51 protein-coding genes, 1 tRNA gene and 3 pseudogenes (1 of these 55 only partly in view) are annotated in these 56,559 nt (G+C 69.9%); 21 read left to right on the top strand and 34 right to left on the bottom strand.

Annotation, left to right across the window (positions count from 1 at the left end; all coding sequences use genetic code 11):
* Window positions 1–1,026, top strand: the 3' portion of a protein-coding gene (locus tag ACZ5TL_RS17650; RefSeq protein ID WP_468590701.1) for a sporulation protein. Its footprint begins 348 nt before the window's first position; only the last 1,026 of its 1,374 coding nucleotides appear in the window; its start codon lies off the left edge, out of view; the stop codon is at window positions 1,024–1,026.
* Window positions 1,027–1,029: 3 nt separating this feature from the next.
* Here ACZ5TL_RS17650 and ACZ5TL_RS17645 read toward each other — a convergent pair whose 3' ends face one another.
* Window positions 1,030–1,944 carry an aminoglycoside phosphotransferase family protein gene (locus ACZ5TL_RS17645; protein ID WP_468590699.1) on the bottom strand — a complete coding sequence of 305 codons (915 nt, stop codon included), beginning with the start codon at window positions 1,942–1,944 and terminating at the stop codon, window positions 1,030–1,032.
* Window positions 1,945–2,305: 361 nt separating this feature from the next.
* Between ACZ5TL_RS17645 and ACZ5TL_RS17640 the strand changes: the two genes are divergently transcribed.
* The 3 genes from ACZ5TL_RS17640 (at window position 2,306) to ACZ5TL_RS17630 (ending at window position 6,087) form a co-directional block, all read left to right on the top strand.
* Window positions 2,306–3,442 carry a hypothetical protein gene (locus tag ACZ5TL_RS17640; protein WP_468590697.1) on the top strand — a complete coding sequence of 379 codons (1,137 nt, stop codon included), beginning with the start codon at window positions 2,306–2,308 and terminating at the stop codon, window positions 3,440–3,442.
* A gap of 10 nt (window positions 3,443–3,452) precedes the next feature.
* On the top strand, window positions 3,453–5,090 hold the full coding sequence (locus tag ACZ5TL_RS17635; protein ID WP_468590695.1) for an ATP-binding protein: 1,638 nt from the start codon (window positions 3,453–3,455) through the stop codon (window positions 5,088–5,090).
* A gap of 179 nt (window positions 5,091–5,269) precedes the next feature.
* Window positions 5,270–6,087, top strand: a protein-coding gene (locus ACZ5TL_RS17630; RefSeq protein ID WP_468590915.1) for an IS5 family transposase whose coding sequence is annotated in 2 segments (ribosomal slippage) — window positions 5,270–5,732 and window positions 5,732–6,087 — 819 coding nt in all. Because the reading frame shifts where the segments join, the coding sequence is not laid out codon by codon here.
* A gap of 21 nt (window positions 6,088–6,108) precedes the next feature.
* Here ACZ5TL_RS17630 and ACZ5TL_RS17625 read toward each other — a convergent pair.
* From ACZ5TL_RS17625 to ACZ5TL_RS17605, 5 genes and pseudogenes are all read right to left on the bottom strand, one after another.
* A pseudogene (locus tag ACZ5TL_RS17625) lies at window positions 6,109–6,923 on the bottom strand (IS5 family transposase).
* A gap of 46 nt (window positions 6,924–6,969) precedes the next feature.
* On the bottom strand, window positions 6,970–7,554 hold the full coding sequence (locus ACZ5TL_RS17620; RefSeq protein WP_468590693.1) for a DinB family protein: 585 nt from the start codon (window positions 7,552–7,554) through the stop codon (window positions 6,970–6,972).
* Window positions 7,555–7,911: 357 nt separating this feature from the next.
* Window positions 7,912–8,139, bottom strand: a pseudogene (locus tag ACZ5TL_RS17615) (EamA family transporter); the annotation flags it as partial.
* Window positions 8,136–8,651 carry a YbaK/EbsC family protein gene (locus tag ACZ5TL_RS17610; RefSeq protein WP_468590692.1) on the bottom strand — a complete coding sequence of 172 codons (516 nt, stop codon included), beginning with the start codon at window positions 8,649–8,651 and terminating at the stop codon, window positions 8,136–8,138. The pseudogene ACZ5TL_RS17615 and the gene ACZ5TL_RS17610, both read right to left, overlap by 4 nt.
* Before the next feature lie 43 nt (window positions 8,652–8,694).
* Window positions 8,695–8,880 carry a hypothetical protein gene (locus ACZ5TL_RS17605; RefSeq protein ID WP_468590691.1) on the bottom strand — a complete coding sequence of 62 codons (186 nt, stop codon included), beginning with the start codon at window positions 8,878–8,880 and terminating at the stop codon, window positions 8,695–8,697.
* Between the two features lie 90 nt (window positions 8,881–8,970).
* Between ACZ5TL_RS17605 and ACZ5TL_RS17600 the strand changes: the two genes are divergently transcribed.
* Window positions 8,971–10,110 (top strand): glutathione-independent formaldehyde dehydrogenase, encoded by a 1,140-nt coding sequence (locus ACZ5TL_RS17600; RefSeq protein WP_468590690.1) that lies wholly within the window; start codon window positions 8,971–8,973, stop codon window positions 10,108–10,110.
* 131 nt (window positions 10,111–10,241) lie between these two features.
* Here ACZ5TL_RS17600 and ACZ5TL_RS17595 read toward each other — a convergent pair whose 3' ends face one another.
* A complete protein-coding gene (locus tag ACZ5TL_RS17595; RefSeq protein ID WP_468590689.1) occupies window positions 10,242–12,458 on the bottom strand; it encodes an MMPL family transporter in 2,217 nt (738 codons plus the stop codon).
* Window positions 12,459–12,553: 95 nt separating this feature from the next.
* A complete protein-coding gene (locus tag ACZ5TL_RS17590) occupies window positions 12,554–13,156 on the bottom strand; it encodes a TetR/AcrR family transcriptional regulator (RefSeq protein WP_468590688.1) in 603 nt (200 codons plus the stop codon).
* A gap of 194 nt (window positions 13,157–13,350) precedes the next feature.
* Between ACZ5TL_RS17590 and ACZ5TL_RS17585 the strand changes: the two genes are divergently transcribed.
* Window positions 13,351–16,608, top strand: a complete 3,258-nt coding sequence (locus ACZ5TL_RS17585) for a S41 family peptidase (protein ID WP_468590687.1) — start codon at window positions 13,351–13,353, stop codon at window positions 16,606–16,608.
* A gap of 48 nt (window positions 16,609–16,656) precedes the next feature.
* On the opposite strand, the gene ACZ5TL_RS17580 is transcribed toward ACZ5TL_RS17585, so the two are convergent.
* The 4 genes from ACZ5TL_RS17580 to ACZ5TL_RS17565 form a co-directional block, all read right to left on the bottom strand.
* The gene (locus tag ACZ5TL_RS17580; RefSeq protein ID WP_468590686.1) at window positions 16,657–16,860 is read right to left on the bottom strand and encodes a hypothetical protein; all 204 of its coding nucleotides are present in this window, start codon (window positions 16,858–16,860) and stop codon (window positions 16,657–16,659) included.
* Between the two features lie 76 nt (window positions 16,861–16,936).
* Entirely contained in the window at window positions 16,937–17,821 is an 885-nt protein-coding gene (locus tag ACZ5TL_RS17575) for an SDR family oxidoreductase (RefSeq protein ID WP_468590685.1), read from the bottom strand.
* Complete coding sequence (locus ACZ5TL_RS17570; protein ID WP_468590684.1) at window positions 17,818–18,741, bottom strand: alpha/beta fold hydrolase; 924 nt, start codon at window positions 18,739–18,741, stop codon at window positions 17,818–17,820. Before ACZ5TL_RS17570 ends, ACZ5TL_RS17575 begins: the two co-directional genes overlap by 4 nt.
* Complete coding sequence (locus tag ACZ5TL_RS17565; RefSeq protein WP_468590683.1) at window positions 18,738–20,297, bottom strand: flavin-containing monooxygenase; 1,560 nt, start codon at window positions 20,295–20,297, stop codon at window positions 18,738–18,740. Before ACZ5TL_RS17565 ends, ACZ5TL_RS17570 begins: the two co-directional genes overlap by 4 nt.
* 130 nt (window positions 20,298–20,427) lie before the next feature.
* Here ACZ5TL_RS17565 and ACZ5TL_RS17560 point away from each other — a divergent pair, with 130 nt between their 5' ends.
* The gene (locus ACZ5TL_RS17560; protein ID WP_468590682.1) at window positions 20,428–21,075 is read left to right on the top strand and encodes a MerR family transcriptional regulator; all 648 of its coding nucleotides are present in this window, start codon (window positions 20,428–20,430) and stop codon (window positions 21,073–21,075) included.
* 13 nt (window positions 21,076–21,088) lie between these two features.
* Here the strand turns inward: ACZ5TL_RS17560 and ACZ5TL_RS17555 are convergent, their stop codons facing one another.
* Entirely contained in the window at window positions 21,089–21,892 is an 804-nt protein-coding gene (locus tag ACZ5TL_RS17555) for an exodeoxyribonuclease III (protein WP_468590680.1), read from the bottom strand.
* A gap of 60 nt (window positions 21,893–21,952) precedes the next feature.
* Between ACZ5TL_RS17555 and ACZ5TL_RS17550 the strand changes: the two genes are divergently transcribed.
* The gene (locus ACZ5TL_RS17550) at window positions 21,953–22,429 is read left to right on the top strand and encodes a GNAT family N-acetyltransferase (protein ID WP_468590679.1); all 477 of its coding nucleotides are present in this window, start codon (window positions 21,953–21,955) and stop codon (window positions 22,427–22,429) included.
* Between the two features lie 284 nt (window positions 22,430–22,713).
* On the opposite strand, the pseudogene ACZ5TL_RS17545 reads toward ACZ5TL_RS17550, so the two are convergent.
* From ACZ5TL_RS17545 to galU, 8 genes and pseudogenes are all read right to left on the bottom strand, one after another.
* A pseudogene (locus tag ACZ5TL_RS17545) lies at window positions 22,714–23,025 on the bottom strand (alpha/beta fold hydrolase); the annotation flags it as partial.
* Window positions 23,026–23,352: 327 nt separating this feature from the next.
* Window positions 23,353–23,426 (bottom strand) — tRNA-Ala (locus tag ACZ5TL_RS17540).
* 83 nt (window positions 23,427–23,509) lie between these two features.
* On the bottom strand, window positions 23,510–24,709 hold the full coding sequence (gene sepX / locus ACZ5TL_RS17535; RefSeq protein ID WP_468590677.1) for a divisome protein SepX/GlpR: 1,200 nt from the start codon (window positions 24,707–24,709) through the stop codon (window positions 23,510–23,512).
* 171 nt (window positions 24,710–24,880) lie between these two features.
* Window positions 24,881–25,501, bottom strand: coding sequence for a GNAT family N-acetyltransferase (locus tag ACZ5TL_RS17530; protein WP_468590914.1), 621 nt, complete (start codon window positions 25,499–25,501; stop codon window positions 24,881–24,883).
* Window positions 25,502–25,524: 23 nt separating this feature from the next.
* On the bottom strand, window positions 25,525–26,025 hold the full coding sequence (locus tag ACZ5TL_RS17525; protein ID WP_468590676.1) for a MogA/MoaB family molybdenum cofactor biosynthesis protein: 501 nt from the start codon (window positions 26,023–26,025) through the stop codon (window positions 25,525–25,527).
* A complete protein-coding gene (gene moaC, locus ACZ5TL_RS17520) occupies window positions 26,022–26,531 on the bottom strand; it encodes a cyclic pyranopterin monophosphate synthase MoaC (RefSeq protein ID WP_468590674.1) in 510 nt (169 codons plus the stop codon). Before moaC ends, ACZ5TL_RS17525 begins: the two co-directional genes overlap by 4 nt.
* A gap of 85 nt (window positions 26,532–26,616) precedes the next feature.
* Window positions 26,617–27,954: a molybdotransferase-like divisome protein Glp gene (gene glp / locus ACZ5TL_RS17515; RefSeq protein ID WP_468590673.1), complete on the bottom strand. Its 1,338-nt coding sequence runs from the start codon at window positions 27,952–27,954 to the stop codon at window positions 26,617–26,619.
* A gap of 4 nt (window positions 27,955–27,958) precedes the next feature.
* Complete coding sequence (gene galU / locus ACZ5TL_RS17510; protein ID WP_468590672.1) at window positions 27,959–28,885, bottom strand: UTP--glucose-1-phosphate uridylyltransferase GalU; 927 nt, start codon at window positions 28,883–28,885, stop codon at window positions 27,959–27,961.
* Window positions 28,886–29,053: 168 nt separating this feature from the next.
* On the opposite strand from galU, the gene ACZ5TL_RS17505 reads away from it, so the two are divergent.
* Window positions 29,054–29,602, top strand: a complete 549-nt coding sequence (locus ACZ5TL_RS17505) for a 5-formyltetrahydrofolate cyclo-ligase (protein WP_468590671.1) — start codon at window positions 29,054–29,056, stop codon at window positions 29,600–29,602.
* 67 nt (window positions 29,603–29,669) lie between these two features.
* Here ACZ5TL_RS17505 and ACZ5TL_RS17500 read toward each other — a convergent pair whose 3' ends face one another.
* On the bottom strand, window positions 29,670–32,519 hold the full coding sequence (locus tag ACZ5TL_RS17500; RefSeq protein ID WP_468590670.1) for a penicillin acylase family protein: 2,850 nt from the start codon (window positions 32,517–32,519) through the stop codon (window positions 29,670–29,672).
* A gap of 194 nt (window positions 32,520–32,713) precedes the next feature.
* Here ACZ5TL_RS17500 and ACZ5TL_RS17495 point away from each other — a divergent pair, with 194 nt between their 5' ends.
* The 6 genes from ACZ5TL_RS17495 (at window position 32,714) to mscL (ending at window position 38,491) form a co-directional block, all read left to right on the top strand.
* Entirely contained in the window at window positions 32,714–34,288 is a 1,575-nt protein-coding gene (locus ACZ5TL_RS17495; protein ID WP_468590669.1) for a potassium/proton antiporter, read from the top strand.
* A 266-nt stretch (window positions 34,289–34,554) separates the two neighbouring features.
* Window positions 34,555–35,865 carry an MFS transporter gene (locus tag ACZ5TL_RS17490; protein ID WP_468590667.1) on the top strand — a complete coding sequence of 437 codons (1,311 nt, stop codon included), beginning with the start codon at window positions 34,555–34,557 and terminating at the stop codon, window positions 35,863–35,865.
* Window positions 35,866–35,932: 67 nt separating this feature from the next.
* A complete protein-coding gene (locus ACZ5TL_RS17485; protein ID WP_468590666.1) occupies window positions 35,933–36,247 on the top strand; it encodes an FmdB family zinc ribbon protein in 315 nt (104 codons plus the stop codon).
* Between the two features lie 77 nt (window positions 36,248–36,324).
* A complete protein-coding gene (locus ACZ5TL_RS17480; protein ID WP_468590665.1) occupies window positions 36,325–37,167 on the top strand; it encodes an S-methyl-5'-thioadenosine phosphorylase in 843 nt (280 codons plus the stop codon).
* A 175-nt stretch (window positions 37,168–37,342) separates the two neighbouring features.
* Window positions 37,343–37,885 (top strand): hypothetical protein, encoded by a 543-nt coding sequence (locus ACZ5TL_RS17475; protein ID WP_468590664.1) that lies wholly within the window; start codon window positions 37,343–37,345, stop codon window positions 37,883–37,885.
* 147 nt (window positions 37,886–38,032) lie between these two features.
* Window positions 38,033–38,491, top strand: coding sequence for a large conductance mechanosensitive channel protein MscL (gene mscL, locus ACZ5TL_RS17470; protein WP_468590663.1), 459 nt, complete (start codon window positions 38,033–38,035; stop codon window positions 38,489–38,491).
* A 106-nt stretch (window positions 38,492–38,597) separates the two neighbouring features.
* Here the strand turns inward: mscL and ACZ5TL_RS17465 are convergent, their stop codons facing one another.
* Window positions 38,598–38,777, bottom strand: a complete 180-nt coding sequence (locus ACZ5TL_RS17465; protein ID WP_468590661.1) for a hypothetical protein — start codon at window positions 38,775–38,777, stop codon at window positions 38,598–38,600.
* Window positions 38,778–39,031: 254 nt separating this feature from the next.
* On the opposite strand from ACZ5TL_RS17465, the gene ACZ5TL_RS17460 reads away from it, so the two are divergent.
* The 3 genes from ACZ5TL_RS17460 (at window position 39,032) to ACZ5TL_RS17450 (ending at window position 42,364) form a co-directional block, all read left to right on the top strand.
* Window positions 39,032–40,060: a P1 family peptidase gene (locus ACZ5TL_RS17460; RefSeq protein ID WP_468590659.1), complete on the top strand. Its 1,029-nt coding sequence runs from the start codon at window positions 39,032–39,034 to the stop codon at window positions 40,058–40,060.
* Window positions 40,061–40,224: 164 nt separating this feature from the next.
* Window positions 40,225–41,442 (top strand): L,D-transpeptidase, encoded by a 1,218-nt coding sequence (locus ACZ5TL_RS17455; protein ID WP_468590657.1) that lies wholly within the window; start codon window positions 40,225–40,227, stop codon window positions 41,440–41,442.
* A gap of 178 nt (window positions 41,443–41,620) precedes the next feature.
* Window positions 41,621–42,364 carry a DUF6227 family protein gene (locus ACZ5TL_RS17450; RefSeq protein ID WP_468590655.1) on the top strand — a complete coding sequence of 248 codons (744 nt, stop codon included), beginning with the start codon at window positions 41,621–41,623 and terminating at the stop codon, window positions 42,362–42,364.
* Here ACZ5TL_RS17450 and ACZ5TL_RS17445 read toward each other — a convergent pair.
* From ACZ5TL_RS17445 to ACZ5TL_RS17420, 6 genes are all read right to left on the bottom strand, one after another.
* Window positions 42,361–42,516, bottom strand: coding sequence for a hypothetical protein (locus ACZ5TL_RS17445; protein ID WP_468590653.1), 156 nt, complete (start codon window positions 42,514–42,516; stop codon window positions 42,361–42,363). The genes ACZ5TL_RS17450 and ACZ5TL_RS17445 overlap by 4 nt on opposite strands.
* 155 nt (window positions 42,517–42,671) lie before the next feature.
* Window positions 42,672–44,744: a PTS fructose transporter subunit IIABC gene (locus ACZ5TL_RS17440; protein WP_468590651.1), complete on the bottom strand. Its 2,073-nt coding sequence runs from the start codon at window positions 44,742–44,744 to the stop codon at window positions 42,672–42,674.
* Window positions 44,745–44,754: 10 nt separating this feature from the next.
* The gene (locus tag ACZ5TL_RS17435; RefSeq protein ID WP_468590650.1) at window positions 44,755–44,889 is read right to left on the bottom strand and encodes a hypothetical protein; all 135 of its coding nucleotides are present in this window, start codon (window positions 44,887–44,889) and stop codon (window positions 44,755–44,757) included.
* Entirely contained in the window at window positions 44,886–45,833 is a 948-nt protein-coding gene (gene pfkB, locus ACZ5TL_RS17430) for a 1-phosphofructokinase (protein WP_468590649.1), read from the bottom strand. The genes ACZ5TL_RS17435 and pfkB overlap by 4 nt, the downstream gene beginning before the upstream one ends.
* On the bottom strand, window positions 45,830–46,591 hold the full coding sequence (locus tag ACZ5TL_RS17425; RefSeq protein WP_468590648.1) for a DeoR/GlpR family DNA-binding transcription regulator: 762 nt from the start codon (window positions 46,589–46,591) through the stop codon (window positions 45,830–45,832). Before ACZ5TL_RS17425 ends, pfkB begins: the two co-directional genes overlap by 4 nt.
* Window positions 46,592–46,760: 169 nt before the next feature.
* On the bottom strand, window positions 46,761–48,266 hold the full coding sequence (locus ACZ5TL_RS17420) for an MFS transporter (RefSeq protein WP_468590647.1): 1,506 nt from the start codon (window positions 48,264–48,266) through the stop codon (window positions 46,761–46,763).
* A 62-nt stretch (window positions 48,267–48,328) separates the two neighbouring features.
* On the opposite strand from ACZ5TL_RS17420, the gene ACZ5TL_RS17415 reads away from it, so the two are divergent.
* Entirely contained in the window at window positions 48,329–49,309 is a 981-nt protein-coding gene (locus tag ACZ5TL_RS17415; RefSeq protein WP_468590646.1) for a helix-turn-helix transcriptional regulator, read from the top strand.
* Between the two features lie 54 nt (window positions 49,310–49,363).
* Here the strand turns inward: ACZ5TL_RS17415 and ACZ5TL_RS17410 are convergent, their stop codons facing one another.
* Entirely contained in the window at window positions 49,364–50,047 is a 684-nt protein-coding gene (locus ACZ5TL_RS17410; RefSeq protein WP_468590645.1) for a TetR/AcrR family transcriptional regulator, read from the bottom strand.
* A 549-nt stretch (window positions 50,048–50,596) separates the two neighbouring features.
* A complete protein-coding gene (locus ACZ5TL_RS17405) occupies window positions 50,597–51,595 on the bottom strand; it encodes a sigma-70 family RNA polymerase sigma factor (RefSeq protein WP_468590644.1) in 999 nt (332 codons plus the stop codon).
* A gap of 195 nt (window positions 51,596–51,790) precedes the next feature.
* Between ACZ5TL_RS17405 and ACZ5TL_RS17400 the strand changes: the two genes are divergently transcribed.
* On the top strand, window positions 51,791–52,312 hold the full coding sequence (locus ACZ5TL_RS17400; RefSeq protein ID WP_468590643.1) for a GNAT family N-acetyltransferase: 522 nt from the start codon (window positions 51,791–51,793) through the stop codon (window positions 52,310–52,312).
* 105 nt (window positions 52,313–52,417) lie between these two features.
* On the opposite strand, the gene ACZ5TL_RS17395 is transcribed toward ACZ5TL_RS17400, so the two are convergent.
* Complete coding sequence (locus ACZ5TL_RS17395) at window positions 52,418–53,203, bottom strand: dioxygenase family protein (protein WP_468590641.1); 786 nt, start codon at window positions 53,201–53,203, stop codon at window positions 52,418–52,420.
* Window positions 53,204–53,292: 89 nt separating this feature from the next.
* Between ACZ5TL_RS17395 and ACZ5TL_RS17390 the strand changes: the two genes are divergently transcribed.
* A complete protein-coding gene (locus ACZ5TL_RS17390; protein ID WP_468590640.1) occupies window positions 53,293–53,826 on the top strand; it encodes a MarR family winged helix-turn-helix transcriptional regulator in 534 nt (177 codons plus the stop codon).
* A 221-nt stretch (window positions 53,827–54,047) separates the two neighbouring features.
* Here ACZ5TL_RS17390 and ACZ5TL_RS17385 read toward each other — a convergent pair whose 3' ends face one another.
* A complete protein-coding gene (locus ACZ5TL_RS17385) occupies window positions 54,048–55,586 on the bottom strand; it encodes an MFS transporter (RefSeq protein WP_468590638.1) in 1,539 nt (512 codons plus the stop codon).
* A 223-nt stretch (window positions 55,587–55,809) separates the two neighbouring features.
* Window positions 55,810–56,454: a TetR/AcrR family transcriptional regulator gene (locus tag ACZ5TL_RS17380; protein WP_468590637.1), complete on the bottom strand. Its 645-nt coding sequence runs from the start codon at window positions 56,452–56,454 to the stop codon at window positions 55,810–55,812.
* Window positions 56,455–56,559: the final 105 nt, after the last annotated feature.

The raw sequence follows: 56,559 nt of genomic DNA, 5'->3' as shown, positions 1-56,559 counted from the left end.
CCTTCCTCCGACCGATTCACCGTCGAGGACAGTGATCTCAGTGCAGCGGTGCTGTCCTGGATGATCGCGCGCCCTGACGGCATCCAGGCCGATCGACCCACACACCAAAGAGTCGGCATGCGCGACGTCCGCGCCATCAGGGACGCCGCAGGCATGTTCATGCAGCTCGACTTCAAGTACGGCGGCGGTCACGGCCACAAGGCTCTACGCCACTACTTCCGGCACGAGGTTCTTCCCCTGCTGGACGCCAGTTACAGCGAGAAGGTGGGCACCGCGCTATTCGGTGCCGCCGCAGAGGTCTCGCAGTTACTCGCGTGGACCGCGTATGACACGGGAAACCACCGACTCGCCTACCGCTACCTGACGTCCACGCTCCGCCTGACCCAGGTCATCGACGACCGCATGTTCGGCGCCCGTATCCTCGGCAACCTGAGCCACCAGGCGAACTACCTCGGCCACCACACCCAGGCGATCCAACTCGCCCGCGCCGCCGTCGAGGGAGCCAAAGGCCGGGCCAGCCCGCGCGCGATGGCGAACTACTCAGCGATGGAAGCCCGCGCGCTGTCCAACGCAGGTGACCGCAACGCCGCCGGCCGCGCGATGAACGAGGCAGAGCGCCACTTCGAGCGCGCCGACACAGCCGACGACCCCGCATGGCTCGCCTACTTCGACTCCGCGGAGCTCATGGGCGAACTCTGCCACTGCTACCGCGACCTCAAGATGCGCCGTGAGGCCATCGAGCAGGCTCAACGCGCCGTGAACGCCACCGACCCGAAGTACGCTCGCACCCTGGGGTTCTGCCGGATGGTGCTCGCGCAGAGTCAGCTATTGAACGGCGAACTGGAGGCCGCCGTCACTACCGCCAGCTTGGCAGTCGACGGCGGTGATTCCCTCCAGTCCACCCGCTTCCAGCGCTACGTGACCGACTTCCAGGCTGAGGTGAGCGCCCACTCAGCGAACCCCGTCGTCGCCGCGTTCAATGACCAGGTGCGAGAGGCACTCGCCCGCCTGGACGACGACGAGTAGCGGTTACCAAGGCCGCCAGTCGCGTGGTGCCTCATCATCACGTAGGCCAGCCATGCGCCGACGATACTCGGCCGCCGTCCGCTCGTCTTCTTGCACGTTCTGCATGAGCCACGTCGTCATGCCGAACTCTTGCAGCCCCCGCAACGTCTCGTATCCCGGCCAGTCATACAGGTCACGACCGTATGCGCGCACGAAGTCGCCATACTGCTCATCGGTCTGCCACCCCAAGCTGTGGTGCTCAACAGCCGTGACCATGAGATCCCACTCAGGGCGATCAAAGCAGAAGGCCTCAAAGTCGATCAGGATCACGTGCCCCTGATCGTCGACCATGAGGTTCTGCACGTGCGCGTCACCGTGGACCGGTCCCTTGGACGACTCGAAGCACAGCTCGTCGAACTTGTCCCGCAGCTCGTGCCACCGCTTCCGGAGGAACACCTTGTCGCCCTCCGGGATCACAGCCAGGTCAAGACGACGCTGTTGCTTGTCGAAGGGATCGAACGAGGGCAACTCAAGCCCCTCCGGCAGCTTCAGTGAGTGCAGTTCTCGGAGGATGGTCCCAAGCTCCCCATACGTAGCCTTCCGCTCTCCCTCGGCGATCAGGTGCCAGAACGTCACAGGGTGCCCGTCGATGACCAAGGGCTGCTCAAGATCTTCAATGATGCGAGCTGCGGGAAAGCCCTCCTCCTCCAGCCACCGTGACACGGCGACCTCTTTACTCGCTGTTGCCAGCCACTCCCGCCCACGAGGCACACGTACGATCACCGGCGCTGAGGCCAGTCGGAACAACGCGTTCTCACCCAGCCGGATCAGCTCTGCGCCACTCTCATCGAGCCCGGCAGCCTGGCAAGCGGCGACCATCACCCCCGTTGCAGCTGCCGACGTGAACCCCTCTTCCGACCGAGCAGCGTCAACCGTCATGCCCGTACCAGCTCCCCTAGTTATGCACGATCAACCAGCCCACGCCAACGGGTGACCAACCCAACGCACGCCGGACACGACTACGACCGTACCGAGGAGTCAGAGGAGAAGACGAGTGCCGGCTCGGAGAACGGTCAGCGGACGACTTCAACAGCCATGACGCCTTCGAGGCGTTGTGGGCAGAGCCGCCTGGTGCCAGCGCGCGAAGATGTGACCGCTGCGAGCCCTGACCAGATGTGAACAAGACGCAGCGGTCCGTTACCGAGTCCGATACCCTGTCACACCTACCCCATAGGGGAACAACTCCATCTTGGACTTCATGGGGCTCTCAAATCACTGATAGAGCAGGCTAGATCGCGAAATGGGACAAATTGCAGGACGGCGGGATGGTGGCTACAACGCTCTAAAGGGTTTTATCTTCCAGTTTGATGCCTCCCTACTCAAGATTTATGGCGATCCGGGCAGGGAATTCCAACTAGAGGGAGAGCAGGACCTTAGCGTCGAAGACTCATACATCCAAGTCAAGCACCGCGCTCAGAAGTTTTCTAACGCTGCAATCTCTGATGCCGTCAGGCAAATGATCAAACAGTTTTCCCTGAACCGGGAGAAGCGTTTCCTGCTCTACTGTTACTTCCAGGATAAGGCGCCGGGAAGCGAGCTAACGCTAGCTGTCGATGACCTAAGAAGAATCACCAAACAAGACGCTGATGAAATTTCAGACGAACTGCTTGAGGAGTTTTCCAAGTGTCTCACCATCCGCTTCTCTGTCGACTATAAGGAGCAGTTCAAGACTGTCGTAACGCTCTTGATGAAGGAACATTGTCTTCAGACAGAAGCAGAGGCCGTCGCTTGTCACGCCGTTATTCAGAAGTACCTATTTGATCTGGTAGTCAACAACCCTCCTGAAGCGCGTAAGGTCTCGGGAGACAAGCTTCGAGAAGTCGTTGACTCTACACGTTCATCAATCTTCCATTCCGCATACCAGGGACTCCTCGGCAATGAACGATATCTAAGGCTACTAAAGTCGGAAGTAACGCAACGCGGGATCAATTTGCCCAAGCGAGAACGGTTGTTTGTCGTTGAAACGAGACCTTACGTTAATGCGCATGATCTTGTAGATATCGCAGTAGCTGTGCGAAATAGGTTCTACAGGCGACACAACGCCTTCTCTCCATACTTGGTACTCCGGGGAGTGGGTGACCTGACCCAAGTGAAGCGCCTACTGATTGATGCCGAGGTGAAAATATTCGATGGCACGTACTTCAACGGAGACAAGCTGAGACTAGGTGACCTCGTTGCGCCGAAGATTGGCCGCCCAGTCGAACTTAAAATCTCTGGGGAGGAGAACATTCCCGGCATCATAGAGATGACAGAGTTCGCCGACATTTATGATTTCTTCATTTCTTCTCCCTCGAATCTGGTTCAAGACCCTGCCGGAGCCCGGGTCTATCGTCGCTTTGTTGAACGTCCGCAGGATGTAACGAAAGTACTCAAGTAAAGGAGATTCAGTGTCCGGCGCAGAAGTGGTAGCTGTCTATCCAAACAAAATCAAGATCGCAGTCCATGAGATTGCGGACTTAGGTAAAGGTGAACCCGTCGAGGTCGGGTCTTATCTGCGTGTCTACGACGACGAGAAGACATCGCTAATCGCCATCATCGAAAACTACTCAATTGAGGTGAGAGGGGAGGAATCTCCCGACGGGGAGATGAGGAAGGCCTACCTAATTGAAGCTATTCCTCTTGGGTTCATTGGCGAGGATGGCAACTTCCAGCGCGGAGGCGGAGGGATCGCGATTCCTCCCAAGGAGGTAACGGTTGCGAGTCATAGCGAGATCCAGAAGATCTATGATGCGCTTGGAAACGATATTCGCAGGTTTCACTTTGCGCAGCTCTCCCAAGATCAGAAGGTAGCAGTTCCCGTCGACGGTGACAAGTTCTTCAACAGGCATATCGCCGTTGTAGGCTCGACGGGTTCGGGTAAGTCACATGCGATGGCGCGAGTAATTCAGGCTGCAACTGAGATCAGGGATCGCAAGCTTGATCACTACTCCCTCAACAACTCACACGTCGTCATCTTTGACATCCATTCAGAGTACTTGTCTGCCTTTCCTGACGCCAACTATCTGAGTGTTGATTCTCTTACTCTTCCATACTGGCTGCTCAACTCTGAAGAGTTGCAATCTCTGTTCATCGAGAGTGCCGAAGAGCAGTCACACAATCAAGTTGCAACCCTGAAGCGCGGCATCACAGAGAATCGCAGAAAGCACTACTGTGGGCCGGATGAAAAGCGAGATCTAATTCATTACGACTCCCCTCTCTTTTTCGACATCGGGGAGGTGATCGAATACATTCAAGCCCAGAACGAGGAGATGGTTCCGGGGGCCAACAATAAGCCTGTAAATGGGCCACTAAAGGGGAAACTGGTTAACTTCCTTACCCGCCTGGAGAACAAATACACGGATAGACGACTTGACTTCCTACTTGGGGAGAAGGTGAAAGATCTAACCCTTGAGGAGGTGCTTCGACAGTTCACTGGGTATCGAAAAGATCAGTCATCGAATGTCACGATCGTTGATCTTAGCGGAGTTCCATTTGAAGTGCTCAGTATCAGTGTCTCGCTGATCTCCCGCCTACTCTTTGATTACGCCTTCTACTACAAGAAGACGCATAGGGAAGGGAAGGCGGAAACGCCAATCTTGGTCGTTTACGAGGAGGCTCACAAGTACGCCCCTCGAAGTGAACTCTCGCGATTCAGCGCTTCGCGCGCCGCCATTGAACGAATTGCGAAGGAGGGGCGGAAATATGGGATTACGGCCGCCATTGTAAGCCAAAGGCCTGCTGAGATTTCTGAGACGATCTTTTCTCAGTGTAGCAACTTTCTAGCTATGCGCCTGACTAACCCTGAAGATCAGCGTTATGTACGTAGGCTTATTCCTGACTCGCTTGGTCCACTTACCGATTCCCTACCTATGCTGTCATCGGGAGAAGCCCTATTGTTGGGTGATGCCGCCGTCATGCCGTCTGTGGTGAAGTTGAAAGAAGCGAATCCGGCCCCCTCTTCCAGTGATGTCTGCTATATGCAGGAGTGGATCCGCCCTTGGCATGATGTGCTTTTTGGTCCTCTGCTGGAGGATTGGGAAAAATAGCTCCAGCTGTTGAGCTCCGTGCTCTTGGTGGGCGTTTCAACCTCCACAAGGCCACAGACCGATAGCAACGACCGCACCGTCGGCCGCAGCACTGTCCTGACAACGTCTAAGGGGTCCTTGCAGAATGATCTTCTTGTGGCACGGTGGAGATGGACGTGATCCCGTGCTTGGGGGTGATCATGGCTCGGCGAAAGCCGTGGGAGGTCAGCGACGAGTTGTGGGCGGTCATTGAGCCGCTGCTGCCGAAGCATGAGAGGCGGTTCCGGTACCCGGGGCGCAAGCGGATCGATGACCGCAAGACGCTGCAGGGTGTGCTGTTCGTCCTCTACACCGGCATTCAGTGGGAGTATCTGCCGCAGGAGTTGGGGTTCGGTTCCGGGCCTACCTGCTGGCGGCGGCTGGCCGAGTGGCAGGAGGCCGGGGTGTGGGAGGAACTTCAGCGGGTGCTGCTGGACCGGCTGCGGGCGGCGGACCGCCTGGACTTCTCCCGTGTCACCGTTGATGCCTCGCACGTGCAGGCCAAGCGGGGTCGAAGCAGCCCAAAAGTCGGCCCGAGTCCGGTTGACCGTGCGCGGTCGGGCTCGAAGCATCACGTGCTGACCGACGCGCACGGCACCCCGCTGCGGGTGTCGTTGACGGGCCGCACCGCAACGACGTCACGCAGCTGCTGCCGCTGGTTGACGGTGTACCGCCGGTGCGGGGCAAGCGGGGCCGGCCCCGGCGCAAGCCCCGGATGTTGTACGCCGACCGCGGTTACGACCACGACGTGTACCGCCGCCGTCTGCGCGAGCGCGGCATCGTCCCGAAGATCGCCCGGCGCGGTCAGCTCCATGGCTCGGGCCTGGGCAAGGTGCGATGGGTTGCCGAGTCCGCCATCGCCTGGCTCCACGGCCCGCGCCGCTTACGGACCCGCTGGGAGACCCGCGACGACATGCATGACGCCTTCCTCCAACTCGCCCACTGCATGACCCTCGCCCGCAAGATCCCAGCTTTTTGAAAGGACCCCTAAGAGGTTGTCTCACGTGGCAAGTTTCGCGAGCTTCTTGTAGCAGGTCAGGGCAGCGGCCAGGCCGAGGAAGGCGAGGAAGTGCGAGCCCTTTCGTTCGTATCGGACGGTCAGGCGGCGGTAGCCGAAGAGTCAAGCAATCGAGTGCTCGATCTTCCAGCGGTGCCGACCAAGGCGTTCGCCGGACTCGATGCCTGGCCACGCGATGCGCGCGACGAGCCCACGCTCGCGCGGCCAGCTGAGGTGTTCGGCGGAGAAGTACGCCTTGTCCGCACGGAGTTTGACGGGCCGGCGCCGCCGTGGACCCCGGCGGGACCGGACCGCAGGGATGCCGAGGATGAGCGGCTTGAGGGCGAGACTGTCGTGCATGTTCGCACCTGACACGGCGACGGCGAGCGGGACTCCCTGGGCATCGGACAGCACGTGCAGCTTGCTGCCCTTCTTGCCGCGATCGACCGGGTTCGGCCCCGTCAGAGATCCCCTCTTCTGGCGCGACCGGAGGCCGCGTCGACGATCGCCGAGGTCCAGTCCACCTCGCCCCTGACTCCGAGTTCGTCCAGCACCGCCCGGTGCAGCCGACGCCACAGGCCGGCCTCGGTCCATACCGTAAAGCGACGATGCGCGGTGGCGGAGACGTGTCGAACGTCGGCGGCAGATGACGCCAGGCACGCCGCTGGTCAGCACGTACACCACTGCGGTGAACACGGCCCGCTCGTCACGCGGAGCGGTCCCGCCACTTGCGGTCGAGCCGCGAACGTCGGCAGTAACGAGGCGACCAGCTCCCAGAGCTCATCAGGAACCAGACGCTTCGACAGATCAGCACTCACGGCCGGCATCATGCCGCTCGAACATCAAGTCACGTGGCACAGCCTTCTATGCCTTGACCGATGCGGCCGATCTGGCGGCCTGCTCGATCTTCGCGCAGTAGGCGTCGCGGGCTTCCTCATCGATCTGCATCTCGTGTTCGGGCCGCATCCCGGTTCGGCCATCGACGTCTTCGCGCAGGATGTCGGCGTGCCCGGCATGCCGGTTGGTCTCGCCGAGGACGTGGACCAGGATGGCGAACAGGTTCGTGTTGGAATAAGGCTCCGGCCACCACGGCACGTGGCCGGGTGTGTCGAGGGGAAGCTCGTTGATCGTCGCGTCTGAGTGTTCCCACGTGCGCCGGTAGGACTCGATGATCTGATCGCGGGTCTCGTCGGCAGTCGCCCAGAGATCGCTGCCGTCATGGTCCTGCCACCGAGGCAGCGGTTCCGGCGAAGGGCGGTCGAAGACCTCGCCGAAGTACCTGGCCTCGACGGTGGCCACGTGTTTGACCAGGCCGAGGAGGTTGGTCCCGGTCGCTGTCAATGGTCGGCGGGCGTCGTATTCGGACAAGCCGTCGAGTTTCCAGAGCAGCGCCTTGCGGTCCCGCCGTAGTCTCCCGTGCAGGGTGTCCTTGGCGAATTCATCGATCATGCGGCATGAGCCTGCCATGGACTACTCGCGGCCTCAAGATCCCCTACGTGGACCGCAACGACCGGAAGAGTCGAAGCCTGGCCATGGCCACTGCCCTGAGCTTCCGCAAGAAGCTCGCGAAACTTGCCACGTGGGACAACCTCTAAACCATCGGCCAAGAGCCCGCCCCGTGCACGGCCGTGTCGGGAAAATCGCAGACGGTGAGGTTGCTCCCAACAGGCGTGATCCCTGATCCAGACTGCCGATCTGGCGTGATCAAACCTGCTAAGCAAGAAGGCTATTGCTGCCTGAGCAAGGCTTGACCGAGGACTCGCGCAAGGCGGCGATGGGCGCGAGTTCGGCCCTGGTCTGGGCCCACAGGACAAGGGCGTAGGCGGCGACGGACAGGGCGGCGCCGAGCAGATACGGCCATGCTCCGGGCGCCGGAAACGCCACGAACGGCGCCAGGGCCAGCCCGATCACCATCCCTCCGCCCGAGATCAGCGCGAAGCCGGCCAGCTTGTCGGTGATCTTGTGGGCGATGGCGTTCCAGCTGGCGTGGGTGACGGCGGCGAGCAGGACGGCGGCGGTGACCAGCGGTGTCACGAGGTGCGTTCGCGCACGTCCACGAGGGTGCCGCGGGCCTGGCTGACGAGGTCCTCCGGCGCCATGGGGAACACGGCGTACGGCGTCCCCGCGGCGGCCCAGACGAGGTCGTGCTCCAGCAGGGACCGGTCGGCGAGGACACGGGTCCGGGTCCGGTGCCCGAAGGGCGGCACACCGCCGATGGCGTACCCGGTGGTCTCCCGCACGACGTCCGCCCTGGCCCGGGTGACCTTCTCCGCCCCGAGTTCCTCGCGCACGCGCTCGACGTCGACCCGCGAGGCCCCGTCCATGAGCACCAGTACGGGCACGGAGTCCACGGCGAAGATCAGCGACTTGCAGATCTGGCTCAGCTCGCACCCGATCGCGGCGGCGGCCTCGCTTGCGGTACGGGTGGCTTCCGGGAACCGGCGGACCCGGCTCACGAGGTCGCCGAGCCCGGCCTCGCGCAGGGCCTCGACGAATCGGGGGTGTGCTCCGGAGTTCCCGGCGTCAGTGGCGGCTGTCGTCGTCATGCGGGCACGCTAACGGTGCGTGTCCGGGGCACGCGAGCCGGTTTCAGACGGTGCCGTCCTCCGCCGGGACATCCGCGAACTCCCACCACGCCAGGGGCAGCCAGTCGCCGTCGACGAAGCCGTCGACGGATCCCCCGGTGCCCCGGATGGCCACCCGGGTTCCCACGGGATAGGTCTGGCCGGACAGTCCGGGAACCGCGACGAGCAGGGTGCCGATACGTCGTGACAAGGTCGTAGATCCTTTCTCCTCTGAGTGCAAATCATCTCATCGTGCACCACGCTGGTATATGAGCCAGGGCACACATGGAGGTGGTTGACGATGAGGGCTGTCGTATACAAGGGGCCCTTCGAGGTAGCGATAGAAGAAGTGGAGGATCCTGGAATCCAGCATCCGAACGACGTGATCGTCCGGGTCACGTCGACGGCCATCTGCGGCTCGGACCTGCACATGTACGAGGGCCGTACCGCCGCGGAGCCGGGGATCGTGTTCGGTCACGAGAACCTCGGCGTCGTCGAGGAGACAGGAGAGGGAGTCACCTCGCTCAGCCGCGGCGACCGGGTGGTCATGCCGTTCAACGTGGCCTGCGGCTTCTGCAAGAACTGTACGGCGGGGTTCACGGGCTTCTGCCTGACCGTGAACCCGGGCTTCGCCGGCGGTGCCTACGGTTATGTCGCGATGGGCCCCTATACCGGAGGGCAGGCGGAGTACGTACGCGTTCCGTACGCCGACTTCAACTGTCTCAAGCTCCCGGAGGGCACCGAGAAGGAAACCGACTTCGTCCTTCTCGCCGACATCTTCCCGACCGGTTACCACGGCAACGAACTGGCCGACGTGCGTCCGGGTGAGAGCGTCGCCGTGTACGGCGGCGGTCCGGTCGGGCTCATGGCCGCCTACTCCGCGATGCTGCGCGGCGCGAGCAAGGTGTTCGTGGTCGACCGGGTGGCGGAACGGCTGCAGAAGGCGGAGGAGATCGGCGCCGTGCCGGTCGACTTCACCCAGGGCAACCCGGCGGAGCAGATCAAGGAGCACACCGACGGCCAGGGCACGGACAAGGGTGTCGACGCCGTCGGCTACCAGGCCCAGGCCCAGGGCGAGGACCGCGAGGAACCGGCGATCGTGCTGAACTCGCTCGTCGAGACGGTCCGGCCGACGGGTGCTCTCGGTGTGCCCGGCCTGTACGTCCCGAGCGACCCGGGCGGGCCGGACGACCAGGCCAAGCACGGCATGCTGATGGTCGCCGTCGGGCGCCTCTTCGAGAAGGGGCTCCGCGTGGGCACCGGCCAGTGCAACGTCAAGCGGTACAACCGCCAGCTGCGGGACATGATCATCGAGGGCCGCGCGAAGCCGAGTTTCGTCGTCTCGCACGAGCTGCCTCTCGACCAGGCCCCGTCGGCGTACGAGAAGTTCGACAAGCGCGTCGAGGGCTACACCAAGGTCGTCCTTCATCCGCACGAGTGAGTGAAGGACGGCGCCGGGGCCGCTCGCGGCCCCGATCGTCCTGGTGTGACGTGCGTCCGGCACGGACGCGGAGAGAGGCCGGTGAGGATCCCCGTCCGCACGGAGTCCTCACCGGCCGGTTTTCGCCGGTGTCAGGCGCGGAGCAGCTCCCGGTCGCCGTCGCCGCGGTCGGTGTCCGTGCGCAGGCCCTCGCCCTCGACGTCCACGTTCGGCAGGGCCCGGTCCAGCCACTTCGGCAGCCACCAGGCCGTGCGGCCGAGGAGTGCCAGGACGGCCGGGACGATGGCCATGCGGACGATGAACGCGTCGAAGAGGACCGCGATCGCCAGGCCGAAGCCGATCATCTTGACCATCGACTCGGACGAGCCGATGAAGCCGGCGAAGACGGCCATCATGATGACCGCGGCGGCGGTGACGACCCGGGCGCCGTGCCGGAACCCGGTGACCACGGCCTGGGCGGGCTTCTCACCGTGGACGTAGGCCTCCCGCATCCGGGTCACGAGGAACACCTCGTAGTCCATCGCCAGGCCGAAGACCACGCCGACCATGAAGATCGGCATCATCGACATGACCGGTCCGGTCTGCTCGACGCCCATCAGGTCCGACAGCCAGCCCCACTGGAAGACCGCCACGACGGCGCCGAGGGCCGCCATCACGGACAGCAGGAAGCCGAGGGCCGCCTTCAGCGGGACCAGGATGGAGCGGAAGACCACGATCAGCAGGAGGAAGGCCAGGCCGACGACCAGGACCAGGTAGGGCACCAGCGCGTCGTTGAGCTTCTCGCTGACGTCGATGTTCATCGCCGTGCTGCCGGTCACCAGGACGTTCGCGTCCGTGCCCGCCTTGATGTCCGTGCCCGCGTCCCGGATGCCGTGCACCAGGTTCTCCGTCGTGACGGAGGACGGCTTGGAGCCGGGGATGACGGTGATGGTCGCGGTGTCGCCGGCCTTGTTGGGCTGCGGCGGCGTGACCGTCACGACGTTCTTCAGGCTCTTGATCCGGTCTCCGGTCTCGGCGAAGGCCGCCTTCGGGTCGTCGCTGTCCTTCGCGTCGACGACGACCATCAGCGGGCCGTTGAAGCCCGGCCCGAAGCCCTCGGAGAGGAGGTCGTAGGCGCGGCGCTGGGTGGTGGAGGTGGGCTGGGAGCCGTCGTCCGGCAGGCCCAGTTCCAGGCTCGCCGCCGGGACGGCCGCCGCACCGAGGCCGACGACGCCGAGCAGCAGGACCGCGACCGGGCGGCGGACGACGAAGCTCGCCCAGCGCGTGCCCAGGTTGGGCTTGGCCGGCTCGTCCTGCTCGGCCTGTGCCTTGGCCCGGCCGAGCAGCCTGCCCTTCTCCCCCGCCGGCTTCACCCTGCGGCCCGCGTACCCGAGCAGCGCCGGGATCATGGTCAGGGCGATCAGCACCGCGATGGCCACCGTGCCGGCAGCGGCGACACCCATCTTCGTCAGCATCGGGATGTTGACGACGGCCAGCCCGACGAGGGCGATCACCACGGTCAGGCCGGCGAAGACCACCGCGGAGCCGGCCGTGCCGGCGGCCCGGCCGGCCGCCTCCTCGCGGTCGCGGCCCTCGGCCAGTTCGGCGCGGTAGCGGGAGACGATGAACAGCGCGTAGTCGATGCCGACCGCGAGGCCGATCATCATCGCGAGGGTGGAGGTGGTCGTGCCCAGGTCCAGAGCACTGGCCAGGGCGGTGATCGCGGAGACGCCGATGCCCACGCCGACGAGCGCCGTCAGCAGGGGCAGCCCGGCCGCGACCAGTGAACCGAAGGTGATGACGAGGACGACCGCGGCGACGGCGATGCCGATGATCTCGCTGGAGCCGGTGTGCGGCACCGCCTGCAGCGCGTCACCGCCGATCTCGACGGTCAGCCCGGCCTCCCGCGCGTCCCGCGCGCTGTCCTGCAGGGCGTCCTTCGCGGCGTCGTCCAGCTCCATGCCGGAGACCTTGTACGACACCTGCGCGTACGCGATCGTGCCGTCCTTGCTGACGGCCTTCACCTGGTACGGGTCGGTGACGCCGGTGACCTCGGAGCCGTCGGCCAGCTCCTTCACGGTCTTGCGGACCGTCGCCTTGTTGCCCGGGTCGGTCATCTTCTCGCCGTCCGGCGCCTTGAAGACGACGCGTGCGGTGGCGCCGTCGGCACTCATGCCGGGGAAGCGCTGTTCCAGCAGGTCGAAGGCCTTCTGGGCCTCGGTGCCGGGGATGGAGAACGAGCTGTTGCCCGCGGCGGGGGCGCCGGCCGCGCCGACACCGGCGAGGGTCAGCAGGGCCACCCATATCAGGGCGACGAAGTGCCGCCGCCGGAACGAGAGCCGGCCGATCTTGTAGAGGAATGTGGCCACGAGGGCGTACTCCCGGTCAGTCGTGGGTCTTCAGGGCAGGGGTGATCAGCCCGACGACGTGAGCGGAGACGTCAGGTGTGGGCTAGCAGCGGGGACTACTCGGTGGGTACGCCGAGGGCGGGGAGGACCACGGCGTCGATGTACGAGGCAAGGAAGGCCGACGTGGGCGGCCTGTCGTCGAGGACCGAGCAGGTGACGAAGGCGCCCAGCATCATGTGCACCACGAACTCCAGGGCGGGGCAGTCCGCGCGGACCTCGCCCCGGTCGACCGCGCGCTGGAGCACCCGGCGCGAGTCCGCGATCTCCGGCTCGATGATCTGGCTCCGGAACTCGCTCTGGAGGTCGGGATTCGCGTGCAGCGCCGTGGCCAGCCCGCGCATCAGCGCGCCGCTCTGCTCCAGGTCGGCGTCGTCCGCGCGCTCCATGAGGGCGTGGAAGTCGCCGCGCAGCGACCCGGTGTCGACCTCGTCGAGGTTCTTGACCGGCTTGTTGTGCCGGAGGGCCTTGACGACCAGCTGTGCCTTGCCGCCCCACTGGCGGTAGAGCGTGGCCTTGCTGGACCGGGTGCGAGCGGCCACGGCGTCCATGGTGAGGGCGTCGTAGCCGACTTCGCGGAGCAGGTCGAGCACGGCCGCGTACAGCTCGGCCTCACGCTCGGGGGTGATCCGACTGCGACGCGCGGTGGCAGCCTCAGCCATCTCTCTCACCTTCCTGCTCTGAACGGCACTGGTTCTGAACGGCACTGCTCGAACGACACTGTCTCGTACGTCACGAAGGTAGCGCACCTCCAAAGAAAACGAAACGGTTTCGTACGTGCGCTGCGTCACGAGGTGACACGGCCGCCGGTTTGTCAGAACTTGCCGCACTCCGTCCCCCGGCAAAGCATGAAAGCGTGACCTATCTGCGTCTGCCGCATCTCCATGACGACCTGCTGTGCTTCGTGGCCGAGGACGACCTCTGGCTCGCCCCGCTCGACGGCCCCGGCCGTGCCTGGCGGCTCACCGTCGACCGCACCAAGGTGGGACACCCCCGCTTCTCGCCCGACGGCCGCCATCTCGCGTACACGAGCTGGCGCAGTCTGGTGCCCGAGGTCCATCTCGCCCCGGTGGACGGCGGCCCGGGCCGGCAGGTGAGCCACTGGGGCAGCGCCGACACCCGGGTCTGCGGCTGGACCCCGGACGGCGAGATCCTGGCCGTGGCCTCGCACGGCGAGCCCTTCTCGTACTTCACCTGGGCCTACAAGGTCTCCCCCGACGGCCACCCGGGCCGCAAACTTCCCTGGGGCCCGGTCGCGGACATCCAGGTCGCCGATCTGGACGGGGAGCGCAAGTCCCTCCTCCTCACCGGCACCCCACCGCACGAACCGGCCTCCTGGAAGCGCTACCGGGGCGGCGCCACGGGCCGGCTGTGGCTGCACGGCGAACGGCTACTCGAAGGCCTGGACGGCCACCTGCACTCCCCCATGTTCGTCGGCGGCCGGATCGCCTTCCTCTCCGACCACGAGGGCGTCGGCAACCTCTACTCCTGCGCCTACGACGGCTCCGGCCTGCGCCGCCACACCGACCACGACGCCTTCTACGCCCGGCACGCCGCCAGCGACGGCACCCGGGTGGTGTACCAGTGCGCGGGCGACCTGTGGCTGGTCGACGACCTGTCCCCGGACTCCGAGCCGCGCCGGCTGGACGTACGGCTGGGCGGGCCGCGCACCGGGCGGCGTCCGTACCAGGTGGCGGCGGCCCAGCACGTCGACGGGATCTCGGTCGACGAGACCGGCCGGGCCGGCGCGGTCGTCGTACGCGGCAGCCTGTACTGGCTCACCCACCGGGACGGCCCGGCCCGCGCCCTCGCCGACACCCCGGGCGTCCGGGTGCGGATGCCGGAGATGCTCGGCGGGAGCGGGCGGGTGGCGTACGTGACGGACGCGGAGGGCGAGGACGCGATCGAGATCGCCTTCCTGCCCCGGGCGAGCGGCGTCCGCGGGCCGAGGCGGCTGGCCCCGGGGGCCCTGGGCCGGGTACGGGAGCTCGTGTCCGACCCGGAGGGCGAGCGGCTGGCGGTCGCCTCGCACGACGGCCGGCTGCTCCTCGTCGACGTGGCGGAGGGGTCCGACGGCGCGGTCACCGAGCTGATCCGGTCGGACAACGGGCCCGTGCGGGACCTCGCCTTCTCCCCGGACGGGGCCTGGCTGACCTGGTCGCACCCGGGCATCGGGCGGGCGCTGCGGCACATCAAACTGGCCCGGCTCGCCGGAACGGCGGACGGGGACAGGTTCGTCGTCGACGTCACCGACGGCCGCTTCGAGGACGAGAACCCGGTCTTCACACGCGACGGCCGCTACCTCGCCTTCCTGTCCTGGCGCGGCTTCGACCCGGTCTACGACGTGCACACCGGCGACCTGTCCTTCCCGCTGGGCTGCCGCCCGTACCTCGCGCCGCTGTCCTCCGCTACGCCCTCCCCGTTCGCGCTGAACCCTGAGGGCCGCCCGGCCGCCGGGGGCCTGGACCCGGTGGAGGACGACGAGAACGGCGACGGCGGCGCCGTGACCGTCGAGGCCGAGGGGCTGGAGAGCCGGGTCACGCCGTTCCCGGTGACCGCCTCCAAGTACTCGGCGCTGCACCCGGTCGCGGGCGGCGGGCTGGTGTGGCTGCGCTGGCCGATCTCGGGCGCGCTGGGCGAGACGTTCGCCAACCCGGACGACACCAGCGGCCGGCCGACCCTGGAGCACTTCGGCATCACCAAGGCCAGGAAGTCCGAACTCGCCCAGCACCTGGACTTCTTCGCGGTCAGCGGCGACGGAAGCCGGCTCGTGATCGTCGACGAGGGCGAACTGCGCGCGGTGCCCGCGACCGAGCCGGGCGACTCCGACTCGACGGTGTGGATCGACGCGCGCCGGATCCTGCACGTGGTCGACCCGGCGGCTCAGTGGCGGCAGGCGTACGAGGAGGCCGGGCGGCTGATCCGGGCGTACTTCTGGGAGCCGGGCATGTGCGGCATCGACTGGGAGGGGGTGCTGGACCAGTATCGTCCGCTGGTCGAACGGGTCGCCTCCCCGGACGAGTTCGCGGACCTGCTGCGCGAGGTGCTGGGCGAGCTGGGCACCTCCCACGCGTACGTGACCGCCGCCCGGCGCAACGAGGGCCCGCCGCACTACCAGCGCCGGCAGGGCCTGCTGGGCGCCAACTTCGTCCGCCGGGACGGCGGCTGGATGGTCAAACGGATCCTGGCCGGCGACTCCTCCGACTCCAGGGCCCGCTCACCGCTGGCCGGTACGGGCATCCGGGAGGGCGCGCTCCTCACCCATGTCGACGGCCGCCCGGTGGATCCGGACGCGGGCCCGTACCCGCTGCTGGCGGGCGCGGGCGGGACGACCGTGGAGCTGACCTTCTCCCCGGCGCAGGGCACGGGCCCGCCCCGGCGGGTCGCCGTCGTGCCGCTGACCGACGAACGGCCGTTGCGCTACCAGGACTGGGTGGCCAAACGCCGGGCGGTGGTGCGGGAGTTGAGCGGGGGACGGTGCGGTTACCTGCACATCCCGGACATGGGCGGTTCGGGCTGGGCTCAGTTCAACCGCGACCTGCGCATGGAGGTGTCCCGCCCGGCACTGATCGTGGACGTGCGCGGCAACGCGGGCGGACACATCAGCGAGCTGGTCATCGAGACGCTGAGCCGCACGATCCTGGGCTGGGACCTGACCCGCGACGCCCAGCCGGTCTCGTACACCGCGAACGCGCCGAGGGGCCCGGTGGTGGCCCTGGCCGACGAGGCGACCTCCTCCGACGGCGACATGATCACCGCCGCGTTCAAGCTGCTGAAGCTGGGCCCGGTGGTGGGGCAGCGCACCTGGGGCGGGGTGGTCGGCATGACCGGCCGCCACGAGCTGGGGGACGGCACGGTGATCACGGTGCCGATGAACGCGGCCTGGTTCGAGGCGTACGGCTGGTCGGTGGAGAACAAGGGCGTCGCCCCCGACGTCGACGTCCTGCGCACCCCGCTGGACTGGGCCGAGGGACGGCATGCCCAACTGGCCGACGCGGTGGAGCTGGCCCTGGGGCTGCTGGAGACCAACCCGCCCGCGACGCCGCCGGCCTACGGCGACGTACCGGACCGCTCCCGTCCGAAGCTGCCGCCGCGGACCCGGCCCGGGACGTGAGGAAGGGGCGCCCCCGCGCGGGGCACCCCTTCCTTTCAGCACGCGACGTCAGGCGTAGTCGTCCTGGTCGAAGCGGTCCTCCTGCTCGCGCTCACGCTCGCGGTCGCGATCGCGCTGCGGCTGCGAGGGGTCCATGTCCTCGTCACGCCGGCGGCCGCGGCCCTGCACCTGCTCGCGAGCCTGGTCCGCCTTCTCGCGGGCCTGGTTCTGCCACTGCTCGGACTTCTCCTGGAACTGGTCCTTCATACCCATGTGGGTTCACTCCCGTTGGGGGTGAGGGGATCTGGCTCGTTCAGATTCACACGGGCCGTGACCGTCCGCATGTCGATCACTCACGGAGCGTAGTGCGCTGCTGTTCGTCGGCCGCTCCACCCGCCCCGACCAGGCCCGTGCGGATGCCCGTCAGCCGGTCCGCGAACCGCCGCATCTCACGCCGGCCCACCGCCCCGATGACCCCGGGCAGGTAGCCGCGCACGCCCTGCATCCCGCGCAGCCACCACTGCCCGTAGACATGGCCCGACCTGCGCTCGATGCCGGCCACGAGCCGGTCCACCGCCGGTCCCAGCGGGTACGTCTTGTTGGACGGCCAGGGCAGCCGCTGCCTCAACTCTCGCATGACGTCGTCCTGGTCGGCCCCGCGCACCATGTCGGTGTCGGTCCACGACAGATAGCCGACTCCGACCGTCACGCCCCGGTACCCGACCTCGGCGCGCAGGCTGTGGGCGTACGCCTCCACGCCCGACTTGGACGCGCAGTACGCGGTCATCATCGGCGCCGGCGTGATCGCCGCGAGGGACGCGATCTGCAGCAGATACCCCCGGCTCTCCAGCAGCAGCGGCAGGAAGGCGCGGGCGGTCACCGCCGAGCCGATCAGGTTGACCTCGATCACCCGCCGCCAGGACTCCGGGTCGGAGTCGGCGAACGGCCCGCCGGTGGCGACACCGGCGTTGGCGACCACGATGTCGACCCGGCCGAAGCGCTCCTTGACCTCGCTCGCGACCCGGGCCATCGCCTCGTGGTCGGTGACGTCGGCGTGCCAGTGGTCGCTGTCGCTGTGCAGCCGCCCGGAGACCTGTTTGAGGGCGTCCGGCTCCAACCCGACCAGTGCGATCCGCACGCCGCGTGCGGAGAGCTTGCGGGCCAGCAACTCCCCTACCCCGCGCGCCGCCCCGGTCACCACGGCGACCCTGCCTTCGAGGCTCACCCTGCTCATGCGCTCTCCTCGGTGACGACCTGGATGTGTGCGTGGACGAGTTCACGTATCTTCCGGGTGACCAGCTCGGGCGCCTCGAGCGGCGTCATGTGGCCGATGCCGGGCAGCTCGGTGATCCCGGTGCAGTGCGGCAGCGCTTCGGCCAGGGCCCGGGCCCGCACCGGCGGTGTCAGCCGGTCCGCCGTACCGACGACCACGGCCGTGGGCGCGGTCAGCTCCCGTACGCCGTGGTCGAGGTCGAGCAGGTCCAGCACCTGCGACCAGGCGTGGCGGACCGTGCGGGGGCAGGCGTGCACGATGCGGGCGCAGGCCTCGACCACGTGCGGGGCCGAACCGGGGCCCATGGTCCCGTACTTGAGGATCCGGCGGGCCGGCGGTGTGACCGGGCCGAGCGGGGCGCGGGAGCCGAGGATCCGCCGGGTCAGCCAGGTCCGCAGCCGCCCGGGCCGCAGGGGGATGACGGTGGAGGCCGCGACCAGCTGCGAACTGCCCGTGCTGCACAGCAGGACGGCGGCCGTGTGCGCACGGAAGGCGGCTCTCCCGGAGGCCGCCATCACGGTCATGCCGCCCATGGAGTGCCCGGCGATCACGGCCTGTTCGCCGGGCGCGAGGGTCGCTTCGAGTACGGCTTCCAGGTCGTCGGCGAGCGCGTCGGTGCTGCACGCCGGGCTCGCCGGGCTGCGTCCGTGGCCGCGCTGGTCGTAGGCGATGACCCGGTGGTCGGCGGCCAGGGCGCGGATCTGAGGCGCCCAGAAGGCGGTCGAGCAGGTCCAGCCGTGGGCGAGGACGACGGCGGGGGCGCCCTCGGGCCCGTGCACCTCGACGTGCAGCCGGGCGCCGTCGGCGGAGACGGCGGTCAGTTCGCGCGCGGGAGCGGGCGGGGCGTAGGGGCCGGAGTCGACGGCGAGGAGGCGGCTCACGCGTCCACCCCGGCCTTCTTCGCGGCCTGCTGCTCAGCCATCTGCGTCACGGGGGCCCGCACGACGTCGTACTCCGTGAGGTCGACCCGTCGCGTCGCCCGCCGGAACTCGGCCGTCGTGCCGGGCCAGATGGTGGTGTTGCGGCCGCTCGCGTCGAGGTACCAGCTGGTGCAGCCGCCGGTGTTCCACACGGTGCGCTTCATCCGTTCCTGCACCCGGTGGTTCCAGGCGCGCACGGCGCCCGGGCGGGCGTCGAGGGCGACCCGGCCTCCCCCAGAGCCCGAAGGGCCTGGGGGGACCCCCAGGACGTCGAGCTGGCGGACGAAGTCGGCGAGGTAGTTCAGCTGCGACTCGATCATGAGGATCATCGAGGAGTTCCCGAGGCCGGTGTTGGGCCCGATGATCGTCACCAAGTTGGGGAAGCCGGCCGCACTGGCGCCGCGCAGGGCCTCCATGCCGCCCTTCCATGCCTCGGCGAGGGTCCGCCCGTCGGCGCCCACGACCCGGTCGGCGATGGGCATGTCGGTGACGTGGAAGCCGGTGCCGAAGACGATCGCGTCCACCTCGGCCTCGCTGCCGTCGGCGGCGACCAGGGCCGAACCGCGGACCTCGGCCAGGCCGCTCGCGACGACGTCCACATTCGGCTGCGCGATCGCCGGGTAGTACGCGCTGGACAGCAGGATCCGCTTGCAGCCGATGCGGTAGTCCGGAGTGAGCTTCGCCCGCAGGGCCGGGTCCTTGATGGCGCGGGCCATGTTGCGCTTGGCCAGCCGCTCGACGAGGCCGAGTTCGTTCGGGCGCTTGGTGAACGCCTGGACCTGCAACTCCCGGATGCCCCACAGCAGTCCGCGCCGCAGCTGCGAGGTGATGGGCAGTTGCCGGTGCAGCCACCGCTCGGGCCCGCTGATGGCCCGGTCGACACGGGGCATGACCCACGGCGGGGTGCGCTGGAAGAGGGTGAGCCGGGAGACGTCCGGCTGGATGGACGGCACGATCTGGGCGGCCGAGGCGCCGGTCCCCACCATGGCGACGCGCTTGCCGCGCAGGTCGTAGTCGTGGTCCCAGCGGGCGGAGTGGAAGACCTTGCCGGGGAAGGAGTCCAGGCCGGGGATGTCCGGCACCTTCGGGTCGGACAGCGGCCCGGTGGCCGACACGACGATGTCCGCCGACAGGTTTCCGCTGCTGGTCTCGATGTCCCAGCACAGCCGCTCGGCGTTCCACGTCATCCGCTTCACCTCCGAGTCGAAGCGGATGTGTGGCCGCAGCCGGAAGGTGTCCGTCACGTGTTCCAGGTAGGCGCGGATGTGCTCGTGCCCCGAGAAGGTGCGCGGCCAGTCGGGATTGGGCGCGAAGGAGAAGGAGTACAGGTGGGACGGCACATCGCACGCACAGCCCGGGTAGCTGTTGTCCCGCCAGGTGCCGCCGACGCTGCCGGCCCGCTCCAGCACGACGAAGTCGGTGATCCCCTCCCGGCGCAGCCGCACGGCGGCCCCCAGCCCGCCGAACCCGGACCCGACCACCGCGACCCGCACATGCTCGTGTTCGCGCTCGCCCATGCCGACACCTCCACACACCACGAGAACCATGCCAGTGAACACTGGCGCAATGGGAGCGTAGGGCAGCACCGTACCGCTGGGTAGGGGGCGGGCCAGGAAAGTTACCCTCGGTACGCCTTAAGGTGCCCAGGTGGCCGAGAAGCGTGAATACCGCATGGAAGAGCTGGCCCGCATGGCCGGGATCACGGTGCGCACCCTGCGCTTCTACCGCGAACGCAAGCTGATCCCGCCACCCCGCCGCGAGGGCCGCATCGCCTGGTACGACGACCAGCACCTGGCCCGGCTGCGCACGATCACGGCCCTGCTGGAGCGCGGCCACACCCTCAGCGGCATCGCGGAACTGGCGGAGGCCTTCGACCACGGCCGGGACGTCGGCGACCTGCTCGGCGTCGGCGGCCCCACCGAGGAGGAACCGGTCCACCTCACACCCGAGGAACTCGCCGACCACTTCGCAGGCGAGGCCACCCCGGAGAACCTCGCCGCCGCCATGGAACTCGGCTACCTCGGCACCGACGGCGGCGAGATCGTCCACATCAGCCGCCGCCTCCTGGACGTCTCCTCGGCCCTGGTCCGCGAGGGCATCCCGCTCGCGGAGGTCCTCGGCGCCGCCCAGGAGGTCCGCACCCACGCCGACGCCCTGGCCGACCTCTTCACGACCCTGGTCCTGCGCCACGCCTCCGACCAGGACCTCCCCCGCCTGCGCCCGCTGGCACGGAGCGTGGTGGAGGCGGAGCTGTCGCTGGCGCTGGACCGGAGGATGCGCGGGGGCGGGCGCTGACGGCCGGCAGGTCCTAACGGTCGTAGGCGACGGTCACCGGCGCGTGGTCGGACCACCGCTCCGCGTGCGTGGCGGCCCGCTCCACGAACCCCTTGACGGCCCGCTCGGCGAGGCCGGGGGTCGCGAGGTGGTAGTCGATCCGCCAGCCGCTGTCGTTATCGAAGGCCCGCCCACGGTAGGACCACCAGGAATACGGCCCCTCCGTGTCCGGGTGCAGGGCCCGGACGACGTCGACGTACCCTCCGTCAGCCGGGTCGAGGACCCGCCCCAGCCACTCCCGCTCCTCCGGCAGGAACCCGGAGTTCTTCTGGTTCGCGCGCCAGTTCTTCAGGTCGGCCTGCTGGTGGGCGATGTTCCAGTCGCCGCAGACCAGCACCTCGCGCCCCTCGGCGGCGGCACGCTGCCGCAGCCCCTTGAGGTAGGCGAGGAACTCGCCCATGAAGCGTTCCTTCTCGTCCTGCCGCTCGGTGCCGACCTCACCCGAGGGCAGGTACAGCGAGGCGACGGTGACCCCCGGCAGATCCGCCTCCACGTACCGTCCGCTGCCGTCGAACTCGGCGGACCCGAAGCCGACCTGCACCCGGTCGGGCTCGCGGCGGCTGTACAGGGACACTCCGGCCCGCCCCTTGGCGGCGGCCGGCGCGTGCACCACATGCCACCCCTCGGGCGCACGGACGTGCTCCGGCAGCTGCTCCGGCTCGGCCCGCACCTCCTGCAGGCACAGCACATCGGCTTCGGTCCCCGCGAGCCACTCGACGAAGCCCTTCTTCGCGGCGGCACGCAGCCCGTTCACATTCACAGAGGTCACAGTGAGCACCCGGGCACGATACCGGCACGCTGGACGAGGTCCAGTTCCGGATCGAATACGGTAGCGGCCATGCGCATACGCCGGGTCTCCTTCGACCACCCCGACGCCGTGAAGCTGAACGACCAGGTCCAGGCCGAGTACGCCGTCCGCTACGGGGACGACGGCGATGCCACGCCCATGGCCGCCGCGGACTTCGACCCGCCGAACGGCGTCTACCTGATCGCGTACGACGAGGACGGCACCCCCGTCGCCTCGGGCGGCTGGCGCGCCCAGGACACGAACGGCGAGGGCAACCTGGACGGCGACGCCGAGCTCAAGCGCATGTACGTGATCGAACAGATGCGCGGCCGGGGCCTCGCCCGCCGCATCCTGTCCGCCCTGGAGGAGGACGCCCGGCTCGCCGGCCGCGTCCGCATGGTCCTGGAGACCGGCACGAAGCAGCCGGAGGCCATCGCCCTCTACACCTCCAGCGGCTACGAGCCGTGCGCCAAGTTCGGCTACTACCGCCACTACGACTCGAGCCGCTGCTTCGCGAAGCGGCTCTGATCAGCTGGAGATCGTCCCGAGCAGCGGGGAACGGGGTCGCCGACGGCAAGGGCACGCGCGAGGCACCAAAGGCCGCTCGCGCTGCGACCCTCTCTTACCAGACCGTGGTGTCGGCGGGCACCCGGATGATGGCGGCGATGGCTCGCCGGGAGCCCGGCAGCGTGGAGCTGCTCCTCGCCACACTGCCGGACGCCTTCCGGTGGGTCCGTTTCCTGCCCGAGCCCGACCTCCACGCCTTCGCCGTCGAACCCCGGGAGACCTGCTGGATCACCTTCGCCGGTACACAGTGCAGCCAGGTTGGCGCCGGCACTGTGCCCCAGCAGATCCATCCGGTCAAGGCGGAGGTGCTGACGCAGGGCGTCGACGTCGCCGACAAGTCGGTCGCAGCGATACGAGGCGGTGTCGTCAGGGATCGCGGACTGGCCGGTGCCACGGAGGTCGAGCATGATCAGGCGGTGATGCGCGGAGAGACCTCCGAGGTCACCGAGGTAGGCGGAGGCCCGCATCGGGCCCCCGGGCAGGCAGACCACAGGAAGGCCGTCGCCGATGACGTGGTACGCCAGCTCGGTTCCGTCATACGCCGCGAAGGTGGGCATGTCCGAGACCCTGTCAAGAACGCTCAGGCGCAGCAACCGAGTTGCGCCCAGGGGACGTTGCACATTCCCAACTGCCAGATGCGTCTTGGCCTTGCTCGCAGGCATCGGGCAGCTTGAGCATGGCCCGCAGCGGAGCCTCGTGGCCGGTCGCGATGTCTTCAGCGGCCTGAGACGGCGCCCCGCCCCAGCTCCGATCAAGGACCGCTGCCCTCCATCGCCCCGGACAGAGTTGTGCAGGCTTCGGAAACGACAAAGATCCCGACCGATCGTGAAGATCGGCGGGATCTCGGTCAACCGCCCCCGAGCGAACTCAAGAACAGTCGTGCGTGGACCTGAGGGGATTTGAACCCCTGGCCCCCTCGATGCGAACGAGGTGCGCTACCGGACTGCGCCACAGGCCCTTGCAACGAGTGAAACCTTAGCACCCCGATCGGCCTGCTTGGAAATCCGTTCCCGAGGGGCCGTCACCTGCGGCTTCGCGGGGCTACTCGTTGGCGGCCCGGGGCCGCTCCCCGTCCTCGTACTGGTCGAACAGCGGCGTGCGGCCGCGCTCCCGCGCCCGCCGTGCGGAGGCAGCCCGGCGGGCGTCGGTGCGCCCGTCGTCGTCCGCCGCGTCGTGCGGATGGGGGTCCGCCTCGGCCGGGTCGGCGGCGTCGGTCTCGGGCTCCGCGTCGGGGGCGACCGTGCTGGAGCGGGCCGAGCTCCAGGTGTCGGGGGCGCCCAGGTCCACGTCGCTGGTGGCCCGGGGGGCGACCGGTGCGGTCACGTACGTCGGCAGCGGCACCGGCACCGGCTCCCAGCTGTCGCCGCCCTGCCCGGGCCGCCGCTGCCGCTCGCGCTGCTGGTCGACCCACTCGGCGTGGTCGGTCTGCTCGACGAGGGCGCGCCGGTCCGCCGCGAGGGCCGACAGGCCGGGGTCGGTCACCGGCCCGGGTCCCTCCCCCGGTTCGTCGGCCTCGTCATCGGTCAGGGAGCGCCGACGGGGCTGGCGCTGGCGCTCCCGCAGCCGCTGGGCCGCGGCCTCGGCCCGGCGGCGGTCCATCTGGTACGCGAAACGGCGGCGCTCCTGGGAGCGCAGGTGCGCGATGTAGACGCTGAGCATGACGGCGGGCACACCGGGGGCCCACAGGAACGCCAGTCCCCCGACCGCGGCGACGATCGCGCCGAGTGTGAAGGCGAGGAACAGCATGGTGGTGGTGCGCCGGCGGCGCGCGAGCACCTTCGAGCGCCGGGCCCGCGCCGCGGCCGCCTCGGCCTGCGGGGACATGCGCCGGGCCGCGGGCACGCGGCTGCGCGCGCGTTCGGCTCCCGCCGCTGCCGCCGCTGCCGCCGCGCTCGGCGCGGGCGGCGCCGGGCGGGCCGGCTGCTCGGGGGCGGGCGACGGTACGGGTGCCTGGGTCTGCGGACGGGTCTTGGACACGGCGAAGGCCCGGACGTCCACCGACTCGGTGACGGCGTCCAGGTCGTCGGCGTCCCGCTCCCCCTCGTCGGTGGAGCGCGCCTGCAGGTCCCTGGCGTATCGGCGCTCCATCCCCGCCCGTCCGGACAGCAGCCGGATGGCGGTGCTGAAGCGTTCCGTCGGACGGGCCTCGTTCAGCTCGTCCTGCCTACGGAGCCACATCGGCACCAAGTAGGCGGCCCAGGCCCCGACAATGACTGCGTAGATGAGGCCGCTGCTGCTCACGCCTCACACCGTAGAGGGGTTTGCGTGAGGCCATCCGCCAATTGAGCCGGTGTGTCGCACGATCTGGCTGATATTTCGAACTTTTTTTGCGACAGATGCGATCAGCGGACCACTCAGGCCGGAATTCATTGCCCCAAGACGGTCATCACGCGATCAATTTCGAACAAGTATTCAATTTCCGGGGCGGTGCCGGATTCCCGGATTACTCTGCGATCGTGCCCGGTGCCAGCGTCTGAGCAGCCCGTCCGGCACCTCTTCCGCCGTGAGCGCGAAGACCAGATGGTCGCGCCAGCCGCCGTCGATGTGGAGATAGCGGGGCCGCAGGCCCTCCTCGCGGAATCCGAGTTTCTCCACCACCCGGCGGCTGGGGCCGTTCTCGGGTCGAATGCAGACCTCGATGCGGTGCAGTCCGACCGTGCGGAAACAGTGGTCCACGACGAGCGCGACCGAGGTCGGCATCACGCCGCGGCCGGCCACCCCCTCGTCGACCCAGTACCCGACGTGCCCCGAGCACATCGATCCCCAGGTGATCCCGGCGACCGTCAACTGCCCGACCAGCCGCCCCTGGTACTCGATGACGAAGGGCAGCATCCGGCCCGCGTTCGCCTCCGCCCTGAGGTGGCGGACCATCTGGCGGAAGGTCGGGCGGTGCCCCATCGGCCCGCCGGGCGCGGGCGGCGGAATCGTGGCCTCCCAGGGGCGCAGCCAGTCGCGGTTGCGCCGGTTGACCTCGCGCCACGCCCGCTGGTCGCGCAGCTTTATCGGCCTGAGGACGATGTCGCCGTCCACCAGCTCGACGGGCCAGGACGGGCTGTTCAGCTCACACCCCCGCTGCCGGGTCTGGGGTGGTCGCCGCCGCGGAGCTGCTCGACGGCGTGGACGAGCAGCGGCTCCAGGACGGCCAGGCCGTCCTTCACACCGCCGCTGGATCCGGGCAGATTGACGATCAGCGTGCCCCCGGTCACTCCGGCCAGGCCCCGGGAGAGCGCCGCGGTCGGCACCTTCTCCCGGCCGAAGGCCCTGATGGCCTCTGCGATGCCCGGCACCTCGTGGTCGATCACCCGGCGGGTGGCCTCGGGGGTGCGGTCGGTGGGCGAGATGCCGGTGCCGCCCGTGGTGACGATGACGTCGTAGCCGGTCTCGACCCCGGCGCGCAGGGCCGCCTCCACGGGGTCGCCGTCGGGGACGACCTGGGGACCGTCGACCTCGAAGCCGAAGCGCTTCAGACCGTCCGAGATCAGCGGGCCGCCCTTGTCCTCGTAGATCCCGGCGGCGGCCCGGTTCGAGGCCGTGACGACGAGAGCGCGGTAGGTCATGCCCGGCTCCAGTCGCCCGACTTGCCGCCCGTCTTCTCCTCCACCCGTACGTCCGTGATGACCGCTCCCTTGTCGACCGCCTTGACCATGTCGATCACGGTGAGCGCGGCGACGGAGACCGCGGTGAGGGCCTCCATCTCGACACCCGTGCGGTCCGTCGTCTTCACGGTGGCCAGGATCTCCACGGCGTCGTCCGCGACCGACAGGTCCAGTTTCACACCGGACACCGACAAGGGGTGACAGAGCGGGATCAGGTCGGGGGTGCGTTTGGCACCCATGATCCCGGCGATCCGCGCGGTCGCGAGGGCGTCGCCCTTGGGGACGCCCTCGCCGCGCAGCAGTTCGATCACGCGGGGCGAGACGAGGACGCGTCCGCTGGCGCGGGCGGTGCGCGCGGTCACGTCCTTCTCGGAGACGTCGACCATGCGGGCGGCGCCCGCCTCGTCGATGTGCGTCAGCCGGTCCTGTGCGGGGCCGTCCCGCGTGGGTGGGTCCTGCGTGCTCATGCTGTGTGGCGCTCCCGGTCCGGGCCCGTCGCGGTGCGGCGCACGGGCCTGTTGTGCGCGACACGGTACCCCCAACCAGCGCCTCTCAGCCGAGCAGGACCACCTCGACCTCGGTGCCGGGCTCGACGGACTCGGTGTCCTCGGGGACGACGATCAGCGCGTCGGCGTGGGCGAGGGCCGCGACCAGGTGGGATCCGGCACCGCCGACCGGGGTGACCCGCCCCTCGGTGTACGTGCCGCGCAGGAACTGGCGGCGGCCCTTCGGGGAGGTCAGCGCCTTGTCCGCGGCCAGGGCCGCCCGGGTCGTGGGGCGGTGGACGTCCTGAAGGCCCATGAGGGTGCGGATGGCGGGGCGGACGAACAGCTCGAAGGAGACGTACGACGACACCGGGTTGCCGGGCAGGGCCAGCAGGGGGGTGTGGTCGGGGCCGATGGAGCCGAAGCCCTGGGGTTTGCCGGGCTGCATGGCGAGCTTGCGGAACTCGATGCCGCTGCCGGCCTCGTCCTCGTCAGCGACGTGGGACAGGGCCTCCTTGACCACGTCGTACGCCCCGACGCTCACGCCGCCGGTGGTGACCATCAGGTCGGCGCGGACCAGCTGGTCCTCGATGGCGGAGCGCAGGGTCTCGGCGTCGTCGGCGACGGCGCCCACCCGGTAGGCGAGGGCACCGGCGTCGCGGGCGGCGGCGGTGAGGGCGAAGCTGTTGGAGTCGTAGATCTGACCGGTGCCCAGGTCCGTGTCCGGCTGGACGAGTTCGCTGCCGGTGGAGAGCACCACCACGCGCGGGCGCGGGCGTACGCGGACGGTGCCGCGGCCGATCGCGGCGAGCAGGCCGATCTGGGGCGGGCCGAGGATCGTGCCGGCCTCCAGGGCGCGGTCGCCGGCCCTGACGTCGCTGCCCTTGGCGCGCACGTGCGCGCGTGCCGCGGCCGGGCGGTACACCTGCACCTGCCCGGTGGCGCCCTCGGGGCCGAGGCTGCGGGCGCGCATCCCGCGCACCGGGCCCTCGCCGAGCCCGCCGTCGGTCCACTCGACGGGCACGACCGTCTCGGCGCCGGGCGGCAGCGGGGCGCCGGTCATGATGCGGGCGGCCTGGCCGGGGCCCACGTGGAGCAGCTCGGCCTGGCCCGCGGCGACGTCCCCGACGACCTCGAGGGCCGCCGGGAACTCCTCGCTCGCGCCCGCCACGTCGGCGACCCGTACCGCGTAGCCGTCCATCGAGCTGTTGTCGAAGGGCGGCAGGGACACCGGCACCGTGATGTCCTCGACGAGGACACACCCCTGGGCGTCGAGCAGGTGCAGCTCGATGGGTTCCAGGGGGCGGACGGTGGCGAGGATGTCCTCCAGGTGCTCGTCCACCGACCACAGGTGGTCGGGGCCCGAGTGGTCCTGGCCGGTGACGCGGGTCGCGGCGCTGCTCAACGTGCTACATCTCCTCGGCTACGTAACTGCGAAGCCAGGTCCGGAAGTCCGGGCCCAGGTCTTCACGTTCGCATGCGAGTCGGACAATGGCACGCAGGTAGTCGCCGCGGTCGCCGGTGTCATAGCGGCGGCCCTTGAAGACGACGCCGTGCACCGGGCCGCCGGTCTTCCCCGCGGCGGTAGCCGCTGATGAATGCGTCTCGGCGAGCTGCTGGAGGGCGTCGGTGAGCTGGATCTCGCCGCCACGGCCCGGCTCGGTCCGGCGCAGTATGCCGAAGATGTGCGGGTCGAGGACGTAGCGGCCGATGATCGCGTAGTTGGACGGGGCGTCGGCCGGGTCGGGCTTCTCGACGAGGCCGCCGACCTTGACGACGTCGCTGTCCTCGGTGGTCTCGACGGCCGCGCAGCCGTAGAGGTGGATCTGCTCGGGAGCGACCTCCATGAGTGCGACGACGCTGCCGCCGCGCTGCTCCTGGACCTCGACCATGCGCTGCAGCAGCGGGTCCCGGGGGTCGATCAGGTCGTCACCGAGGAGGACGGCGAAGGGCTCGTCACCCACGTGCGGCGCGGCGCACAGGACGGCGTGGCCGAGGCCCTTGGGGTCGCCCTGGCGGACGTAGTGCATGGTCGCGAGGTCGCTGGACTCCTGCACCTTGGCGAGACGGCGGGCGTCGCCCTTCTTCTGCAGGGCCGATTCCAGCTCGTAGTTGCGGTCGAAGTGGTCCTCGAGGGGACGCTTGTTGCGGCCCGTCACCATGAGGACGTCGTCGAGACCCGCGGCGACTGCCTCCTCGACCACGTACTGGATCGCGGGCTTGTCCACGACCGGCAGCATCTCCTTGGGAGTGGCTTTGGTGGCCGGCAGGAACCGGGTACCGAGGCCTGCTGCGGGAATGACAGCCTTGCTGATCCGAGGGTGCGACTGAGTCATGCCCGCCACCTTATCCGGTGCCTTTGCATGGAATCTGCGGCTCCGGTTCATAGGCGCTCATATGAGCGTATTGCCATAGTTCGGGAGCAACCATTGAGCCCTATCGCACGTCCGGGCGAGCCTGACAAGCGCGCTTTGCGGCGCGGACTCCTCGCGGTGAGGAGCAGGTTGACGGCGGATGACCTGCGGGAAACGTCGTCGGCACTGGCCGGTCGGGCGCTGGAGCTGCCCGAGTTGGCGCGGGCCGGCACGGTGGCCGCGTACGTCTCGGTGGGGAGTGAACCCGGAACGCTCGCGCTCCTGGACGCTCTGCGCGCCCGGGGCGTGCGCGTGCTGCTGCCGGTGCTGCTCCCGGACAACGACCTCGACTGGGGCGTGTACGAGGGCGAGGGCTCGCTGGCGCGGGTCCAACACGGCGGCAGGATGGCCCTCTTCGAACCCGCGGGCGAGCGCCTCGGGCCGGAGGCGGTGACGAGGGCCGACGCCGTGCTGCTGCCGGGGCTCGCGGTGGACGCGCGCGGGATGCGGCTGGGCCGGGGCGGCGGCTCGTACGACCGGGTGCTGGCGCGGCTGGAGCGGGCGGGGGCCCGGCCTTCCCTGGTGGTGCTGCTGTACGACGCGGAGGTGGTCGAGCACGTCCCCGAGGAGCCGCACGACCGGCCGGTGCACGCGGTGGTGACACCGTCGGGCGTACGGCGGTTCCGGCAGGAGCCCTGACACGGAACGGCCCTCCACGCGTGCGTGGAGGGCCGTCCGGCTGCCGGTTGTCTGCCGTGTCAGTGGCTCACGGCTTGAGCACCAGCTTGTCGGTCGTGTTCTTCTCGACCGCCTGGTCCGAGAAGGACCAGGGCAGCAGTTCGCCGTCGGCCCACTTGTCCGTCTGGTCGATGTAGTGGGCGCTGTAGGCGTGCCCGGAGGCGCCGGTGAGGTTGATCCAGCGGGACTTGTCGAGGTCGCCGAGGTTCACCACCATCCGCATGGACGGCACCCACACGACCCCGTAGCCGCCGGCGGCGTTCCAGCCGGTCGCGTTGACTGTCGCCTCGCCGCCGCCGAGCTCCCAGGGACCGCGGTTGAGGGCGTACTGCAGGAAACCGGGGCCCGCGGTGCCGAGGGTCTGGTTCTTCAGGAACAGGCGGTGCAGCCGGCCCCAGCTCCAGCTGTCGATGTCCTTGCCGAGCTTGGCGGTCAGCTCCCAGCGGGCGTCGATCAGGGCCCGCTTGAACAGCTCGTCGCGGTTGTCGGCGGCGGGGCGGGTGCGCACCTCGGGCGTCTTCCACCAGTCACTGTCCGGCTGCTCCATGAGTCCCCGGACGACCTCGAACCAGCGGTCGCCGCCGTCCGGCTGCGCCTGGTCGGGGTCGCGCTGGCCGCACTCGCGGACCTTCGCGGCCTCGTCGGCGGGACCGGTGGTGTTGACCGGCTCGACCCACAGGCACTGGCCCTTGGGCCGCAGCTCCTTGGGCAGCTTGTTGCCGAAGGCGAGCTTGAGGACGTTGCGCCAGACCGCGTTGAAGTACGCGGCGGCCGCCGAGTCGGCGTCCTGGGTGTAGTCCCAGCCCTCGAGGAGCTTCTGCGCCTCGCGGACGTCCTCGCTCTCGGGGTCGATCTTGAGCAGCGTGGGCACCAGCAGTCGGGCGATCTCGCTGCTGTTGTCCAGCTGCATCTGCCGCATGTCGTCGGTGGAGACCTTGCCGCCGTCCTTGATCTTCGACTCGATCAGGTCGGTGATCCGCTGGCTGCGTGTGCCGTAGCCCCAGTCCGTGGTGAGCGTGTAGGGGTATTTGTCCGGGTCGATCACGGCCTGGTTGGCGGTGACGATGTAGCCGCGGTCCGGGTTGTACTCGTAGGGCAGCTCGTCCTGCGGGATGTAGCCGGTCCAGCGGTAGTCGGGGTCCCAGCCGGGCGCCGGGACGGAGCCGTCGTCGCCCTTCGCGCGCGTGGGGATCTTCCCCGGCAGGGTGTAGCCGATGTTGTCCTGGGTGTCGGCGTACACGAGGTTCTGCGAGGGCACGTCGAACAGCGCGGCGGCCTCGCGGAAGTCGGTCCAGTCCTTCGCCCGGTCCATGGCGAAGACGGCGTCCATGGTGGTGCCCGGCTGCAGGGCGGTCCAGCGCAGCGCGACACCGTAGCCGTCGCCTCTGTCGGGTGCGGCGGTGTCGACGGTGGCCTTCTTGCCGACCTTCACGAGCTCGTCGGAGCGATCGGAGAGCAGGGGCATCCCGTCCTCGGTCTGCCGTACGACGATCTTCTTGGACTCACCCCCGGCGACCTTGATGGTCTCCTCGCGCGTCTCGAAGGGCTTGACCTTGCCGTCGTACAGGTAGCCGTCGCCGGTGATCTTCTCCAGGTAGAGGTCGGTGACGTCCACGCCGGAGTTGGTCATGCCCCAGGCGATGTCCTGGTTGTGGCCGATTATCACCCCGGGCATGCCGGCGAATGTGTAGCCGCTGACGTCGTACTGGCAGGTGCTGGAGACGCTGCGGCAGTGCAGGCCCATCTGGTACCAGACGGACGGCAGCGAGGGCGACAGGTGCGGGTCGTTGGCCAGCAGCGGCTTGCCGGTGATCGTGTGCTTCCCGCGGACGACCCAGGAGTTGGAGCCGATGCCGTCGCCGTTCACGCCGACGGCCGGCGGGAGGTCGTCCAGGACCTGGGTGAGGCCGGTGAGCTGGCTGTCCAGATTCGAGGTGCCGGAGGCGCCCGCGGCGCCGGATGTGTCCTGAGCCGTGCCCGAGGCTCCCGCGGTGCCTGCGGTTCCTGCTGCGGTGCCGCCGGTCCCGTTCGCGCCGGGGGTGCCGTTCGTCCCGGACGTTCCGCTGGTTCCGGACGCGCCGTTCGCACCGCCTTGTCCGAACGCCTCCGTCAGCTCGCTGTACTGCCCCTCCTGGACGATCGCCTTGTTCCGGCTGTAGGGGTACTCCGGGTACAGGTCGGCGATCTGCTTCGGGCCGAGGCGGCTGGTCAGCAGGGCGCGGTCGATCTCGTCCTGCATGTTGCCGCGCAGGTCCCAGGCCATCGCCTTCAGCCAGGAGATCGAGTCGACCGGGGTCCACCGCTGCGGCTTGTAGTCGTTGGTGAAGCCCAGCGCCGCGTACTCCAGTGAGATGTCCTTGCCGTCCTTGCCCTGGAGGTAGGCGTTGACCCCCTTGGCGTAGGCCTGGAGGTACTGCTTCGTGGCGGACGACAGCTTGGTGTCGTACTCCTGCTTGGCGACCCGGTCCCAGCCCAGGGTGCGCAGGAACTCGTCGTTGTCGACCTGGCTCTTGCCGAACATCTCCGACAGGCGCCCGGCCGCCATGTGGCGGCGGACGTCCATCTCGTAGAACCGGTCCTGCGCCTGGACGTAGCCCTGCGCCATGAACAGGTCCGCGTCGGAGGAGGCGTAGATCTGCGGGATGCCGTGAGCGTCGCGTTTGACCTCGACGGGTCCCGAGAGGCCCTGGAGCGGGAGGGTGCCCTTGGTCTGCGGGAAGGAGGCCCGGACGGTGCTGACGGTCCAGTACCCCCCGAAGCCGATACCCCCGATGAGGGCCAGCACCAGGACGAGCACGATCAGACGGGCTTTTCGCCCCTTTCTCCTGCCGGACTTGGCGGGCTGCTGACCCGTGGAGGCGGTGGTGTTGGGGGGCATCGCTGTCCTTGCTGTCCTAACGCGAGCGGCAGGTTCGGCTGTGCTTTTAACTGAGCGCTGGAGCAACGATAGGCGCAGGGCCTTGCGGCCCTTGACGCGGAGTCGGGAACCGGCACGGACGGACGTTCGATCTTGCCCTCTCGAACGTCAAGAAATCGTCAAGAGTTAGGTAAGGTAACGAAGTAGTCGGCGCGATGCGCCACAGCTTCATGTGCGATGTACGTGAGCCCACGCGCGTGCGTGCGGGCCAGGGAAGGAATCGGCCGCTGACTGTTCACCACCTCAACCAGCTCCTGCTCGTCTGCTCGCTCGTCCTGCTCGTCGCCGTCGCAGCGGTACGGATCTCCTCGCGCAGCGGGCTCCCCAGCCTGCTCGTGTACCTGGGCATCGGCGTCGCGATGGGCCAGGACGGCATCGGGGACATCCACTTCGACAACGCCGAGCTGACCCAGGTCATCGGGTACGCGGCGCTGGTCGTGATCCTGGCCGAGGGCGGCCTGGGCACGAAGTGGAAGGAGATCAAGCCGGCCCTGCCGGCCGCCACCGTGCTGGCGCTGGCGGGTGTGGCGGTGAGCGTCGGGATCACGGCCACGGCCGCGCACTACCTGATCGGGCTGGAATGGCGGCAGGCGCTCATCATCGGGGCGGTCGTCTCCTCGACCGACGCGGCGGCCGTGTTCTCCGTGCTGCGCAAGATCCCGCTGCCCGCGCGCGTGACGGGCACGCTGGAGGCGGAGTCCGGCTTCAACGACGCCCCCGTGGTCATCCTCGTGGTGTCCCTGTCCACGGCCGGGCCGGTGGACCAGTGGTACGTGCTCCTGGGCGTGATCCTGCTGGAGCTGGCCATCGGCGCGGCCATCGGGCTCGCGGTGGGCTGGCTGGGCTCCCTGGGCCTCAGGCACGTGGCGCTGCCCGCGTCCGGCCTCTATCCGATCGCCGTGATGGCGATCGCCGTGGTGGCGTACGCGGCGGGCGCGCTGGCCCACGGCAGCGGCTTCCTCGCGGTGTATCTCGCCGCGATGGTCATGGGCAACGCGCGGCTGCCGCACTGGCCGGCCACGCGCGGGTTCGCCGACGGGCTGGGCTGGATGGCCCAGATCGGCATGTTCGTCCTGCTCGGCCTGCTGGTCACCCCGCACGAGCTGGGCGCCGACTTCGTGCCCGCGCTGGTCATCGGGCTGGTGCTGACGATGGTGGCGCGTCCGCTGAGCGTGGTGTTCTGCCTGTCGCCGTTCCGGGTGCCGTGGCAGGAGCAGGCCCTGATGTCCTGGGCGGGCCTGCGCGGGGCCGTGCCCATCATCCTGGCGACGATCCCCATGGTGGCGGGCCTGGACGCCAGCCGCCGGATCTTCAACATGGTCTTCATCCTGGTCGTCGTCTACACCCTCGTCCAAGGGCCGACGCTGCCCTGGCTGGGCCGCAAGCTGCACCTCGGTGACGGTTCGGAGGCCGCCGACCTCGGCATCGAGTCGGCCCCGCTGGAGCGGCTGCGCGGGCATCTGCTGTCCGTGGCGATCCCGGGCGGATCGAAGATGCACGGCGTGGAGGTGGCCGAACTGCGCCTGCCGCACGGTGCCGCCGTGACGCTCATCGTGCGGCAGGGCGAGTCCTTCGTGCCGCTGCCGACGACGATATTGCAGCGGGGAGACGAGCTCCTCGTCGTCGCCACGGACCCCGTCCGGGACGCGACCGAGCGCCGGCTGCGGGCGGTGGGGCACGGCGGCAAGCTGGCGGGGTGGCTGGGGACGGACGGGGCGGCGAGCCCTTGACGGCCCTTGTGGACCGTTCCCGTTTGTAAGGTGAGCCGCCCCATGGTGCTCACTTTCACAGGCACGCCCCCCATGATCCCTGTACGATGAAGGCGTTACCCAGATCGAACCAACTCTGCCTGACGCAGAGCTGGCGCGACCGTATGGCGGTCGGGACACCCCTCCTCACCGGGCCCCGGCATCTACCGCAGTTCCGCGCAAGAGGACAGCTCTCGGCGCCGCCCCCTGACCGGGCCGCGCTACCAGGCGGCAGAAAGGCACGGGCCGTGGAGTCCACGGTCACCTCGGAGAAGCCGAAGGACCCGAAGACCTCGGAGCACCCGGCATCCTCCGCCCGCCCGGGATACGGCCGGCTGCTGCGCACCCGCGGCGCCTGGACGTTCCTGCTCCCCGGCTTCGCGGCACGCCAGCCGTTCGCGATGCTGACGATCTCCATCGTGCTGCTGGTGCAGCACACCACCGGCTCCTACGGGGCGGCGGGCGCCGCCGCGGCCGTCACCGGTGTCTCCATGGCCCTGTTCGCGCCCTACAGCGGCCGCCTCGCCGACCGCTACGGGCAGCGTGCCGTGCTGGTCCCCGGGGTGCTGCTGCACGCCCTGTCCGGGCTGACGCTGACCGCGCTGGCGCTCATGGACGCACCCCTGTGGGCGGTGTTCGTGGCGGCCGTCCCCACCGGTGCCTCGGTGCCGCAGGTCGGGCCCATGGTGCGGGCCCGCTGGGGTGTGAAGCTCAAGGACTCGCCCCTGATGACGACCGCGGCGGCCTTCGAGTCCGTCACGGACGAACTGACCTTCGTCGTCGGGCCGCTGCTGGCCACCGCCCTGTGCACGGCCGTCGACCCGGCCGCCGGACTGGTCACGGAGGCCTCGCTGACCCTGGTCGGCGGCCTGCTGTTCGCCGCGCAGAAGAGCACCCAGCCCTCGGTCTCCGGCGGCGGGCACGCGCGCGTGGAGCACGTCTCGGCACTGCGCGTCCCCGGGGTACGCGTGCTGATCGTGATCTTCCTGGGCATCGGCACCGTCTTCGGCGGCATGCAGGTCTCCCTGGCCGCGTTCACCGAGTCGATCGGCGAGCCGGGCCTGAACGGCGTCCTCTACGGCACCTTCGCCGCGGGCAACATGCTCTCCGGCCTCGTCTGCGGCGCGATCGCCTGGCGGGCGGCCCCGCAGAAGCGCCTGGTCATCGGCTACACCGCGCTCGCCCTCACCGCGTCCGGCCTGTGGGCCGCCCACTCGGTGCCGGTCCTCGCCGGCCTCGGACTGCTGGTCGGCATGTGCATCGCGCCCGCCCTGATCACCGGCTACACCCTGGTCGAGAGCCTGGTCCCGTCCGGCGCCCGCACCGAGGCCTTCACCTGGCTGACCGGTGCGGTGGCACTGGGCCAGGCCGCCGCCGTCACGGTCGCCGGTCAGCTGGAGGACCGCCTCTGGGGCGGTGCCGGGTTCCTGGTGCCGATGGGGGGCACGGTGATCGCCCTGGCGACCCTGCTGGCCCTGCGTTCCCGGCTGCTGCCGAGGGTTCACGGCCGGACCGTCGCACGTGGCGTGGGTCACCGCGTGCCGGTGGCAGTGGACTGAGCGGCCGGAATACGTCACTATGGACCGTCGTTAGCACTCATCGAGTGAGAGTGCCAGGAGGAAGACAGTGCCGACCTACCAGTACCAGTGCACCGAGTGCGGCGAGGGCCTCGAGGCGGTGCAGAAGTTCACCGACGACGCGCTCACCGACTGCCCCGGCTGCCAGGGCCGCCTGAAGAAGGTGTTCTCGGCCGTCGGCATCGTCTTCAAGGGCTCCGGCTTCTACCGGAACGACAGCCGCGGCTCCTCGTCGAGCAGCTCCCCGGCGTCGAAGTCGTCGAGCTCCTCCTCGTCTTCCTCGGACTCCGGCTCGTCGAGCTCCGGTTCCAGCTCGTCGTCGAGCACCGGCAGCTCCTCCAGCAGCAGCACCACCGCCGCGTAAGGCCTGATTCTTACGGGACCCTGTCGCCTTCGGGCGACGGGGTCCTCCGCGTTTCCGCGTGCGGTTAGGGTGCGCACATGGCGAACAAGGCGAACGCAGAGATCGGCGTGATCGGCGGCTCCGGCTTCTACTCGTTCCTCGACGACGTGAGCGAGATCCAGGTCGAGACCCCCTACGGGCCGCCCAGCGACTCCCTCTTCCTCGGCGAGGTCGCCGGCCGGAAGGTCGCCTTCCTGCCGCGGCACGGACGGGGCCACCATCTGCCGCCGCACCGGATCAACTACCGGGCCAACCTGTGGGCGCTGCGGTCGGCCGGCGTGCGCCAGGTCCTCGCCCCGTGTGCCGTGGGCGGACTGCGCCCCCAGTACGGGCCGGGGACGCTGCTGGTGCCGGACCAGCTGGTCGACCGCACCAAGTCCCGCGCGAACACCTACTTCGACGGGCTGCCGCTGCCCGACGGTTCGGTGCCGAACGTCGTGCACGTGTCGCTGGCCGACCCCTACTGCCCCACCGGGCGGGCCGTGGCGCTGAAGGCGGCGCGCGGCCGGGACTGGGAGCCGGTGGACGGCGGCACCCTGGTCGTGGTCGAGGGGCCCCGCTTCTCGACCCGTGCGGAATCGTTGTGGCACCAGGCGCAGGGCTGGTCCGTGGTGGGCATGACCGGCCACCCCGAGGCGGCACTCGCCCGCGAGCTGGAGCTCTGCTACACGTCCTTCACCCTGGTCACCGACCTCGACGCGGGGGCGGAGACCGGGGAGGGCGTCTCGCACGACGAGGTGCTGCGGGTGTTCGCGGCGAATGTGGACCGGCTGCGCGGGGTGCTGTTCGACGCGGTGGCCGGGTTGCCGGCGGAGGGCGAGCGGGACTGCCTGTGTGTGAGTGCGCTGGGAGGGATGGATCCGGGATTCGCGCTGCCGTAGGCGGCAGGACCGGAAGTCGCCGTTCGGGTGAGGGAGTTGTCCCCAGGGCGGCGGTACGTCCACAGGCCTGAGCGGGCGGTGGTGCGAAGCCTCATCGTGGGGAGCGCAAGCCGGTCCCTCGTCGCAGGTGGTGGTCTCCGTGTCTCTCGCTCGGTCTTCGTCTCCCTCGTGGTCCATGCCCCCGGGTCCCCCCGGAGCGGAGGTGCCCGCGACCCGCGAGGTGCCCCGGTTCGATCCGGTACGGGTACGCGGAGGAGGCCGGTCCGGCCGGCTCGTCCGGCACCGGCGGCGGGCCCTGGCCGTCGGGCTGGCGGTCACCGCGACCGCGCTCGTGGCGGCGGGACCGCGTGACGCCGAGGGGGCCCGTGGCCATCCCCGGGCCCGGCCTCCCGCGCACCCGGCCTCGGTGTCCGGGGAGCAGTCCGCGCGGACGCGCGGTGCCGCCGGGGCGGTGACGGCTCCGGTCCGGATCGCCGACGCGGCCACCGTGGGGCTGCTGCGGCCCGGGGACAGGGTCGACGTCATCGCCGCCGCGGAGACGGTGGCGGGCGGGGACGCCCGGGTGGTCGCGCGCGGGGCCAGGGTCGCGAAGGTTCCCGAGGCCGTGGCGGGCGCCGGCGACAGCGGGGCGCTGGTCGTGCTCTCGGTGCCGCGGGACACCGCCGCCCGGCTGGCCGGGGCGAGCACCACGGGACGGTTGGCGGTGACGCTGTGGTGAGGTCCGCGGAGGTCACGTGCGCGGTGACGCGTGCGGTTCCGTCAAGGCTCTCGTTCGAGGGACCCAGGTGCCCGGTTCGGCCCCGCCTTGACGTAGGTTGCGGAGCGTTTTGTTCCACAAGCTGCTCGTACGAGGAAAGGCCCCGGGGTGAGCGAGAAGAAGGAACCGAGTCTCTGGGAGGGCTTCAAGGCCTTCCTGATGCGCGGGAACGTCGTCGATCTGGCGGTGGCGGTGGTGATCGGTGCCGCCTTCACCAACATCGTCAACGCGGTGGTGAAGGGGATCATCAACCCGGTCGTCGGTGCCATCGGGACCAAGAACCTCGACCACTACAGCGCGTGTCTGAGCGCGACCTGCCGGGGCGAACAGGGCATCCAGATCCTGTGGGGCTCCGTCCTCGGCGCCACCCTGAGCTTCGTGATCACCGCGGCGGTCGTCTACTTCCTGATGGTCCTGCCCATGGCGAAGTACCTGGCCCGGATGGAGGCGCGCCGGAAGGCGAAGGAGAGCACGCAGGAGGTCATGGAGGTGACCGAGCTGGAGGTGCTGAAGGAGATCCGGGACGCCCTGATCGCACAGCGCGGCTCGGGGCACGACCGGCCGTAGCGCGGCTGCTTCGGAAGGTGTGGGGCGGTCCGGCTCGCGGATGGTGGGGCGGTCCGGCTCACAGGGGGTGGGACGGTCTGCCTCACAGGGGGTGGAGCAGTCCGGCTCACATGTGGTGGGGCGGCTTCTCGTCCAGGAAGCGCTTGAGGTCCGCCGCGCTCCCGCCGGAGCCGGTGCGCTCGCCCCAGCCGCAATCGGTGTCATCGGAGGACTGCTGGTCGAGCGGGTCGTCGAAGACCAGCGCGGGCTTCGGCTCGCGCGGCTCGGGTTCGGGGGCGGTGCTCATGCGTCCAGGGTACGGTCGCGGAGAGAATCCCCGCGCCGTCTGCCGCGCTGGGAATCAAGACCCGGCCCCGCTCCCCCGGTCGACAAGGCCGGCCAGGCGGAAGGCGCCGCCCGGCGGGCGGGCAAGCCGGTCACGTGAGAGACGCCGCCGCGGCGGGCGGGCCGGTCACCTGAGAGACGCCGCCCTGGCAGGCCGGTCGCGCACACCGCCGTAATGCGCCCGCCGGTGCCGACGGCTGGACGAGACTGGGCTCCATGACAGTTGACGCTCTGACGGATGTCTCCAGCCTGCGCGTGGGGCACGCGACCCGCACCGGCGACGGTTGGCTCACCGGCACCACGGTCGTGCTCGCCCCGGAGGGCGGGGCCGTGGCGGCCGTGGATGTGCGGGGCGGTGGGCCCGGCACCAAGGAGACGGACGCGCTGGACCCGCGCAACGTGGTGCGGAAGGTCGAGGCGATCGTGCTGACCGGCGGCAGCGCGTACGGGCTGGACGCGGCGTCGGGGGTGATGGCCTGGCTGGAGGAGCAGGGGCGCGGGATCCGTGTCGGGGTGGATCCGGCGCAGGTCGTGCCGGTGGTGCCCGCCGCCTGTGTCTTCGATCTGGGGCGGGGCGGCGACTTCCGGGCCCGGCCGGACGCGGCCACCGGCCGTGCCGCGGTCGAGGCGGCGGCGGCGAGCGGGCCCGGCACACCGGTACCGCAGGGGTGCGTGGGTGCCGGTACGGGCGCGGTGACCGGGGTCGTGAAGGGCGGTGTCGGCAGCGCGAGCACGGTGCTCGACTCGGGAGTCACGGTGGCGGCCCTGGTGGTGGCCAACGCGGCGGGGTCGACGGTGGACCCGGAAACGGGGGTGTTGTACGGGGAGTTGTTCCAGGGGCGGGTGGAGTACCCGGCGGTGGAGGTCCACGCGGCGGCGCGGCGGCGGCTCGCCGAGACGGCCGCGCGGAGCGCGCCTCCCCCGCTCAACACCACGCTCGCGGTGGTCGCCACGGACGCGGACCTGTCCAAGGCGCAGGCGCAGAAGCTGGCGGGCACGGCGCACGACGGCATCGCCCGCGCGGTGCGGCCGGTGCATCTGCTCAACGACGGGGACACGGTGTTCGCGCTGGCGACGGGCGACCACGCCCTGGACGCCGGAAACCCGCTCGCCCTCAACGAGGTCCTCGCGGCGGGCGCGGACGTGGTGACCCGGGCGATCGTGCGGGCCGTGCGGGCGGCGGAGTCGGTGGACGGCCCGGGCGGAGCGTGGCCGTCGTACGAGGAGTTGTACGCGGGCCGCTGAACGGGCCCGCCACGCACCGCGATTCACACCGGAGCCGGACTTTGTCGCGGTTCTGTCACGCGATGGCCTTCACCTCGCACGGACGGAACCCGGCCGGCCACCCGGCCCCTCTTCCCTCACGTACTGGAGCGGACCACGCACATCACATGAACTGGGAGCAGCCCGTGACAACGCCGGACATTGCAGCGCGGCGCGTACTGGGGGCCTGTGCCGCCCTGGTGGTCGGCGCCCTGACGCTCACCGCCTGCGGAGGCAGCGCCAACGCCAAGGACGACGAGAAGGGCGGTACGGACGGCACCAAGACGTCCGTCGCGAAGATCGCCATCTCGGCGAAGGACGGCTCGACCGGCGCGTCCATCAACAGGACCGGCGTGAAGGTCAGCGACGGCAAGCTGACCGAGGTGAGGATGACGGTCGCGGGCAGTGGTCAGACCGTCGCGGGCGCGGTCTCCGCCGACGGCAAGGCGTGGAAGCCGAAGGAGCAGTTGGAGCGGGGGACGAAGTACCGGATATCGGCGACCGCCAAGGACGCGGACGGCCGGACGGCCGCGGCCAACTCGATCTTCACGACTGTGACGTCCTCCAACAGCTTCATCGGGACGTACACGCCGGACAACGGCACGACGGTCGGTGTGGGCATGCCGGTGTCGTTCACCTTCGACAAGGCCATTTCGGACCGCAAGGCCGTGCAGTCGCACATCACGGTCACCTCCAGCAGCGGGCAGAAGGTGGTCGGACACTGGTTCAACGGACAGCGGCTCGACTTCCGGCCCGAGGAGTACTGGAAGGCCGGCTCCAAGGTCACCATGAAGATCGACCTGGACGGGGTCGAGGGCGCGAACGGCGTCTACGGCGTGCAGAAGAAGACGGTCACCTTCACCGTCGGGCGCTCGCAGGTCTCCACGGTCGACGCCGGCACGCAGACCATGACGGTCGTCCGGGACGGCCGGACCGTCAAGACGATGCCGATCTCGGCGGGCAGCCCGGAGCACACCACGTACAACGGGCAGATGGTGATCTCCGAGAAGTTCGTGCAGACCCGGATGAACAGCCGGACGGTCGGGCTGGGCGGCGAGTACGACATCCCGGACGTGCCGCACGCGATGCGCCTGACGACGTCGGGCACGTTCATCCACGGCAACTACTGGTACAGCAGGGGCAACCCGCCCTTCGGCCGCCAGGGCACCAGCCACGGCTGCGTCGGACTCGCCGACGTCCGGGGAGCCGGGGGCAGTACGCCCGCCAAGTGGTTCTACGACAACTCCCTCATCGGGGACGTGGTGATCGTCAAGAACTCCCCCGACAAGACGGTGACGCCGGACAACGGGCTCAACGGCTGGAACATGGCGTGGAGTCAGTGGGTCGCGGGCAGCGCCTCCTGACACTCTGGAGCTCGCCCCAACTGGGGTTTTTGACGGACCGACCGGGCCGCGCGGGAACTTTTCGCGCGGCCCGCGCGTTTTCCCGGACGTACGTTTTCTCGGTTCCCGGACATGATGTCCGACCGAGGGGCTACGGTATGCACTCACAAGGTGACATGCAGCAACGCCGGGAGAAACCTTGAGCGTTCCGTACGAGACGGCAGCGTACGAACCCCATGACTCGCCCGAGTCTCCGGAGGAGCACCTCGCGCGACTCCTCGGCCGTGCCCTGAACTCCTTCGAGTTGCCGGACGAGACGATAAGACTGCTGGACTGCGCGCTGGCGCACGACGGTTCGCTGCACTCCGCGCATCACAGCGCGGGCCTGCACCGGGAGACGTACCGGCACACCTGGCTGCTCGCCGACGGTTCGGCGCTGACGCTCTGGGAGCTCGTCCACAACACCGTGCCGGGCGGCGAACCGCAGCACGAGGTGTACGTCGACGAGGAGGAGCTGCGCGCCGCGACCGCGCGGCTGCCGCTGCCGCCGGACACGCCCGACTTCGAACTGCCGGTGACGGTGCAGTTGTCCCCGGCCCCCACGCTCCGGCACGCCTACGCGGCGGAGGACTCGGCGGACCACGCGCGCCGATTACTGCGCCGGGCGGAGAACACCGACCGGCCGGGCGCGGACACGGCGGCCCTGCTGGCCACGGCGTCCGGCCACCAGATCACCCAGGCCTTCGGCCGCCCCTGCCGCGCGGGAAGAGCGGGGCTGGGCTTCTCGCTCTACGAGCACGCGTTCCTGCTGCGCGACGGCGAGGAGGTCTCCCTCTGGGAGGTCGAGCACACGGCGACGCCGGACGGGCGGCACATGTGCGAGGTGTACGTCAGCGAGGACGCGGCACGTGAGGCGATGGAGCGTCGGGCGGCGCAGCACTAGCTTCTGCCGCCGAGTTGACGCACCAGCTCGGCGAAGGCGTCTCTCTCCTCGCAGGTCAGTTCCACGGACTCCGACCGGGGGCCCGTCTGCCGCTGCTGCGGGAGGGCGGGGAGAGGGTGGCCTTCGGGCCATCCGGAGACGTACTCGGGCATACGCCCAGTAGACACCACGGCCCGGGACTTCGGTCCCGGGCCGTGATTTTCGTGATCTATCTCGCAGGTGGCATGAACGGCTCACACGCCCCGAAAGGGGCGAACCCCGCACCCGCGGGCCTTGAGCCCTGCTCCGCCACCGGCTGCCGTGCGCCCTACGCCGCCACCGGCTGCTTCGCCGACGCCTGGGCGGCGGTGCCCTCGCCGGAGGCCGGTGCGGCGCCCGGGGCCGGCTTGCGCAGACCCTTGAGGACGATCACCAGGGCCGTGGTGACACAGACACCCGCGGCGATGGCGACCAGGTAGAGGAACGGGTTGCCGATCAGCGGGACCACGAAGATGCCGCCGTGCGGGGCGCGCAGGGTGGCGCCGAAGGCCATCGACAGGGCGCCGGTGATCGCGCCGCCCGCCATGGAGGCCGGGATGACACGCAGCGGGTCGGCCGCGGCGAAGGGGATCGCGCCCTCGGAGATGAAGGATGCGCCGAGCACCCAGGCGGCCTTGCCGTTCTCGCGCTCGGTCTGGGTGAAGAGCTTGCCGCGCACGGTCGTCGCGAGGGCCATCGCCAGGGGCGGGACCATGCCGGCGGCCATCACCGCGGCCATGATCTTCATCGCGGAGTCGCTGGGGCTGGCGACCGCGATACCGGCGGTGGCGAAGGTGTAGGCGACCTTGTTGACGGGGCCGCCGAGGTCGAAGCACATCATCAGGCCGAGGAGCGCGCCGAGCAGGATCGCGTTGCTGCCGGACAGGCCGTTCAGCCAGTCGGTCATGCCCTTCTGGGCCTGGGCGATGGGCTTGCCGATGACGACGAACATCAGGAACCCGACGATCGCCGAGGAGATCAGCGGGATCACCACCACCGGCATGATGCCGCGCAGCGCCGCCGGGATGTTCACCTTCTGGATCGCCATCACCACGCCACCGGCGATCAGACCGGCGGCGAGACCGCCGAGGAAGCCCGCGTTGATGTTGAGCGCGATCATGCCGCCGACGAACCCGGGGACGAGACCGGGCCGGTCCGCCATGCCGTAGGCGATGTAGCCGGCCAGGACCGGGACCAGGAACCCGAAGGCCACGCCGCCGATCTGGAAGAGCAGGGCCGCCCAGCTGTCGGCCTGCATCCACGCGAACTGCTCCATCACCGACGGGGCCTTGTCGATCCTGTAGCCGCCGATCGCGAAGCCGAGGGCGATCAGCAGACCGCCCGCCGCGACGAACGGCACCATGTAACTGACGCCGGACATCAGCCACTTGCGCAGCTTGGTGCCGTAGCCCTCGCCGGAGTCGCCGGAGCGCTCCACCGGGGTGGCCGGGGCGGACCCGGAGGTGACCTCACCGCGGGCGGCCTTCTCGCGGACCTCGGCGATGAGTTCCGCGGGGCGGTTGATGCCCGCCTTCACGCCGACGTCGACGGTCGGCTTGCCGGCGAAACGCTCCTTCTCCCGTACGGGCACGTCGTGGGCGAAGATCACGGCGTCCGCCGCGGCGATGACCTCCGGGGCGAGCCGGGTGAAGCCGGCCGAGCCCTGGGGCTCGACGGTGACCTCGACGCCCGCCTCACGGCCGGCGTTCTCCAGCGACTCGGCCGCCATGTAGGTGTGGGCGATGCCGGTGGGGCAGGAGGTGACGGCGACGACCCGGAAGGGGCGCTCTCCGCGCTCCCCGGGCTCCCCGCCCTCGGAGGCGGCGTCATCGGTGACCGTGGCGGCGGCGGGAGAGGCCGCTCCCGCCGACGCCACGGGGTCTTCGGAGCCGGCCTCGGAGGCCGCGGCGGACTCGGCAGCCTCGTCGCCGCGGATCAGCGCGGCAGCGGCCGCCGGGTCGCCCACCGCGCGCAGGGCGTCGGTGAACTCGCTGTTCATCAGCTGCCGGGCCAGCGACGACAGGATCGTCAGATGGGCGTCGTCGGCGCCGGCCGGCGCGGCGATCAGGAAGATCAGGTCGGCGGGTCCGTCCGCGGCACCGAAGTCGATGCCGGCCGCGCTGCGGCCGAAGGCGAGCGTCGGCTCGGTGACGTGCTCGCTGCGGCAGTGCGGGATGCCGATGCCGCCGTCGAGGCCGGTCGGCATCTGGGCCTCGCGGGCGGCCACGTCGGCGAGGAAGCCGTCGAGGTCGGTCACCCGGCCCAGGGCCACCATGCGCTCGGCGAGGGCACGCGCCGCCGCTTCCTTGGTGTCGGCGGACAGGTCGAGGTCGACCAGCTCCGCCGTGATCATGTCGCTCATCGCGGGCTCCTTAGCACGCGTATCGCCCGGTCGGTGAGGTGGGCGGGAGGGGGACGGGGGTGCGGGGGGTGACGGGGGTGAAGGCGGGGCGTAACGGGGAGTCCCGCCGCTCGCGGATGGGTCCGCGCTGCTCGTCGTAGGTCATGACACCGGCTCCTTCAGCACACGGTCCGCCGGGACCTCGGCCGTGACCGTCACCGCTGCCGGGTCCAGGTCGCCCGGCGTCGGCATCACGCTGCCGGGCAGCTGGACGGCCGCCGCGCCGTGGGCGACCGCGGAGGCGAGGGCCTCGGGGCCGCTGCCGCCGGCGATCAGGAAGCCGGCGAGGGAGGAGTCGCCGGCGCCCACGTTGCTGCGGACGGCGGCCACCCGGGCGCTGCCGAACCAGGCACCCTCGTCGGACACCAGCAGCTGCCCGTCGGCGCCGAGGCTGGCGAGCACGGCCCGGGCACCCATCTGGCGCAGTTCCTCGGCGGCCTTCACGGCGTCGCCGACGGTGGCGAGGGGGCGGCCGACGGCCTCCGCGAGTTCCTCGGCGTTGGGCTTGACCACGTCGGGCCGCTCGCGCAGGGCCGCGAGCAGGGCGGGACCGGAGGTGTCCAGGGCGATCCGGGCCCCGGCGGCGTGCGTGCGGGCGACCAGATCGGCGTACCAGGAGAGGGCGAGGCCGCGCGGGAGGCTGCCGCAGCAGGCGATCCAGGAGGCGTCGCGGGACTGCTGCCGTACGGTCTCCAGGAGCAGTTCCCGCTCGGCCCCGGACAGTTCCGGACCGGGCGCGTTGATCTTCGTCAGCACGCCGTCGGACTCGGCGAGGGCGATGTTGGAGCGGGTGGCCCCGGCGACCGGGACCGGCGCGACCTCGATGCCCTGCTTGTCGAGCAGGTCGGCGACGAGGGCGCCCGGGGCGCCGCCCAGGGGCAGGACCGCCACCGTGCGCTGTCCGGCCGCCGCGACCGCGCGGGAGACGTTCACGCCCTTGCCGCCCGGGTCCATCCGCTCGCCGGTGGCGCGGATGACCTCGCCGCGGTCGAGGGACGGCACCTCGTAGGTGCGGTCCAGGGACGGGTTGGGGGTGACGGTGAGGATCATGCGCGCACTACTTCCGTGCCGCCGCGCTCGATGGCGACGGTGTCTTCGGGGCTCAGCCCGCTGTCGGTGATCAGCAGGTCCGCATCGCTCAGGTCGCCGAAGCGGGCGAAGTGCTCCTGGCCGTGCTTGGAGGAGTCGGCGAGCAGCACCACGCGGCGGGCGGCGGCGACGGCCGCGCGCTTCACGGCGGCCTCGGCGAGGTCGGGGGTGGTCAGGCCGTGCTCGGCGGAGAAGCCGTTGGCGGCCACGAACAGCACGTCGGCGCGGATCTCGCCGTACGCCCTGAGCGCCCAGGCGTCCACGGCGGCGCGCGTGCGGTGCCGTACGCGCCCCCCGATGAGGTGGAGCTGGATGCCGGGGTGGTCGGCGAGGCGGGCCGCGATGGGCAGGCTGTGGGTGACCACGGTGAGGGAGGCCTCCAGCGGGAGGGCCGCGGCCACCTTGGCGACCGTCGTACCGGCGTCGAGGATCATCGTGCCCTCGCCCGGCAGTTCCGCGAGGGCCGCCTTGGCGATGCGGTCCTTCTCGTCGGCGGCCGTCGTCTCACGCTCGGCGAGGTCCGGCTCGAAGTCGAGGCGCCCGACGGGGATGGCCCCTCCGTGCACCCGGCGGACCAGTCCGGCACGGTCGAGGGCCTTCAGATCGCGGCGGATCGTCTCCGCCGTCACCTGGAACTCCTCGGCCAGCGACACGACATCCACGCGGCCGCCGTCACGGGCGAGCCGGAGGATCTCCTGCTGCCGCTCCGGTGCGTACATGTCTGTTCACCTCCGCCTCATGCCCGAACGTGTGGTTTCAGCGGGAGGCTACGCCGAGATGTCCGGGAAGTAAACAGGTTCGGACTCAATCGGGCATGATCAGAAATACCGATTCAGAAACGCAGCTGGGCCCGGCACCTGCGACGAGGTACCGGGCCCGTCCCCACGCTCAGACCAGCACCGGCTCCTCGTCCTCCACCGGCGGCTGCTCGCCCTCGACGTGCTGGGCCGGCCGCTCGGGCAGCGCGAACATCAGCAGGAAGATGGCGCCCATCACCGCGGCCACCCAGCCCAGCGCGTTCCGGAAGGCGTCCGCGAAGGCCGGACCGACCTGCTCCGGGCGCAGGTGGTCGGAGATCGTGCCGAAGAAGACCACCGACACCAGCCCGAGCCCCAGCGCGTTGCCCATCTGCTGCACGGTGTTGATCAGCCCAGACGCCGAACCGGCGTGCTCGCGCGGCACCTCGGACAGGATCGCGTCGGTCAGCGGCGCGACGATCAGACCCATCCCCACGCCCATCACGACGAGCGGGAGAGCCATCTGCCAGGGAGCGATGCTGAGGCCGTAGTGCGCGGACTCCCAGATGTAGAGCAGGACCCCGGCCGCCATCACCAGCGCGCCCGCCTGGAGCACCTTGCGCCCAAAACGCGGGACCAGCATCTGCACCGACATCCCCGCGGCCACGGACACGGCGATCGAGAACGGCACCCCGGTCAGCCCGGCCTTCAGCGGGCTCCAGTCCAGCCCGGCCTGCATGTACAGCGTCCACACCAGGAAGAACACACCGAGCCCGACCCCGAAGACGGTCTGGACGGCGATCCCGGCCGCGAAGCTCTTGACCCGGAACAGCGACAGCTCGACCAGCGGGGAGCCGTCCCGCACGGCCTTCCGCCTCTCGTACGCCACCAGCGCCGCGAGGACGACGGGCGCGCCGGCCATCGAGACGTATCCCCACACCGGCCAGCCCAGCTCGCGGCCGCGGATGAGCGGGTAGAGCAGCATCAGCAGCCCCAGCGTCACGAGGGCGACACCGACCAGGTCCAGCTTCAGGGCCCGCGGCGCCCTGGACTCGGTGATGAAGCGGCTGCCGAGGACCAGGCCGGCGACACCGACGGGCAGGTTGATCAGGAAGATCGAGCGCCACCCCCACCCGAACAGGTTCCACTCGGTCAGCAGCGCGCCGAGCAGCGGACCGGACACGGCCCCGAGGCCGACGACCGCGCCGAACAGGCCGAACACCTTGCCCCGCTCGTGCGCCGGGAAGGTCGCGTGCACGATCGACAGCACCTGGGGCACCATCAGCGCCGCCGTGCCGCCCTGCAGGAAGCGGGCGGCGACCAGCATCTCCGGGTTGACCGCGAGGCCGCACAGGGCGGAGGCGAGGGTGAAGCCGCCGATTCCGGTGAGGAAGACCCGCTTGCGGCCGTGGATGTCGCCGAGCCGCCCGCCGGTGATCAGCCCGGCGGCGAAGGCGAGGGCGTAACCGGCGGTGATCCACTGGATCTGGCCGAAGGACGCGCCCTCCTCCCGCTGGATCGACGGTATGGCGATGTTGACGATCGTGACGTCGACGAGGTCCATGAAAGCCGCGGTCATCACGATCGCGAGGGCGAACCAGCGGCGGCGGTCGGTCCCACCGCCGGCCGTGCCGAGGGTGGTGTCGGTGGAGGTCATGGAGAGAACCTAGAGGCCCAATAGGTCAGTTCGTGTCCTACTGGTGCGGGATCCTCATCGGCATGACGACGGACACTCCGGCCAGGCTGCTGACGCTCCTCTCCCTCCTCCAGACGCCCCGCGAATGGCCCGGCGGCGAGCTCGCCGGCCGGCTCGGGGTCTCCCGCCGCACGGTCCGGCGGGACATCGACCGGCTGCGCGAGCTCGGCTATCCCGTGCAGGCGACCAAGGGCTCCGACGGCGGCTACCGGCTGGTCGCGGGCAAGGCCATGCCACCCCTCGTGCTCGACGACGAGGAGGCCGTGGCCATCGCGGTGGGGCTGCGCGCCGGGGCGGGCCACGCGGTGGAGGGCCTGGACGAGGCGTCGGTGCGGGCGCTGGCCAAGCTGGAGCAGGTGCTGCCGGGCCGGCTCCGCCACCGCGTGACCACCCTCCAGACCGCGACCACGCCGCTGACCAGCGGGGACGGTCCGAGCATCGCGCCCGAGACCCTGACCGTGATGGCCTCGACGGTGGCCGGGCACGAGCGGCTGCGGTTCGCCTACCGGGCCGCGGACGGCACCGGGTCGCGGCGCCTGACGGAGCCGTACCGGCTGGTCTCGACCGGACGCCGCTGGTACCTGGTGGCGTACGACATCGACCGGGACGACTGGCGCACGTTCCGCGTCGACCGGGTCAGCGAGCCGTTCGCCACCGGGGCGCGGTTCGTGCCACGCGAACTGCCCACGGGCAGCGCGGCGGAGTACCTGCGGCGGTCGATGCAGCGGGGGCAGCGGACCTACGACTTCGACGTCACCCTCGCCGCACCGGCCACCTTCGTCGCCGCGCGGGTGCCTCAGTGGCTGGGCACACCCGAGCCGTTGGACGACGGCAGTTGCCGGCTGCGCGGGACCGTCGGCGACGCGGTCGAGTGGGTGGCGTTCCGGCTGGCGATGCTGGAGTGTGACTTCGTGGTGCACCAGCCGGAGGAACTGGTTACGGCCGTAAGGGAGTTGGGGGCACGGCTGACCAGGGCGGCGCGGGGCGGCACCGGGCCCGCGTGAGGCCTCGGCACCGGCCCCGCGTGAGGCCTTCGCGTCACGGGTGCCAGGGGAACGTCACGGGTGCCAGGGGAAGTCCCGCAGTGCCGCGAGGTTGCGCAGGGCGAGTTCCGCCGGGCTCCCCGGGCCCCCTGCGGGTCCGTCCCCTTCCGCCCACGCCTCCAGCGCGGCCCGCACGGCGGCACTGGCGACGGCGGCGGCGAAGCGCAGTCCGGGGTCGGCGGCAACGTTGTCCGCGCCGCCCGGCCCCGCGGGACGCCCGGCGGAACCGGCACGTGTCACCCGCGCCGCGAGCACCTCTCCGAGCGTCCGCTCCGACGCCTGGCACACCTCCGCCCACACCCTGCGCAGGGACGGGTTCGCTTCGGCCAGGCGCAGGAGCGTGCGGACCCACTCCCAGGAGGTCGCCGAGACGCCGACGCCCGGGGTGAGGGTGTGGCGAACCCCCTCTTCCAGGGCCTGGAGCACGCTCGCGTCGTCGGGGGCTGCACGGACCGCCTCCACCCAGCGCTGGGAGCCGGCCGCGTAGAGCGGGGCGACGGCCTCCTCCTTGGTGGCGAAGTACCGGTAGAAGGTGCGCGGGGCGATGCCGGCGGCCTGGGCGATGTCCTCGGCGCGGGTGGCGCGCAGGCCGTGCCGTAAGAAGAGGCCGGCCGCCGCCCGGGCGATCTCCATGCGTGTCTCGGCCTTCCGCCGCTCGGTCAGCGAGGACGGAGGCGGAGTGGGGGTGGTACTGCTCACGCCCGGCAGGCTATGCCCATGTGACACAATCTGCCATCTGGCGGGCCACCCCGTGGTTCAGGTACGGGGTGACCCGCCCTCCAACGGTCCTTCCGGCGAAGCCGGCGGGCAGGAGGAGAGCCGGGCCCCGGCGTCCGGGGGGAAGGACGCCGAAGCCCGGCCTTGGGAACGTCCCGGCGCCGGGGGGAGTGCGACGGGACGTGGCTCTGGGGGTCGTGGGGGCGTGGGTCCGGGCCCGAACTGGTGGACCCAGAAGTCTTGTTCCCTTCGCCCCGCGGATCGAAGCGGCGTTACAACGCCATGTTTGCGCGGTCTTTCGCCACCCGGCGCACGCGGTGACCTCCGGGCGCACACGTCCGTCACCCAACCCGGCGTACGCGGTGACCTCCAGGCGCACACGGTCCGTCACCCACCGGGCGTACGCGGTGACCTCCGGGCGCACACGTCCGTCACCCAACCCGGCGTACGCGGTGACCTCCGGGGCGCGGGGTCCGTCACCCACTGGCCGTGGGGGCGGGCCGTGCACCCGGACGCTCACCGTCACACGCGTCACGCCGCCGCGTCGAACCCGGTGCTGCGCGCCAGCTTCTTCAGCTCCAGCAGCGCGTGCTTCTCGATCTGCCGGATGCGCTCACGGGTCAGGCCGTGCTCCTTGCCGACCTCGGTCAGAGTGCGCTCGCGACCGTCCTCGATGCCGTAGCGCATCTTGATGATCGAGGCCGTGCGCTGGTCGAGGCGGCCGATGAGGTCGTCGAGCTCCTCGCTGCGCAGCAGCGTGAGCACCGACTGCTCGGGCGACACCGCCGAGGTGTCCTCCAGGAGGTCGCCGAACTGGGTCTCGCCCTCGTCGTCCACCGACATGTTCAGCGAGACCGGGTCGCGGGCCCAGTCAAGCACGTCGGTGACGCGCTCCGGCGTCGAGGCGAGCTCGGCGGCGATCTCCGCGGGCTCCGGGTCCCGGCCGTGCTCGCGGTTGAACTCGCGCTGCACACGGCGGATCCGGCCGAGCTCCTCCACCAGGTGGACGGGCAGGCGGATCGTGCGGGACTGGTCGGCTATCGAGCGGGTGATGGCCTGGCGGATCCACCACGTGGCGTACGTGGAGAACTTGAAGCCCTTGCGGTAGTCGAACTTCTCGACCGCGCGCACCAGACCTGCGTTGCCCTCCTGGATCAGGTCCAGCAGCGGCAGACCGCTGCGGGGGTAACGGCGGGCGACGGCGACGACCAGCCGCAGGTTGGAGCGGATGAAGACGTCCTTGGCCCGCTCCGCGTCGGCGACCAGGGCTTCGAGCTCCTCGCGAGTGGCGTCCGTCGTGGTGTCCTCGAACCCGTCGAGGACCTGCCTCGCGAACACACCCGCTTCGATGACCTGGGACAGCTCGACTTCCTTGGCGGCGTCGAGCAGCGGTGTACGCGCGATCTCGTCGAGGTACATGCCGACCAGGTCGCGATCGGCGATCTCGCCGCCATGGGCGCGAACACTGCTTGCCGCGTCGGCCGTCTCGCCGTTGGCGGACTGACGACGGGCGACGGCACGGGTTGCCATGCGTGCTCCCTTGCGATGATGAGGTCAGCGGGCGGTCCTTCGGACGCTGGACTCCGAGTCCGGGTCTCTCCCCGGACTCTCCTCGGGTGCCCTGCATCCGATGGAAACAACGACTGGAATCAGGACAGAATTCCCAACCGGTTCCCCGAATTTTCTGACCATGCAGTACCCTGTCCGGCCACACAAGGAGGCGCGGTGCTCACGGAGCGTAAAGAGGTGCAGGTCAGGCCGGGAGTCGAGGGTGACCTCGAGGTCCTCACGGCCCTCTGCAACCACTACGCACGTGAGACGGCGATCACATTCGATACCGCGATCTTCACTCCGGAAGAGCGCCGCCCTTGGCTGCTCTCCCACCCTGAAGACGGGCCGTACCGCCTGTTGGTTGCCGTGGAGCCGGACACACAGGGGATTCTGGGCTACGTCACATCCAGCCCGTTCCGGACGAAGCCCGCCTACGCGACCTCCGTGGAGACGACCGTGTACGTCGCCGCGGACGCCGGCCGCCGCGGCATCGGCACGCTCCTCTACAAGGCGCTCTTCGAGGCCCTGTCCGGCGAGGACGTGCACCGGGCCTACGCGGGCATCGCCCAGCCGAACGAGGCGTCCGCCCGGCTGCACGAGCGCTTCGGCTTCCGGTACGTCGGCACCTACCGGGAGGTCGGCCGCAAGTTCGGCCGGTACTGGGACGTGGCCTGGTACGAGAAGGAACTCGCGTAGGCCTCCGGCTCCGGCTCCGCTCCCGGTTCCTGACTCCCGGTCACCGACTCCTGACTCCCGGCTCCCGGCTCCCGGCTCCCGGCTCCCGGCTCCCGGCTCCCGGCGTCAGCCGAACTGCACCGACCGCTTCGCCAGCCCCGCCCAGAACCCGTCGATCACCGACTTCTGCGCGTCCAGCTCACCGGCGGCGTCGGCCGCACCCATGGTCACGAACAGCGGGGCGAAGTGCTCGGTGCGCGGGTGGGCCAGCTGCCCCGCGGGCGACTTGCGCGTGAAGTCCAGCAGGGCGTCCACGTCCCGCGCCTCCAGCGCCCGCCGGCCCCAGTCGTCGAACTCGGCGGACCAGGCGGGGACGCCGCCCTGCCGGAGCGCGGCCAGGTTGTGGGTGAAGAAGCCGGAGCCCACGATGAGCACGCCCTCGTCGCGCAGCGGGGCGAGCCTGCGGCCGATCTCCATGAGCCGGACCGGGTCGAGCGTCGGCATGGACGCCTGGAGGACCGGAATGTCGGCCTCCGGGTACATCTCGACCAGCGGGACGTAGGCGCCGTGGTCGAGGCCGCGGTCGGGGACGTCCTGGACGGGGATGCCGGGGGCGCGCAGCAGCTTCCGTACGGACTCGGCGAGCTCCGGTGCACCGGGAGCGCCGTACGTCACCCGGTAGTAGTGCTCCGGGAAGCCCCAGAAGTCGTAGACGAGCGGGACGGTCTCGGTGGCACCGAGGGCGAGCGGGGCCTCCTCCCAGTGGGCGGAGACGATCAAGATGGCCCTGGGGCGCGGCAGGCCGGCGGCCCAGGCGGCCAGTTCACCGGGCCAGACCGGGTCGTCCGCCAGCGGCGGCGCGCCATGACTGAGATACAGAGCGGGCATGCGCTCCTGAGTGGCGGCGGACATGCTGCGACTCCCTCCAAGACATGGTTCCCTGACAAACTGTACGAGCCATTTGTTTAAAGTTCAAGGATAGGCCGCGTAGAGTGGACACCATGAAGGCACCCGCATCCGCACCGACACCGGGATCCGCCCCGGAGCCCCAGGAACCGCGCTGGCTCAGCGACGAGGAGCAGCGCGTCTGGCGCTCCTTCATGGAGGGCGTCACCCTCCTCGACGACCATCTCGACCGTCAGCTCCAGCGCGACGCGGGCATGCCGCACGTCTACTACGGCCTTCTGGTCAAGCTCGCCGAGGCGCCGCGGCGGCGGCTGCGGATGACCGAGCTGGCGATGCTGGCGAAGATCACCCGCTCCCGCCTCTCGCACGCCATCGCGCGCCTGGAGAAGAACGGCTGGGTGCGCCGCGAGGACTGCCCCGACGACAAGCGGGGCCAGTTCGCCGTCCTCACGGACGAAGGCTACGAGGTGCTGCGGCAGACCGCGCCGGGCCATGTGGAGGCCGTACGCCAGGCGGTCTTCGACCGGCTCACCCCGGAACAGCAGAAGTCCCTCGGCGAGATCATGCGGATCGTCGCCGAGGGACTCCAGCCGACCGAAGCGGGTGCGGACCTGCCCTGGCTCCGCTGAGCCGGGGCAGGTCCTGGATTCCGCAGGTACGAGGCGTCCCCTTCCTCGCGCCTGCGGATGGCCCGAAGGCCTGCGGACGGCCCGAAGGGGTGAGGGCCTCGGCCGTCAGTGGGCGACGACCGGGACCACTGCCGTCAGTGAGCGACGACCGGGACCACTGCCGTCAATGGGCGACGACCGGGACCACTGCCGTCAGTGAGCGACGACCGGGACCACTGCCGTCAGTGGGCGACGACCGGGATCTGCACCTCGTCCACCGTGTCCGCGTCGGAGCCGGTCACCGTGGTGGTGCCCGGGCGACCGGCGTTGACGAAGGTCAGGGCGATCACGGCGGCCGCCACGAGGATGCCGACGGCGAACCAGATAGCGCTGGTGTAGCCCGTGACCATGGCCTCCAGCTGGACCAGTTGCTGCTGGGACCGGCTGGTCGCGCCGGCGATGTGGTCGGCGACGTACGCCGTGGTCGCCGAGGCGGCGATGGTGTTCAGCAGGGCCGTGCCGATCGCGCCGCCCACCTGCTGCGAGGTGTTGACCATCGCCGAGGCGACACCGGAGTCCCGCGGCTCGACACCCTGGGTGGCCAGCGACATGGCCGGCATGAACGCCGTACCCATGCCGAGACCGAGCAGCAGCATCGCCGGCAGCAGCAGGGCGGCGTACGAGGAGCCGATCTCCAGCTGGGTCAGCAGCAGCATGCCGAGTGCGGCGACCAGGAAGCCGGGGCCCATCAGCAGCCGCGGCGCGACCCGGGTCATCAGGCGTGTGCCGATCTGCGTGGAGCCCGTGATCATGCCCGCGATCATCGGCAGGAAGGCGAACCCGGTCTTGACGGGCGAGTAGCCCTTCACGATCTGCAGGTAGTAGGTCAGGAAGAGGAACAGGCCGAACATCGCGATGATCGCGAGACCGAGGGAGAGGTAGATGCCACCGCGGTTGCGCTCGGTGACCACCCGCAGCGGCAGCAGCGGGGCCTTGACCCTGGACTCGACGACCACGAAGGCGAGCAGCAGCACGGCCGAGGCGACGAACATGCCGACGGTCACGGCGTCACTCCAGCCGTCCGACTCGGCGCGGGTGAAGCCGTAGACGAGGGCGACCAGGCCGAGGGTGGACAGGACCACGCCGGGGATGTCGAGCGGGGAGCGGTTGCGGCCGCCCTCCGGCTCACGGATGACGAAGTAGGCGCCGGCCGCGGCGACGACGGCGAACGGGATGTTCACGAAGAACGTCCAGCGCCAGTCCAGGTACTCGGTGAGGACGCCGCCGAGGATCAGACCGACGGCACCGCCGCCACCGGCGATCGCACCGTAGATACCGAACGCCTTGGCGCGCTCCTTGGCATCGGTGAACATCACGGCGAGCAGGGAGAGCGCGGCGGGCGCGAGCAGCGCGCCGAAGGCACCCTGGAGGGCGCGGGCGCCGAACATCATCGCCTCGTTGGTGGCGGCGCCGCCCAGCGCCGAGGCCGCGGCGAAGCCGCCCAGGCCGACGACGAAGGCCTTCTTGCGGCCCCACAGGTCGGCTATCCGGCCGCCGAACAGCAGCAGACCGCCGAAGGCGAGGGCGTAGGCCGTGACGACCCACTGCCGGTTGCCGTCGGAGATGCCGAGGTCCTGCTGGGCGGAGGGCAGGGCGATGTTCACGATGGTGGCGTCCAGGACGACCATCAGCTGGGCGAGCACGATGAAGACGAGCGCTTTCCAGCGGCCCGGATCCGGTTCGGCTGGGGCTTGCGGGGCCTTGGAGGCTGTTTCAGACATGGAGGTACCCACTTCGGGACTTCGTGACGGAAGACTTCGGGACTTAACGACGGAAAAAGGGTGTGAGAAGGGGACGGCTCGCCTGCGGGACGGCCGTAGGGACTGTCGCCTGCGCTTCGCCTGTACGTCGCCTGCGCTTCAGACCGGCGGGACGGGCGGAACCAATCGCTCAGGACCAGCTCATCGGTCAGGACCTACTGATCGCTCAGGACTTACTCATCGCTCAGGACTGACGGAGATCCTCCAGGGTCACGGCCGTACCCGGCAGAACGGAACGAGCGGGAGCCCGCAGCCCGTCCAGGAACAGCTGAAGATGGCGGTGGACGAAAGAGTCGGCACGACAGCAGTCCGTACCGGCCGGGGGCCGACTGAGCTGGGCCACGGCGATCATGACGTCTCCGACTCCCACGTCGGAGCGGAGCTGCCCGGCCGTCCTGGCCCGGTCCATGACCTCCGCGACCTGCCGCTCGACGCGTTCGCGCGCGGCCTCCAGGTCCGGGTGGTGCTTGTCGAACGTGCTGGAGACCATCGGGCACAGCGCGCTGACCCGCTCGTCGGCGGCGGCGTGCACGAAGCGCTCCAGCGCCTCGAACGCGTCGCCGGTCTCGGCGAGCGCGAGCTCGGCCGCCGCGGCCGTACGGTCCATGACGGAGCAGACGACCTCGCGGACCAGCGCGTCGCGGTCCGGGAAGTTGCGGTACACCGTGGCGTTGCCGACGCCGGCCCGGCGGGCGATCTCGTCGAGCGGCACCTCGGGGCCGTGCTCGACGAACATCTCCCGGGCGGCGGTGACGATCCGCTCCCGGTTGCGCAGGGCGTCGGCGCGAGGCCGGGGCGCCTTGCGCTGTACGGGGGTGGCGGTCTGCACGGTGCGCTCCTGGTGAGGTGTGTGGCATGTGGCGTGTGGTGCTGCGATCCTCCGGCGATCCGGGGAGAGGTTCCCCGTTTCACCCGGACACATGGCTAAACGGGG

It is taken from the genome of Streptomyces sp. NPDC033136 (genome assembly GCF_055578235.1).
This window is presented reverse-complemented; position numbering and strand designations above follow the sequence as displayed.

Bases quoted from the DNA above. Each gene is read 5' to 3' on its own strand.
- ACZ5TL_RS17500 (WP_468590670.1), bottom strand. From the start codon at position 32,519: ATGCCCCCCAACACCACCGCCTCCACGGGTCAGCAGCCCGCCAAGTCC.
- ACZ5TL_RS17600 (WP_468590690.1), top strand. From the start codon at position 8,971: ATGAGGGCTGTCGTATACAAGGGGCCCTTCGAGGTAGCGATAGAAGAA.
- ACZ5TL_RS17415 (WP_468590646.1), top strand. From the start codon at position 48,329: ATGACGACGGACACTCCGGCCAGGCTGCTGACGCTCCTCTCCCTCCTC.
- ACZ5TL_RS17495 (WP_468590669.1), top strand. From the start codon at position 32,714: ATGCGCCACAGCTTCATGTGCGATGTACGTGAGCCCACGCGCGTGCGT.
- ACZ5TL_RS17610 (WP_468590692.1), bottom strand. From the start codon at position 8,651: ATGACGACGACAGCCGCCACTGACGCCGGGAACTCCGGAGCACACCCC.
- ACZ5TL_RS17620 (WP_468590693.1), bottom strand. From the start codon at position 7,554: ATGATCGATGAATTCGCCAAGGACACCCTGCACGGGAGACTACGGCGG.
- ACZ5TL_RS17480 (WP_468590665.1), top strand. From the start codon at position 36,325: ATGGCGAACAAGGCGAACGCAGAGATCGGCGTGATCGGCGGCTCCGGC.
- ACZ5TL_RS17525 (WP_468590676.1), bottom strand. From the start codon at position 26,025: ATGACCTACCGCGCTCTCGTCGTCACGGCCTCGAACCGGGCCGCCGCC.
- ACZ5TL_RS17645 (WP_468590699.1), bottom strand. From the start codon at position 1,944: ATGACGGTTGACGCTGCTCGGTCGGAAGAGGGGTTCACGTCGGCAGCT.
- ACZ5TL_RS17640 (WP_468590697.1), top strand. From the start codon at position 2,306: ATGGGACAAATTGCAGGACGGCGGGATGGTGGCTACAACGCTCTAAAG.
- pfkB (WP_468590649.1), bottom strand. From the start codon at position 45,833: ATGATCCTCACCGTCACCCCCAACCCGTCCCTGGACCGCACCTACGAG.
- ACZ5TL_RS17425 (WP_468590648.1), bottom strand. From the start codon at position 46,591: ATGTACGCACCGGAGCGGCAGCAGGAGATCCTCCGGCTCGCCCGTGAC.
- ACZ5TL_RS17475 (WP_468590664.1), top strand. From the start codon at position 37,343: ATGCCCCCGGGTCCCCCCGGAGCGGAGGTGCCCGCGACCCGCGAGGTG.
- ACZ5TL_RS17435 (WP_468590650.1), bottom strand. From the start codon at position 44,889: ATGACCTACGACGAGCAGCGCGGACCCATCCGCGAGCGGCGGGACTCC.
- ACZ5TL_RS17405 (WP_468590644.1), bottom strand. From the start codon at position 51,595: ATGGCAACCCGTGCCGTCGCCCGTCGTCAGTCCGCCAACGGCGAGACG.
- ACZ5TL_RS17460 (WP_468590659.1), top strand. From the start codon at position 39,032: ATGACAGTTGACGCTCTGACGGATGTCTCCAGCCTGCGCGTGGGGCAC.
- ACZ5TL_RS17385 (WP_468590638.1), bottom strand. From the start codon at position 55,586: ATGTCTGAAACAGCCTCCAAGGCCCCGCAAGCCCCAGCCGAACCGGAT.
- ACZ5TL_RS17465 (WP_468590661.1), bottom strand. From the start codon at position 38,777: ATGAGCACCGCCCCCGAACCCGAGCCGCGCGAGCCGAAGCCCGCGCTG.
- ACZ5TL_RS17590 (WP_468590688.1), bottom strand. From the start codon at position 13,156: ATGGCTGAGGCTGCCACCGCGCGTCGCAGTCGGATCACCCCCGAGCGT.
- ACZ5TL_RS17420 (WP_468590647.1), bottom strand. From the start codon at position 48,266: ATGACCTCCACCGACACCACCCTCGGCACGGCCGGCGGTGGGACCGAC.
- ACZ5TL_RS17550 (WP_468590679.1), top strand. From the start codon at position 21,953: ATGCGCATACGCCGGGTCTCCTTCGACCACCCCGACGCCGTGAAGCTG.
- ACZ5TL_RS17390 (WP_468590640.1), top strand. From the start codon at position 53,293: ATGAAGGCACCCGCATCCGCACCGACACCGGGATCCGCCCCGGAGCCC.
- ACZ5TL_RS17395 (WP_468590641.1), bottom strand. From the start codon at position 53,203: ATGTCCGCCGCCACTCAGGAGCGCATGCCCGCTCTGTATCTCAGTCAT.
- ACZ5TL_RS17580 (WP_468590686.1), bottom strand. From the start codon at position 16,860: ATGGGTATGAAGGACCAGTTCCAGGAGAAGTCCGAGCAGTGGCAGAAC.
- ACZ5TL_RS17575 (WP_468590685.1), bottom strand. From the start codon at position 17,821: ATGAGCAGGGTGAGCCTCGAAGGCAGGGTCGCCGTGGTGACCGGGGCG.
- ACZ5TL_RS17445 (WP_468590653.1), bottom strand. From the start codon at position 42,516: ATGCCCGAGTACGTCTCCGGATGGCCCGAAGGCCACCCTCTCCCCGCC.
- moaC (WP_468590674.1), bottom strand. From the start codon at position 26,531: ATGAGCACGCAGGACCCACCCACGCGGGACGGCCCCGCACAGGACCGG.
- ACZ5TL_RS17565 (WP_468590683.1), bottom strand. From the start codon at position 20,297: ATGGGCGAGCGCGAACACGAGCATGTGCGGGTCGCGGTGGTCGGGTCC.
- galU (WP_468590672.1), bottom strand. From the start codon at position 28,885: ATGACTCAGTCGCACCCTCGGATCAGCAAGGCTGTCATTCCCGCAGCA.
- ACZ5TL_RS17440 (WP_468590651.1), bottom strand. From the start codon at position 44,744: ATGAGCGACATGATCACGGCGGAGCTGGTCGACCTCGACCTGTCCGCC.